At 66.2% G+C, this 55384-nt stretch carries 57 protein-coding genes (2 of these 57 only partly in view); 22 read left to right on the top strand and 35 right to left on the bottom strand.

Annotated elements, in window-relative coordinates:
- The 5 genes in view from NX778_RS22560 to NX778_RS22540 are tightly spaced (at most 4 nt apart) and all read left to right on the top strand, a layout consistent with a single transcriptional unit that may run on beyond the window.
- Window positions 1–497, top strand: the 3' portion of a protein-coding gene (locus NX778_RS22560; RefSeq protein ID WP_258814055.1) for a thiol:disulfide interchange protein DsbA/DsbL. It extends 175 nt beyond the left edge of the window; 497 of the gene's 672 nt are visible here — the last part of the coding sequence; its start codon lies off the left edge, out of view; the stop codon is at window positions 495–497.
- On the top strand, window positions 494–1288 hold the full coding sequence (locus NX778_RS22555) for an SDR family oxidoreductase (protein ID WP_258814054.1): 795 nt from the start codon (window positions 494–496) through the stop codon (window positions 1286–1288). The genes NX778_RS22560 and NX778_RS22555 overlap by 4 nt, the downstream gene beginning before the upstream one ends.
- Window positions 1285–2046 (top strand): biotin--[acetyl-CoA-carboxylase] ligase, encoded by a 762-nt coding sequence (locus tag NX778_RS22550; RefSeq protein WP_258814053.1) that lies wholly within the window; start codon window positions 1285–1287, stop codon window positions 2044–2046. The genes NX778_RS22555 and NX778_RS22550 overlap by 4 nt, the downstream gene beginning before the upstream one ends.
- On the top strand, window positions 2043–2786 hold the full coding sequence (locus NX778_RS22545; protein ID WP_258814052.1) for a type III pantothenate kinase: 744 nt from the start codon (window positions 2043–2045) through the stop codon (window positions 2784–2786). Before NX778_RS22550 ends, NX778_RS22545 begins: the two co-directional genes overlap by 4 nt.
- Before the next feature lie 4 nt (window positions 2787–2790).
- Window positions 2791–3513: an SPOR domain-containing protein gene (locus NX778_RS22540; protein ID WP_258814051.1), complete on the top strand. Its 723-nt coding sequence runs from the start codon at window positions 2791–2793 to the stop codon at window positions 3511–3513.
- Window positions 3514–3597: 84 nt separating this feature from the next.
- On the opposite strand, the gene NX778_RS22535 is transcribed toward NX778_RS22540, so the two are convergent.
- The 6 genes from NX778_RS22535 to NX778_RS22510 form a co-directional block, all read right to left on the bottom strand.
- A complete protein-coding gene (locus NX778_RS22535; protein WP_258814050.1) occupies window positions 3598–4605 on the bottom strand; it encodes a septal ring lytic transglycosylase RlpA family protein in 1008 nt (335 codons plus the stop codon).
- 16 nt (window positions 4606–4621) lie between these two features.
- Window positions 4622–5737: a rod shape-determining protein RodA gene (gene rodA / locus NX778_RS22530; protein WP_258814049.1), complete on the bottom strand. Its 1116-nt coding sequence runs from the start codon at window positions 5735–5737 to the stop codon at window positions 4622–4624.
- 3 nt (window positions 5738–5740) lie between these two features.
- Entirely contained in the window at window positions 5741–7699 is a 1959-nt protein-coding gene (gene mrdA, locus NX778_RS22525; protein ID WP_258814048.1) for a penicillin-binding protein 2, read from the bottom strand.
- A 10-nt stretch (window positions 7700–7709) separates the two neighbouring features.
- Complete coding sequence (mreD, locus tag NX778_RS22520; protein ID WP_258814047.1) at window positions 7710–8231, bottom strand: rod shape-determining protein MreD; 522 nt, start codon at window positions 8229–8231, stop codon at window positions 7710–7712.
- A complete protein-coding gene (gene mreC / locus NX778_RS22515) occupies window positions 8231–9337 on the bottom strand; it encodes a rod shape-determining protein MreC (RefSeq protein ID WP_258814046.1) in 1107 nt (368 codons plus the stop codon). The genes mreD and mreC overlap by 1 nt, the downstream gene beginning before the upstream one ends.
- Before the next feature lie 101 nt (window positions 9338–9438).
- Window positions 9439–10482: a rod shape-determining protein gene (locus tag NX778_RS22510; protein WP_036235315.1), complete on the bottom strand. Its 1044-nt coding sequence runs from the start codon at window positions 10480–10482 to the stop codon at window positions 9439–9441.
- Between the two features lie 295 nt (window positions 10483–10777).
- Here NX778_RS22510 and gatC point away from each other — a divergent pair, with 295 nt between their 5' ends.
- From gatC to gatB, 3 genes are all read left to right on the top strand, one after another.
- Window positions 10778–11077, top strand: coding sequence for an Asp-tRNA(Asn)/Glu-tRNA(Gln) amidotransferase subunit GatC (gatC, locus tag NX778_RS22505; RefSeq protein WP_258814045.1), 300 nt, complete (start codon window positions 10778–10780; stop codon window positions 11075–11077).
- Window positions 11078–11090: 13 nt separating this feature from the next.
- Window positions 11091–12566, top strand: a complete 1476-nt coding sequence (gene gatA, locus NX778_RS22500; protein ID WP_258814044.1) for an Asp-tRNA(Asn)/Glu-tRNA(Gln) amidotransferase subunit GatA — start codon at window positions 11091–11093, stop codon at window positions 12564–12566.
- Between the two features lie 74 nt (window positions 12567–12640).
- Entirely contained in the window at window positions 12641–14101 is a 1461-nt protein-coding gene (gene gatB / locus NX778_RS22495) for an Asp-tRNA(Asn)/Glu-tRNA(Gln) amidotransferase subunit GatB (RefSeq protein WP_258814043.1), read from the top strand.
- A 194-nt stretch (window positions 14102–14295) separates the two neighbouring features.
- Here gatB and NX778_RS22490 read toward each other — a convergent pair whose 3' ends face one another.
- From NX778_RS22490 to NX778_RS22455, 8 genes are all read right to left on the bottom strand, one after another.
- Window positions 14296–14613 carry a DUF5615 family PIN-like protein gene (locus tag NX778_RS22490; protein ID WP_258814042.1) on the bottom strand — a complete coding sequence of 106 codons (318 nt, stop codon included), beginning with the start codon at window positions 14611–14613 and terminating at the stop codon, window positions 14296–14298.
- Window positions 14597–14812 (bottom strand): DUF433 domain-containing protein, encoded by a 216-nt coding sequence (locus NX778_RS22485; protein ID WP_258814041.1) that lies wholly within the window; start codon window positions 14810–14812, stop codon window positions 14597–14599. Before NX778_RS22485 ends, NX778_RS22490 begins: the two co-directional genes overlap by 17 nt.
- 225 nt (window positions 14813–15037) lie before the next feature.
- The gene (locus NX778_RS22480) at window positions 15038–16300 is read right to left on the bottom strand and encodes a DUF4214 domain-containing protein (RefSeq protein WP_258814040.1); all 1263 of its coding nucleotides are present in this window, start codon (window positions 16298–16300) and stop codon (window positions 15038–15040) included.
- 23 nt (window positions 16301–16323) lie between these two features.
- Window positions 16324–17220, bottom strand: coding sequence for an FAD:protein FMN transferase (locus NX778_RS22475; RefSeq protein WP_258814039.1), 897 nt, complete (start codon window positions 17218–17220; stop codon window positions 16324–16326).
- Window positions 17221–17228: 8 nt separating this feature from the next.
- The gene (locus tag NX778_RS22470) at window positions 17229–18332 is read right to left on the bottom strand and encodes a DUF3570 domain-containing protein (RefSeq protein ID WP_258814038.1); all 1104 of its coding nucleotides are present in this window, start codon (window positions 18330–18332) and stop codon (window positions 17229–17231) included.
- Window positions 18333–18346: 14 nt separating this feature from the next.
- The gene (locus NX778_RS22465; protein ID WP_258814037.1) at window positions 18347–18562 is read right to left on the bottom strand and encodes a DUF4266 domain-containing protein; all 216 of its coding nucleotides are present in this window, start codon (window positions 18560–18562) and stop codon (window positions 18347–18349) included.
- Window positions 18559–19053 carry a TlpA family protein disulfide reductase gene (locus tag NX778_RS22460; RefSeq protein ID WP_258814036.1) on the bottom strand — a complete coding sequence of 165 codons (495 nt, stop codon included), beginning with the start codon at window positions 19051–19053 and terminating at the stop codon, window positions 18559–18561. The genes NX778_RS22465 and NX778_RS22460 overlap by 4 nt, the downstream gene beginning before the upstream one ends.
- A gap of 184 nt (window positions 19054–19237) precedes the next feature.
- Window positions 19238–19819 (bottom strand): TetR/AcrR family transcriptional regulator, encoded by a 582-nt coding sequence (locus tag NX778_RS22455; RefSeq protein ID WP_258814035.1) that lies wholly within the window; start codon window positions 19817–19819, stop codon window positions 19238–19240.
- 101 nt (window positions 19820–19920) lie between these two features.
- Here NX778_RS22455 and NX778_RS22450 point away from each other — a divergent pair, with 101 nt between their 5' ends.
- Window positions 19921–20571, top strand: coding sequence for a glutathione S-transferase family protein (locus NX778_RS22450; protein ID WP_258814034.1), 651 nt, complete (start codon window positions 19921–19923; stop codon window positions 20569–20571).
- Window positions 20572–20577: 6 nt separating this feature from the next.
- On the opposite strand, the gene pyrE is transcribed toward NX778_RS22450, so the two are convergent.
- On the bottom strand, window positions 20578–21240 hold the full coding sequence (gene pyrE, locus NX778_RS22445) for an orotate phosphoribosyltransferase (RefSeq protein WP_258814033.1): 663 nt from the start codon (window positions 21238–21240) through the stop codon (window positions 20578–20580).
- Window positions 21241–21327: 87 nt separating this feature from the next.
- Between pyrE and NX778_RS22440 the strand changes: the two genes are divergently transcribed.
- On the top strand, window positions 21328–22104 hold the full coding sequence (locus NX778_RS22440; RefSeq protein ID WP_258814032.1) for an exodeoxyribonuclease III: 777 nt from the start codon (window positions 21328–21330) through the stop codon (window positions 22102–22104).
- Window positions 22105–22113: 9 nt separating this feature from the next.
- Here NX778_RS22440 and NX778_RS22435 read toward each other — a convergent pair whose 3' ends face one another.
- Complete coding sequence (locus tag NX778_RS22435; RefSeq protein ID WP_258814031.1) at window positions 22114–22536, bottom strand: hypothetical protein; 423 nt, start codon at window positions 22534–22536, stop codon at window positions 22114–22116.
- Window positions 22537–22869: 333 nt separating this feature from the next.
- Between NX778_RS22435 and NX778_RS22430 the strand changes: the two genes are divergently transcribed.
- Entirely contained in the window at window positions 22870–28107 is a 5238-nt protein-coding gene (locus NX778_RS22430; RefSeq protein ID WP_258814030.1) for an Ig-like domain-containing protein, read from the top strand.
- On the opposite strand, the gene NX778_RS22425 is transcribed toward NX778_RS22430, so the two are convergent.
- The 9 genes from NX778_RS22425 to NX778_RS22385 form a co-directional block, all read right to left on the bottom strand.
- A complete protein-coding gene (locus NX778_RS22425) occupies window positions 28104–29042 on the bottom strand; it encodes an RluA family pseudouridine synthase (protein WP_258814029.1) in 939 nt (312 codons plus the stop codon). The genes NX778_RS22430 and NX778_RS22425 overlap by 4 nt on opposite strands.
- Window positions 29026–29919: a M48 family metallopeptidase gene (locus NX778_RS22420; protein ID WP_258814028.1), complete on the bottom strand. Its 894-nt coding sequence runs from the start codon at window positions 29917–29919 to the stop codon at window positions 29026–29028. Before NX778_RS22420 ends, NX778_RS22425 begins: the two co-directional genes overlap by 17 nt.
- 5 nt (window positions 29920–29924) lie before the next feature.
- The gene (metW, locus tag NX778_RS22415) at window positions 29925–30539 is read right to left on the bottom strand and encodes a methionine biosynthesis protein MetW (protein ID WP_258814027.1); all 615 of its coding nucleotides are present in this window, start codon (window positions 30537–30539) and stop codon (window positions 29925–29927) included.
- Entirely contained in the window at window positions 30536–31675 is a 1140-nt protein-coding gene (gene metX / locus NX778_RS22410; RefSeq protein ID WP_258814026.1) for a homoserine O-succinyltransferase MetX, read from the bottom strand. Before metX ends, metW begins: the two co-directional genes overlap by 4 nt.
- Before the next feature lie 73 nt (window positions 31676–31748).
- Complete coding sequence (gene ptsP / locus NX778_RS22405; protein WP_258814025.1) at window positions 31749–33497, bottom strand: phosphoenolpyruvate--protein phosphotransferase; 1749 nt, start codon at window positions 33495–33497, stop codon at window positions 31749–31751.
- A gap of 44 nt (window positions 33498–33541) precedes the next feature.
- On the bottom strand, window positions 33542–33811 hold the full coding sequence (locus NX778_RS22400; RefSeq protein ID WP_258814024.1) for an HPr family phosphocarrier protein: 270 nt from the start codon (window positions 33809–33811) through the stop codon (window positions 33542–33544).
- A gap of 130 nt (window positions 33812–33941) precedes the next feature.
- Entirely contained in the window at window positions 33942–34349 is a 408-nt protein-coding gene (locus NX778_RS22395; protein WP_258814023.1) for a PTS sugar transporter subunit IIA, read from the bottom strand.
- Window positions 34350–34353: 4 nt separating this feature from the next.
- Complete coding sequence (gene gshB, locus NX778_RS22390) at window positions 34354–35298, bottom strand: glutathione synthase (RefSeq protein WP_258814022.1); 945 nt, start codon at window positions 35296–35298, stop codon at window positions 34354–34356.
- Between the two features lie 93 nt (window positions 35299–35391).
- Window positions 35392–35787: a MerR family transcriptional regulator gene (locus tag NX778_RS22385; RefSeq protein ID WP_258814021.1), complete on the bottom strand. Its 396-nt coding sequence runs from the start codon at window positions 35785–35787 to the stop codon at window positions 35392–35394.
- Between the two features lie 52 nt (window positions 35788–35839).
- Between NX778_RS22385 and NX778_RS22380 the strand changes: the two genes are divergently transcribed.
- Window positions 35840–36322 (top strand): hypothetical protein, encoded by a 483-nt coding sequence (locus NX778_RS22380; protein ID WP_258814020.1) that lies wholly within the window; start codon window positions 35840–35842, stop codon window positions 36320–36322.
- On the opposite strand, the gene gshA is transcribed toward NX778_RS22380, so the two are convergent.
- From gshA to NX778_RS22360, 4 genes are all read right to left on the bottom strand, one after another.
- Entirely contained in the window at window positions 36241–37542 is a 1302-nt protein-coding gene (gene gshA, locus NX778_RS22375) for a glutamate--cysteine ligase (RefSeq protein WP_258814019.1), read from the bottom strand. The two genes, NX778_RS22380 and gshA, sit on opposite strands and share 82 nt — an antisense overlap.
- A gap of 146 nt (window positions 37543–37688) precedes the next feature.
- Window positions 37689–39092, bottom strand: coding sequence for an ammonium transporter (locus NX778_RS22370; RefSeq protein WP_258814018.1), 1404 nt, complete (start codon window positions 39090–39092; stop codon window positions 37689–37691).
- Window positions 39093–39102: 10 nt separating this feature from the next.
- Window positions 39103–39441 (bottom strand): P-II family nitrogen regulator, encoded by a 339-nt coding sequence (locus NX778_RS22365; protein ID WP_258814017.1) that lies wholly within the window; start codon window positions 39439–39441, stop codon window positions 39103–39105.
- A 13-nt stretch (window positions 39442–39454) separates the two neighbouring features.
- Window positions 39455–40186, bottom strand: coding sequence for a TorF family putative porin (locus NX778_RS22360; protein ID WP_258814016.1), 732 nt, complete (start codon window positions 40184–40186; stop codon window positions 39455–39457).
- A gap of 229 nt (window positions 40187–40415) precedes the next feature.
- Here NX778_RS22360 and NX778_RS22355 point away from each other — a divergent pair, with 229 nt between their 5' ends.
- The 3 genes from NX778_RS22355 to NX778_RS22345 all read left to right on the top strand — a co-directional run bounded on the left by NX778_RS22355 (window position 40416) and on the right by NX778_RS22345 (window position 43534).
- Window positions 40416–40661, top strand: a complete 246-nt coding sequence (locus NX778_RS22355; protein WP_258814015.1) for an accessory factor UbiK family protein — start codon at window positions 40416–40418, stop codon at window positions 40659–40661.
- An 84-nt stretch (window positions 40662–40745) separates the two neighbouring features.
- Window positions 40746–43229, top strand: a complete 2484-nt coding sequence (locus NX778_RS22350; RefSeq protein ID WP_258814014.1) for an adenosylcobalamin-dependent ribonucleoside-diphosphate reductase — start codon at window positions 40746–40748, stop codon at window positions 43227–43229.
- A 44-nt stretch (window positions 43230–43273) separates the two neighbouring features.
- Window positions 43274–43534, top strand: a complete 261-nt coding sequence (locus tag NX778_RS22345) for a heavy-metal-associated domain-containing protein (protein WP_258814013.1) — start codon at window positions 43274–43276, stop codon at window positions 43532–43534.
- A gap of 159 nt (window positions 43535–43693) precedes the next feature.
- Here the strand turns inward: NX778_RS22345 and NX778_RS22340 are convergent, their stop codons facing one another.
- From NX778_RS22340 to NX778_RS22325, 4 genes are all read right to left on the bottom strand, one after another.
- Entirely contained in the window at window positions 43694–44134 is a 441-nt protein-coding gene (locus NX778_RS22340; RefSeq protein WP_258814012.1) for a YciI family protein, read from the bottom strand.
- Between the two features lie 49 nt (window positions 44135–44183).
- Window positions 44184–45590: an oxygen-independent coproporphyrinogen III oxidase gene (gene hemN / locus NX778_RS22335; protein ID WP_258814011.1), complete on the bottom strand. Its 1407-nt coding sequence runs from the start codon at window positions 45588–45590 to the stop codon at window positions 44184–44186.
- Between the two features lie 33 nt (window positions 45591–45623).
- A complete protein-coding gene (locus NX778_RS22330; protein WP_258814010.1) occupies window positions 45624–46805 on the bottom strand; it encodes an NnrS family protein in 1182 nt (393 codons plus the stop codon).
- Between the two features lie 86 nt (window positions 46806–46891).
- Complete coding sequence (locus tag NX778_RS22325; RefSeq protein WP_258814009.1) at window positions 46892–47362, bottom strand: RrF2 family transcriptional regulator; 471 nt, start codon at window positions 47360–47362, stop codon at window positions 46892–46894.
- Window positions 47363–47554: 192 nt separating this feature from the next.
- Here NX778_RS22325 and NX778_RS22320 point away from each other — a divergent pair, with 192 nt between their 5' ends.
- The 6 genes from NX778_RS22320 (at window position 47555) to NX778_RS22295 (ending at window position 52540) form a co-directional block, all read left to right on the top strand.
- The gene (locus NX778_RS22320; RefSeq protein WP_258814008.1) at window positions 47555–49837 is read left to right on the top strand and encodes a nitric-oxide reductase large subunit; all 2283 of its coding nucleotides are present in this window, start codon (window positions 47555–47557) and stop codon (window positions 49835–49837) included.
- 63 nt (window positions 49838–49900) lie between these two features.
- On the top strand, window positions 49901–50179 hold the full coding sequence (locus NX778_RS22315) for a DUF2249 domain-containing protein (protein WP_258814007.1): 279 nt from the start codon (window positions 49901–49903) through the stop codon (window positions 50177–50179).
- A 22-nt stretch (window positions 50180–50201) separates the two neighbouring features.
- A complete protein-coding gene (locus tag NX778_RS22310) occupies window positions 50202–50675 on the top strand; it encodes an RrF2 family transcriptional regulator (protein ID WP_258814006.1) in 474 nt (157 codons plus the stop codon).
- Window positions 50656–51039 carry a SirB2 family protein gene (locus tag NX778_RS22305; protein WP_258814005.1) on the top strand — a complete coding sequence of 128 codons (384 nt, stop codon included), beginning with the start codon at window positions 50656–50658 and terminating at the stop codon, window positions 51037–51039. The genes NX778_RS22310 and NX778_RS22305 overlap by 20 nt, the downstream gene beginning before the upstream one ends.
- Window positions 51036–51266: a DUF2249 domain-containing protein gene (locus NX778_RS22300; protein WP_258814004.1), complete on the top strand. Its 231-nt coding sequence runs from the start codon at window positions 51036–51038 to the stop codon at window positions 51264–51266. The genes NX778_RS22305 and NX778_RS22300 overlap by 4 nt, the downstream gene beginning before the upstream one ends.
- Complete coding sequence (locus tag NX778_RS22295; RefSeq protein ID WP_258814003.1) at window positions 51266–52540, top strand: permease; 1275 nt, start codon at window positions 51266–51268, stop codon at window positions 52538–52540. The genes NX778_RS22300 and NX778_RS22295 overlap by 1 nt, the downstream gene beginning before the upstream one ends.
- On the opposite strand, the gene NX778_RS22290 is transcribed toward NX778_RS22295, so the two are convergent.
- The gene (locus tag NX778_RS22290; RefSeq protein WP_258814002.1) at window positions 52520–53200 is read right to left on the bottom strand and encodes a Crp/Fnr family transcriptional regulator; all 681 of its coding nucleotides are present in this window, start codon (window positions 53198–53200) and stop codon (window positions 52520–52522) included. The genes NX778_RS22295 and NX778_RS22290 overlap by 21 nt on opposite strands.
- Before the next feature lie 96 nt (window positions 53201–53296).
- Complete coding sequence (nirK, locus tag NX778_RS22285) at window positions 53297–54691, bottom strand: copper-containing nitrite reductase (RefSeq protein WP_258814001.1); 1395 nt, start codon at window positions 54689–54691, stop codon at window positions 53297–53299.
- Window positions 54692–54942: 251 nt separating this feature from the next.
- Between nirK and NX778_RS22280 the strand changes: the two genes are divergently transcribed.
- Window positions 54943–55384 carry the start of a transporter gene (locus tag NX778_RS22280; protein WP_258814000.1) on the top strand. 518 nt of this gene lie beyond the right edge of the window, so only the first 442 of its 960 coding nucleotides appear in the window; the start codon lies at window positions 54943–54945; its stop codon lies off the right edge, out of view.

Below are 55384 nucleotides of genomic sequence, written 5' to 3'. Positions count from 1 at the left end.
CGCACTGCTACGCCTTCGAGCCGCTGCTGGCGGCCTGGGTGAAAAAACAGGGCGCCAGCATCGTGTTCAAGCGCGTGCACATCGCGCGCGACGAAAGCGTGATGCCGCAGCAACGCATGTTCTACACCCTCGACGCACTGGGACTGGTGGACCAGTACCACGACAAGGTGTTCGCCGCCATGCACCAGCAGCGCCTGCCGCTCGACACCGACGAGAAGGTGTTCGACTGGGCCGCGGCCGCCGGACTGCCGCGCGCGCGCTTCATCGACACCTACCGCTCGTTCGGCGTGCAGGCCCGCATGGACCAGGCCATCCGCAAGATGGAGCTGTACGGGATCAGCCAGTGGCCGATGATCGCGATCGACGGCCGCTACCTGACCTCGCCCTACCACGCCCACCTCGGCTCGAACAAGGACGTGACCGAAACCGAGCAGCAGCAGGAAGCCCTGCAGGTGATGGACTTCCTCGTCTCGAAAGCGAAAGCGGACAAGCGATGACGCAGGCCGCCGGCAGCATGGACCGCGTGTTCATCACCGGCGCATCGAGCGGCATCGGCGCCGCCCTGGCCCGCCGCTACGCGCAGCAGGGTGCGTCGCTGGGACTGCTGGCGCGCCGGCGCGAACTGCTCGAAGGGCTGGCCGCCAGCCTGCCCCATCCCGAATGCCACCGCATCTACGCGGTCGACGTCACCGACCACGCCGCATTAGCCGAAGCAGCGCGCGACTTCATTGCGGCGCACGGCGGCTGCGACATCGTGATCGCCAACGCCGGCATCTCGCACGGCACCCTGACCGAACACCCGGAAGACCTGCCGGTGTTCGAATCCGTCTTCGCGACCAACGTCGGCGCCACCGTGGCCACCTTCGCGCCCTTCATCGGCGCGATGAAGGCGCAGGGCGGACCGCGCCGGCTGGTCGGGATCAGCAGCGTGGCCGGCGTGCGCGGCCTGCGCGGCCACGGCGCCTACAGCGCCTCCAAAGCCGCCGTGCGCTCCTACTGCGAGTCGCTGCGGCTGGAAATGAAACCCTACGGTATCCGGGTCGTGACCATCGCGCCCGGCTACATCGATACACCCATGACCCGCCATAACCGTTTTTCCATGCCTTTCCTGATGCCGGCCGAGCGCTTCGCCGACAAGGCCGTATCCGCCATCGCCCGCGGCGACAGTTTCCGCGTCCTGCCGTGGCAGATGGGCGTCGTCGCCCGCGTGCTGCGCGTCCTGCCCAACTTCATCTACGACGCCCTGCTCTCGCGCGCGCCGCAGAAGCCGCGCAAGGTGGCGCCATGAACGCCGCATCGATTGCCGCCCTGTCGAACAGCGGCGTGAACGTCGAGGTGATCCCGGAGACCGGCTCGACCAGCGCCGACCTGCTGGCGCGCGCTTCCAGCCTGTCCGCGCCGCTGCTGCTGATCGCCGAACACCAGACCGCGGGCCGGGGACGCGCCGGCCGCAGCTGGCTGTCCTCGGCCGGCAATTCGCTCACCTTCTCGCTGGCCTGGAAGTTCGAGGCCGGCCCGCAGGCCCTGTCCGGGCTGCCGCTGGCGCTCGGCGTGGCAGTGGCCGAAACCCTGGGCCGGCTCGGCCAGCAGGTGCGCCTGAAATGGCCCAACGACGTGCTCAAGGACCGCGACAAGCTGGCCGGCATCCTGGTCGAAACCACCGCCGCCGAACGCGGCATCTGGGCCGTGATCGGCATCGGCCTGAACCTGGTGATGCCGGACGAGATGGAGCGCGACATCGGCCGCAGCGTGGCCGCCGTGCCCTGGCTGGCGCGCATGGACCGCGACGCGCTGATGGCCGCCCTGCTCGACGGGCTGGCGGGCGTGCTGCGCGAATTCGAACATACCGGTTTCGCCGCCTTCGCCGCGCGCTGGAACCTGCTGCACGCCTACCAGGGCGAAGTGGTGCGCATCCTCGACAACGGCGCCGTGCTGCATGAGGGCGTCGCCGCCGGGGTCGACGACGCCGGCCGCCTGCTGCTCGACGGCGCCGAGGGACGCATCGCGATCGCTGCCGGCGACGTGTCGCTGCGGGTGAAGGAATGAAGCTGCTGCTGGTCGACGCCGGCAACACCCGCGTCAAGTGGGCGATCGCCGATCACGATGCGGCGCTGGGCCACTGGCTGCTGCACGGCGCCGTGGCGCACGCCGATCTCGACGTGCTGGCGGACGCGTGGCGGCCGCACGGCGTCAAGCGCAGCATCGTCGCCAACGTCGCCGGCGCGGAGCTGCGCGCGCGGCTGGCCGCGCTGCTGCCGCCGGGCGAGGTCGAATGGTTCGCCTCCACAGCGCGGCGCGCTGGCGTCGCCAACGGCTACCGCAATCCGGCGCAGCTCGGGGCCGACCGCTTCGCCGCCGCCATCGGCGCGCATGCGCTGGCGCCGGGCCAGGCCGTGGTCGTCGCCATGTGCGGCACCGCGACCACGGTGGACGCCGTGGGCAGCGATGGCGCCTTCATCGGCGGCATGATCCTGCCCGGGCTGGCGCTGATGGCGTCCTCGCTGGCGCGCAATACCGCGCAGCTGCCACAGGCCGCGCCCGGCGCCGCCGCGCCGCCGCTGTTCGCCGACAATACCAACGACGCCATCGTGTCCGGCTGCCTGTCGGCGCAGGCCGGCGCGATCGAGCGCGCCATGGCCGCGCACCGGGCCGGCGAATGCATCCTGTCGGGCGGCGCATCGCCCTGGGTTGCGAGCGCCCTCAATATTCCGCACCGCCTGGTCGATAATATGGTGCTGGTCGGCCTGCACGCCGCCGCGCAAGACGCCAACGACATGGAGGCTTAGGACCGTGCTCAAATTCTTCTTCTGGATCCTGGTCGGCCTGAACGCCGTGCTGTTCGCGTATGGCCGCGGCTACCTCGGCAAACCGAACGGCGAGGAACACGAGCCCGCGCGCGTCAGGAACCAGCTCGAACCGCAGCGCGTGAAGATGCTGGCGGCCGAGGACGCGCAGGCCGCGAGCGCGGGCGCGCCGGCGACGTCCGAAGCGGCATCGGCGGCGGCAGCGGTTTCCGCGCCGCCCGCGCCGGCGCCAGCGCCAGCGGCAGCCGTCGCGTGCACCGAAGTCGGCCCCCTGTCCGCATCGGACGCGCATCGTTTCGAAACGCGCGTGGCGCGCCTGGACCTGGGCAACAAGCAGACCCAATCGACGGTCCAGTACCAGGAAGTGACCAGCCGCCTGGTCTACATCCCCAGCCAGGGCAGCAAGGAGGCGGCGGACAAGAAGGCGGCGGAACTGCGCGACCTGGGCATCACCAACTTCTTCATCATCAATGGCGACTCGCCGTACAAGTACGGGATCTCGCTGGGCCTGTTCAAGTCGGAGACTTCGGCGCAGGCGATGCTGGCGTCCCTGAACAAGCAGGGCGTGCACAGCGCCCGCATCGCCCCGCGCGGGCCGATGGGCACGCGCACCGTCTACCAGTTCCGCGGCATCGATGCCGCGACCAAGGCCAAGATCGTGGAGATCGCGGACCGCTACGACAGTGCGGACGTCAAGGCTTGCAAGTGAGCTGACGGCTGCGCATGCGAAAATGGGGTTCCCGCTTCCGCGGAAACCCCATTTTGCTGGATCTGACGCTGCGCCGACTCTTGATCAGCGCTGCACGACAATCGGTTTCAATCCCAGGCTCGACGGAATATCCCGCACGGCCTTTCGCGCCGCCGCGCGGCTTTCGAACGGCCCGCGCAACAGGCGGTTCACGGCGCCAGCCGCGATCACCTGCAGGGAATCCGCAGCGCACCCGGCCTGGACCAGCTTCGCACCCATCTCCTGCGCCTTGCCCGCCACTTTGTAGGCGCCCAGCTGCAGATAGAAACCGCTCTTCGCCTCGGACTTCACCGGCAGCGGGCCGTCGCCGGCCGCGCGCTCCTCCAGCATCAGCGCCGTGATGTCGGCCGGCGCCGGCGCCGCCTGCGCCGCCGATGCGGCCTCGCGCCGCACGGTGGCGATGCGGGTCTGGTCGTTCGGGAACATGCGGTCGACCTGCACCTGGTGGCTGCCCTTGGCCAGCAGCCCGAGCTTGAGCGCGGCCGTGTAAGACAGGTCGATCACGCGGTCGGAATGGAAGGGCCCGCGGTCGTTGATGCGCACCACCACCGACTTGCCGGACTCCAGGCTGGTCACCCGCGCGTACGAGGGAATCGGCAGCGTCGGATGCGCCGCCGTCATCTTGTACATATCGTAGGTCTCGCCCGACGACGTGCGCTGGCCGTTGAACTTCACGCCATACCAGGTCGCCATGCCGCGCTGGCTGAACGGCTCGTCATTGATCAGCGGCGTGTAGGTCGTGCCGAACACCGAGTAGGCCTTGTTCACCCCGCCCTTCAGGTAAGGTTCGAACTTGACCACCGCATCGGGCGTGTTCATCAAGCCGGGCGGCGGATTGTCGCCGGGGCCATCGTCCTGGTAATAGCCGCCGCGTCCCGAACCGGCGGGCGGCAACGCCGGCAGGGCGGGGTCGATCTTGGGATCGCGCGCGGTCGTCTTGTGATGCCACGGCAGGGGAATCAGGGAATGATGTTCGCCAGTGGAGGTGGAACTGCAACCTGCCATCAGCGCCGAGAGCACGATGACCGCTGGGAGAATTCTCGAAACGGTCATCCGTCTCCTCTTTCAGTCAGGTCTGCACCAGTTTTCGGTGTCGTTGAATGCTCATCAATATACCAGAGGCGAGGCCCAAAGTGAAAAGCGCGGTCCCGCCGTAACTCATGAAGGGCAGCGGCACGCCGACCACCGGCAGGATCCCGCTCACCATGCCCATATTGACGAATGCGTAAGTAAAGAAGCTCATCGTGATCGAGCCGGCCAAGAGGCGCGTGAACAGGTTCGGCGCGTTCGCCGCGATCATCAGGCCGCGTCCGATCAGCAGCAGGTACAGGAACAGCAGGATCAGGTTGCCGACCAGGCCGAACTCCTCCGAATACACCGAGAAGATGAAGTCGGTGGTGCGCTCGGGGATGAATTCGAGGTAGGCCTGGGTGCCTTTCATATAGCCCTTGCCGGTCACGCCGCCGGAGCCGATCGCGATGGTCGACTGGATGATGTGGAAGCCCTTGCCGAGCGGGTCGGAAGTCGGGTCGATCAGCGTCATCACGCGCTCGCGCTGGTAGTCGTGCATCATCGACCACACCACCGGCAGGCTGGCCGCGGCCGCAGTCGCCAGCCCGAGCAGCGCCTTCCACGACAGGCCGGCCAGGAAGATCACATAAAAGCCGGGCGCCAGCACCAGGAGCGCCGTGCCGAGGTCGGGCTGCTTGGCGATCAGGCCCACCGGGATCACCAGCAGCACCGCCGCCACGATGAAGGAATGCCAGCGCACCGTGCCCTGCTTGAACTGGAAGTACCAGGCCAGCATCAGCGGCATCGCGATCTTCATGATCTCGGACGGCTGGATGTCGACGCCGACATGCAGCCAGCGCCGCGCGCCCTTCTTGACCACGCCGCCGATCGCCACGCCCAGCAGCAGCATGACGCCGACCGTGTACACCGGCACCGCCAGCCGCAGCAGGGTCTGCGGCGGCACGTTGGCGGCGATCCACATGATCACGAAAGCGATCACGATATTGCGCATCTGGCCTTCGACGCGGCCCGGAAAATCGTGGCCGGCCGAAGTCAGCGTGACCAGGCCCACCGACAGCAGCAGGAACAGGATCAGGGCCAGCGGGCCGTCGAACACCGAGAAGTAGGGTTTCAGGCGCCGGCTCAGCGAACGCCGTTCAGGGATGTGCGCCATGGCTTACTCCTTGTTCGCCGGGTTGACAGGCGCCGCGGTTTGCGGATCGGACTGCGGTTCGGCGTCCGGATTCGGCGGCGGCGCCACCGGCTTGTCCTTGTCGCCCGGCTTTTTGCCGAGCAGGTAATAGTCGAGCACCTTCTTGGCGATCGGGGCCGCCACGCCGGCGCCCCATCCCGCGTTCTCGGCCACCAGCGCCAGCGCGATGCGCGGGTGGTCGGCCGGGGCGAAGGCAATGAACAGCGCGTTGTCGCGCAGGCGCTCCGGGGTGGCCGCCGCGTTGTACTTCTGGCCCTTCAGGCCGACCACCTGCGCGGTGCCGGTCTTGCCGCCCACCGTGTACGGCGCGTTGCGGAAGATGGTGTAGGCGGTGCCGGAGACGTCCGAGGTCACGCCGATCATGGCGCGCTTGACGATGTCGATGTTCTCCTGCTTGAGCGGGATGCGGCCGCTGTTCGTCGGCACCGTCAGGGTGCGCTTGTGGGTCACCGGGTCTTCCACGATCTTGACCAGGTGCGGCTTCATCACCACGCCGTCGTTGGCCAGCGTGGCCACCGCGTGCGCCATCTGCAGCGGGGTGTAGCTGTTGAAGCCGTTGCCGATGCTGATCGAGATGGTGTCGCCGCCCACCCACTTCTGGGCCGCGCGGTTGCGTTTGAAGCGCTCGCGCTTCCAGTCCGGCGACGGCAGCACGCCCTTCTGCTCGTGCAGCAGGTCGATGCCGGTGATCTGGCCGAAGCCGAACGGCGCCATGAAGTCGTGGATCGCCTGGATGCCCAGCTGGTTGCCGAGCGAGTAGTAGTAGCTGTCGCACGAGACCACGATCGAGCGGTACATGTCGATGTAGCCGTGGCCCTCGCGCTTGTCGTCGTTGAAGCGGTGCCCGCCCAGCATGAAGAAGCCCGGGTCGTGCATGCCCCAGTCGGCCTTGCGCACCCCGGTTTCGAGCGCGGCCAGCGCCATGAAGGGCTTGAAGGTCGAGCCGGGCGGATAGGTGCCGGACAGCGGGCGGTTCATCAGCGGCCGGTCGAGCGAGGTATTGAGGTCGTTCCAGCTCTGGGCATCGATGCCGTCGACGAACAGGTTGGGGTCGAAGCCGGGGCGCGACACATAGGCCAGGATGTCGCCGGTGCCCGGTTCGATCGCCACCAGCGCGCCGCGGAAATCGCCGAAGGCTTCCTCGGCCACCTTCTGCAGCTCGATGTCGACCGACAGGATCAGGTTGTCGCCGGGGGTCGGCTCGGTGCGCGACAGGGTGCGGATCGCGCGGCCGCCGGCCGACCGCTCGACTTCCTCGTAGCCGGTCTGGCCGTGCAGCTGGCGCTCGTAGCTCTTCTCCAGGCCTTCCTTGCCGATGTAGTCGGTGCCGTTGTAGTTGGCGGCGTCGTCGCCGCCGGCCAGGTCGTTGGCCTCGCTCTGGTTGATGCGGCCGATGTAGCCGATCACGTGCGAGGCGACCTCGCCCAGCGGGTACTGGCGGAACAGGCGCGCCTGCACCTCCACGCCCGGGAAGCGGAAGCGCTGCGCGGTGAAGCGCGCCACCTCCTCGTCGGTCAGGCGGGTGCGGATCGGCACGCTGGCGAAGTTCTTCGACTCCTCCAGCAGGCGCTTGAAGCGCTTGCGGTCCTTGGCCTCGATCGTCACCAGCTTGGCCAGCTCGTCGATCACCGACTCCAGGTTCGACTGCAGCTTGGACGGCGTGATCTCGAGCGTGTAGGCCGAGTAGTTGCGGGCCAGGACCGCGCCGTTGCGGTCCAGGATCAGGCCGCGGTTGGGCACGATCGGCAGCAGCGCGATACGGTTGTCCTCGGCCTGCGCCATGTATTTGCTGTGCTGGACCACCTGCAGCCAGACGAAGCGGGCCACCAGCAGTCCAAAGCAGATGAACACGAACACCACCACCGCCGTCAAGCGCATGCGGAACAGGTGGATCTCGCGGTCGTTGTCTTTTATTTCGGTCATCGGGACTTGCTCAGATCGGGCGCGTGTGGTCGCGGTCGATCGCGCGCCGCTGCGGCGCCAGCAGCAGCCAGCTAATCAGCGGCCACAGCGCCACTGCCACCGCGCTGTCGATGAAGTGCAGCCAGGGCGGCGCGCGGCCGATGGCCATGAAACGCACCACCGCCTGGATCGCCTGCGCCAGCACCAGCAGCGGGAACACGTGCATCGCCTGCGTCACCACCGGGAACCACAGCACGCGGCGGTGGATCATGATCGCCAGGTAGGACAGCAGGGTGTACGACAGCGCATGCTCGCCCAGCAAGGTGGCGTCATGCACGTCCATCAGCAGGCCCATCGAAAAGGCCACGCCGATGCCGACCTTGCGCGGCTGCTGGATGCCCCAGAACACCAGGCACAGCGCGACGAAATCGGGCGCCCCCACCCACTGCCCCCAGGGCAGCAGGTTGAGCATGAAGGCACAGGTCAGGCTGAACGCGATGAACAGCGGGCTGACCGGCAGCAGGATGTAGTGCGGACGGCTGGCGCTTCCCATTACGCGCCCTCCTTGTGTTGTGTGGCGCTCGCCGGACGCGGGGCCGGCGCCTGGACCGCGGGCGCGGCGGCCGCTTGCGGCGGCGCCTGGGTCTTGGCCGGAGCCGGAGCCGTGGAACCGGCGGCGGGCGCGGCGGCCGGCGTCCCCGCGGGCTGCTGCGCCGGCAGCGGCATAGCGGGCAGCGGCGGCGGCGGCACCGGGTCCATCTTCGGCAGGTTCTTCTTGCTGGCCGGGGTCGTGGATGCAGCCTGGGCCGGCGGGCGCGGCGGCTTGGCCTGCTGCGACATCACGATCAGCAGCTGGCGGTTGCTGTCGATGCCGGCCAGCGGCTGCGCCACCACGCGCCCGAAGGCGCCCTGGCCGACGCTTTCGACCTGGGTCACCTTGGCCACCGCCAGGCCGGCCGGGAACACCCCGTCCAGGCCGGACGTGACCAGCACGTCGCCCACCACGATGTCGGCATTGGGCGCGACGAAGCGCAGGTCGAGCTGGCCGTTGTGGCCGCGGCCGTAGGCCACGCTGCGCAGGCCCGAGCGCAGCACCTGCACCGGGATCGCCTGTTCCTTGTCGGTCAGGAGCGTGACTTCGGACGTCAGCGGGAACACCCGCGTTACCTGGCCGACCACGCCGGCATTGTCGATCACCGGCAAGCCGAGCGTGACGCCGGCACGGGTGCCGCGGTCGAGCACCACCTTGTGCACCGACGGGTCGCGCGCGTCGTACAGGATTTCACTCATGATCGAATGCACCGGCAGGTGCTCGCGCGCGTCCATCAGGCGGCGCAGCTGGGCGTTCTCGGCCATCTGGAGCTGGGCCTGCTGCAGCGCCTGGGCGGCGGCCACCTGCTGGCTCTTCAGCTCCGCGACTTCCTTCTCCAGCGCCGACAGCGAGGAGAAGTAGTCGCCCATCGCCGAGATCGCGTCGCGCGGCATCAGGGCCGCCATCTGGGCCGGGTACAGCACGGTGGCGGCGACCTGGCGCACGGCGGTGAGGGCGTGCAGGCGCGAGTCGATGAACAGCAGCGCCACCGAAATCAGGGCGAACACCGTCACTTTCACCCGCGCCGGGGCGCCTTGCTTGAACAGTGGCGGAGGACTGTATTCCATGTGTCGAGAAGATTGAATGCCCGGGTCCCCAACGTCAGCGCGGGCAGTCGCGCGGCCAGGTGAAGAGCCGTGCGCTGCCCGCGTTCAGGCGCAGGACTCGCTTATTCGTAGGAGAAGATCGATCCCAGCTTGTCCATCCGTTCGAGCGCCATGCCGGAGCCGCGCACCACGCAGGTCAGCGGGTCTTCGGCCACCAGCACCGGCAGGCCGGTCTCTTCCATCAGCAGGCGGTCGAGGTCGCGCAGCAGCGCGCCGCCGCCGGTGAGCATCATACCCTTCTCGGCGATGTCCGCGCCCAGTTCCGGCGGGGTCTGTTCGAGCGCGTTCTTGACGGCCGAGACGATGTTGTTGAGCGGGTCGGTCAGGGCTTCCAGGATCTCGTTGGACGAGATGGTGAAGGAGCGCGGGATGCCCTCGGACAGGTTGCGGCCCTTGACTTCCATTTCCTTGACTTCCGAACCCGGGAACGCCGAGCCGATCGCCTTCTTGATGGCTTCGGCGGTCTGTTCGCCGATCAGCATGCCGTAGTTGCGGCGGATGTAGTTGACGATGGCTTCGTCGAACTTGTCGCCGCCGACGCGCACCGAACCTTTGTAGACCATGCCGCCCAGCGAGATGATGCCCACCTCGGTGGTGCCGCCCCCGATGTCGACCACCATCGAGCCGGTCGCCTCGGCCACCGGCAGGCCGGCGCCGATCGCGGCCGCCATCGGCTCCTCGATCAGGTAGACCTGCGAGGCGCCGGCGCCCAGCGCCGATTCGCGGATCGCGCGGCGCTCGACCTGGGTCGAACCGCAGGGCACGCAGATGATGATGCGCGGCGACGGACGGAAGAATTTGGAGTCGTGCACCATGCGGATGAACTGCTTGAGCATCTGCTCGGTGACGGTGAAGTCGGCGATCACGCCGTCCTTCATCGGGCGGATCGCCTCGATATTGCCGGGCACCTTGCCGAGCATCTGCTTTGCTTCTTTACCCACCGCCTGGATGGTCTTCTTGCCGTTCGGGCCGCCCTCCTGGCGGATCGCGACGACCGACGGTTCGTCCAGCACGATACCCAGCCCGCGCACGTAGATCAGCGTGTTGGCCGTACCGAGGTCAATCGCCAGGTCATTCGAAAAGTAGCTGCGTAAAAAACCAAACATGTGTGTCCTGATGCGCGCTCAAGGCGCGAAACGATAAATGAGTGGGAAGCCGGAGCCGGCCCGGGTCCCGGCCAACGGCGGCCGCGGCCAGGCCCTTTCAGCGCCAGCAACGCAATAGCCCGCCATTCTACCTTATAATTTGCCGATTATTTCGTCAGAAACCTTCGAATTCACAAGGATCAGACAGCAGAATTCGGCGGCGTTACCAAGGTTTTATCGGCGGTAGCCCGCTTATTAACGGATTCGGCATTCGCTCAACCCTTTTTGACGCGCGGCCTGGCGCCGCGCCCCTGCCATGTCCCTGACACTTACAGACGTTACCCGGATCGCCAAGCTGGCCCGGCTTGAGCTGGACAAAGCCCACGCCGCGACCCTGCTCGGCGAGTTGAACGGCATCTTCGCCCTGGCCGAACAGATGCAGGCGGTCGACACCACCGGCGTCGAGCCGCTGGCCCAGCCGCTGTCCGCGATCATGCAGCTGCCCCTGCGCCTGCGCGAAGACGTGGTCACCGAAGAGAACCGCCGCGACGCTTACCAGGCGCCCGCGCCGAAGACCCAGGACGGCCTGTACCTGGTGCCGAAAGTGATCGAATAAGAAGGTGTGCAGCATGCATAACAAAACCATCAAGGAACTGTCCGTCCTGCTGCAGTCGAAGCAGGTGTCGTCGGTCGAACTGACCCGCCACTACCTCGACCGCATCGCGGCCAGCAAGCACAACGCCTTCCTGCACGTGGACGCCGAGCTGTCGCTGGCGCAGGCCAGGGCCGCCGACGAGCGCATCGCGGCCGGCGCCGGCGGCGTGCTGACCGGCGTGCCGGTCGCGCACAAGGACATCTTCGTCACCAAGGGCTGGCGCTCCACCGCTGCGTCCAGAATGCTGGGCAACTACGTCAGCCCCTTCGACGCCACGGTGGTCGACAAGCTTGGTACGGCCGGCATGGTCACCCTCGGCAAACTGAACTGCGACGAATTCGCGATGGGCGGCGCCAACGAGAACTCCGCGTTCGGCGCCGTCACCAACCCGTGGGACACTGGCGCCGTGCCGGGCGGCTCCTCGGGCGGCTCGGCCGCCGCCGTGGCTGCGCGCCTGGCGCCGGGCGCCACCGGCACCGACACCGGCGGCTCGATCCGCCAGCCGGCCGCGTTCTGCGGCATCACCGGCATCAAGCCCACCTATGGCCGCGTGTCGCGCTTCGGCATGATCGCGTTCGCCTCCTCGCTCGACCAGGGCGGCCCGATGGCGCAGACCGCCGAGGACTGCGCGCTGCTGCTGAACGAGATGGCCGGCTTCGACCAGCGCGACGCGACCAGCCTCACGCCCGAGCAGGGCAACCTGGACGAAGACTTCGCGCGCGACCTGAACAAGCCGCTGGCCGGCCTGCGCATCGGCGTGCCGAAGGAGTATTTCGGCGAAGGCCTGGCAACCGACGTCGAAGCCGCGGTGCGCGCCGCGCTGGAGCAGTTCGTCAAGCTCGGCGCCACGCTGGTGGACATCTCGCTGCCGCGCACCAGCCTGTCGATCCCGACCTACTACATCATCGCGCCGGCCGAGGCCTCGTCCAACCTGTCGCGCTTCGACGGCGTGCGCTACGGCTTCCGCGCCGACGGCTACAAGGACCTGGCCGACATGTACCAGAAGACCCGCGCCGCAGGCTTCGGTCCCGAGGTCCAGCGCCGCATCATGGTCGGCACCTACGTGCTGTGCCACGGCTACTACGACGCCTACTACGTGCAGGCCCAGAAGATCCGCCGCCTGATCGCGGACGACTTCCAGGCCGCCTTCCGCGACCAGTGCGACGTGATCATGGGCCCGGTGGCCCCGACCGTGGCCTGGGACCTCGGCTCCAAGGCCAACGACCCGGTCGCCAACTACCTGGCCGACATCTTCACGCTCTCGACCAGCCTGGCGGGCCTGCCCGGCATGTCGATCCCGGTCGGTTTCGGCCAGGGCGCGAAGAACGGCCGCCGCCCGGTCGGCCTGCAAATCATCGGCAACTACTTCGGCGAAGCGAAGCTGCTGAACATCGCGCACCAGTTCCAGCAGGTGACCGACTGGCACACCCGCGCGCCCGAAGGCGTCTGAACGACGTAGGGTGGGCAGGTGTTCCTGCCCACGCGTCCAGGCAGCGCCCGAACAATCGGAAGAGAGAAAAAATCATGCAATGGGAAGTCGTCATCGGTCTTGAGAACCACGTGCAGCTCACGACCAACTCCAAAATCTTCAGCGGCAGCTCGATCAAGTTCGGCGCCGAACCCAACACCCAGGCCAGCCCCGTGGACCTGGCGCTGCCGGGCGTGCTGCCGGTACTGAACCGCGGCGCGGTCGAGCGCGCGATCCGCTTTGGCCTCGCGGTCGGCGCCAGGATCGCGCCGGTCTCGGTATTCGCCCGCAAGAACTACTTCTACCCCGACCTGCCGAAGGGCTACCAGATCAGCCAGTTCGAGGACCCGGTGGTCCAGGGCGGCACGCTCAGCTTCTGGTACGAGAAGGACGGCAAGCAGGAATTCAAGACCGTCAACCTGACCCGCGCCCACCTCGAGGAAGACGCCGGCAAGTCGCTGCACGAGGACTACGCCGGCATGAGCGGCATCGACCTCAATCGCGCCGGCACGCCGCTGCTCGAGATCGTATCCGAGCCGGAGATGCGCAGCGCCGCCGAGGCGGTGGCCTACGCCAAGCAGCTGCACTCGCTGGTGATGTGGCTCGGCGTCTGCGACGGCAATATGCAGGAAGGCTCGTTCCGCTGCGACGTCAACGTCTCGGTGCGTCCGGTCGGCCAGAAGGAATTCGGCACCCGTTGCGAGATCAAGAACCTGAACTCCTTCCGCTTCATGGAAGAGGCGATCCACTACGAAGTGCGGCGCCAGATCGAGCTGATCGAAGACGGCGGCAAGGTGGTGCAGGCGACCCGCCTGTGGGATCCGGACCGCAAGGAAACGCGCGAGATGCGCACCAAGGAAGACGCGCAGGACTACCGCTACTTCCCGGACCCGGACCTGCCGCCGCTGGTGATCTCGCCGGAGTGGATCGAGAAGGTCAAGGGCGACATGCCGGAACTGCCGCAGGCGATGCGCAAGCGCTTCGTCGACGACTACGGCCTGCCGGAATACGACAGCAACGTGCTGACCTCGTCGCAGGAAATGGCGACCTATTACGAAGCCGTGGTGTCGAAGGCCGGCAAGGAAAACGCCAAGGCCGCGGCCAACTGGATGATGGGCGACGTGTCCTCGACCCTGAACCGCGAAGGCGTGTCGATCAACGAGTCGCCGGTGGAGGCGTCGCAGCTGGCGCTGCTGCTGAAGCGGATCGCCGACGGCACCATCTCGAACAAGGCCGGCAAGGAAGTGTTCGCGGCGATGTGGGAAGCCAGGTCGACGGACGAGAACCTGGCCGACATCGTGATCGAGCAGAAGGGCCTGAAACAGATCTCGGACACCGGCGCGCTGGAAGCGATCGTCGACGAGGTGCTGGCCGCGAATGCCAAGTCGGTCGAGCAGTACCGCGCCGGCAAGGAAGCCGCGATCAACGCCCTGATCGGCCAGACCATGAAGGCGTCCAAGGGCAAGGCCAACCCGGCGCAGGTGACGGAGCTGCTCAAGAAGAAACTGGCTGGCTGAGCTGGCTGGACTCAACGAGAACCGGGGCACGTCCCCGGTTTTTTATTGCTCGCATAAGCACCTGTTGCGCCTGAACACCTCTCCCCACGGGGGTCAGGTCGTCCAATGAATCAAAATTCCCGCCCACTAAGTTTTGTTTCGCAATTTTGATTTTGGACGACCTGACCCCATTTTTTCTAAGGATGTGCATCCACTCAGGAGATCACAACGAGAGAGCGCGGCGCCATGGTCTGCAATGCGGCCTCCATCCGTCCCAACAAAGGAACTAGAGAGGCCAAATTGTTCGAGTGAGACGACAGAATCACAACAGAGATGGGTAAGTTCGACAGATTTTGCTGATACTGGATGTTTTTATCGGCGGTCACCAGTACATCGAATAGTTGAGCGGCCCGCACCAATAACAATCCATTCACCGTACCAGCCCACCCCATTTCCCGGACCGTTGAAACTTGGCGCGCGGCGAGGTGCTTGCGAAGGCGGGCCGGTATCGATTCGTCAAGGAGCAGTCTCATCCTTCAACAAGCTGTCCCGCGCCTCAATAATTACACCCACCGCGGCGTCGGAAGTGACGGTCGGGAAATCCTCCAGGAACTCGTCCAGGGAAGAAACAGACTCGAGATAATCGAATAGTGTCTTGATTGGGACACGTGTGCCGACAAAGCAAGCTGTCCCTCCAAGGATGTCGGGATTGCGGCTGATATAACTGCTCATCGTGCGCCTCCAAGGATCAATACTACTCTCGTTGATACCTTGTCTAGGCTACCGCAAATGTGAGCGGACTCAAATTGCGAATCGTCTCGACCCACGGGCGCGGCGTCTGCGAACACCTCTCACAACGGGGGGGGCAGGTCGTCCAATGAATCAAAATTCCCGTCCGCCAACTTCTGGTCCGCAATCTTGGTTCTTTGGACGACCTGACCCCATTCTTTTGCACCGTCACCCATACGGTGTGAACGGAAAGCCGTTGCCGATTACGCCGATGACGTTGGCCTGGTTCTCCGCGCTCTCCGAAAAGCCGGCCAGCACCCCGGCCGGCGTGGTCAGGTGCTGGTCCAGCACGTTGACCCAGTACGCGATGCCGGCGGGGTCCGGTGCCCGGTGCAGCACGTTGCTGTACATCGTGGTCACCATGCTGGTATTGGTCGGGTTGACGCCGTACAGCGCCGTGAACTCGGCCGAATTCACGAAACCCTGCGAGATGTCGACCAGGGCCGTCCCGCGGTCCATCGCGTTGATCCAGAATCCCAGCCCGCCCAGGTCCGGCACCCGGTTGAAAGCGGCCTGGTAGAGGCGATACACCTGCCCGCCGTTGCCGGCAATGTCGAGCGCGATCGTCGCATCCGCGAACTGGATCCGCTCCACGTTGGCCAGGTTGGTCACATCCCCCACGCCGTCGCTGACCGTCGCGTTGGTGCCGTTCACCGTCACCGTGTAGCTGGCCCGCGCACCCGGCATTTGCAGCTTGTCGATGCCGGCGCCGCCGTCGATGCTGTCGGCGCCGGCCGAGCCGATGAAGACATTGAAGCGATCATCACCCACCATCACGTCATTGCCCGGCGTGCCCGCCAGCGGGGCGTTGTCCGGGCCGACGTGCAGGGTCGGATCGGTGGTGAAGCTGACGCTGGCCGGCGCCGCCAGCGCATTGCCGGCCAGGTCCTTCACCGCGCCGCTCGATATCGACAGCGTGTAGCCGGCGCCGGCCGCCAGGTCCGCGGTCGGGTTGACGGTCAGGGTGTTCCCGCCGATGGTGAGGTTGGAGCTGGAGCCGATCATGTAGCTCTCCACCACCTGCCCCGCCGCATTCAGCAGCGTCACGAAGCCGCTGCCCGGCTGGATCGCTTCGCTGAAGGTGAGCACGATGTTGGCGCCGACCGCCACGCCGGTCGCGCCGGCCGCCGGGCTGCTGCTTGCCAGCGCCGGCGGCGTGGTGTCGAAGAAGCTGTTCACGTTGAGGATGTCGCTGCCGCTGTCGAACACCAGCCGCTCGATGTTGATCAGGGTGGCGTGCATCGGAGCGCTGGCGCCGGAGATGGTATCCACGCCGATGCTGCCGTCCGTGTTCGCGTGGAGCGTGAAGTAGCTGCGCGGTTCGATGCCGAAATCGACGGTGTCGGTGCCCGCGCCGCCATCGATGGTGTAGTTGCCGCCGGTGATGATGGTCCACGAATCATCGCCGGGTGTTCCAAAGAAGGTGGCCATGTTGGGCTCCTTTCAGGTTCAGGTCAGTCGGCGGCGCCGGCGCGGTGCACGGCCCCTGTATGGTCGATGGCAAGGAAATCAAAACCGCTCGCGCGCAGCCACGCCAGTCCGGCTTCCTGCTTGAGCATGGCGATGGTGGACACGGCGCCGGCGACGATGGCCTGCGGCGCGACCACGCTGACCGAGCGCCAGTGCGTCACACTGCGGCCGCTGCGCGGGTCGAGGATGTGGCAGTAGCGCTGGCCGTCGTGGTCGAAGAAGCGCTCGTAGTCGCCGCTGGTGGCGAGCGCCCCGCTGCGCATCCCCATGCTGGCGAAGACGGCGCCGGGCTCGCGCGGGTGCTGGATCCCGACCATCCATGGCGCGCCATCGGGACGCGGGCCGCACAGGCGCAGGTCGCCGGCCAGGTTCACGTAGCCGTGGCGGACACCCAGCGCCAGCAGCGCTTCGGCGGCGCGGTCGGCCGCGTATTCCTTGCCGAAGCCGCCGAAGTCCAGTTCCATGCCGGCGCGCGGCAGCCGGATCGCGCTACCCTTGCGTTCGACGCGGCGCCAGCCGATGCAGGCGATGCAGGCGGCCAGTTCGTCCGCCGAAGGGACGCGCGCGGCCTTGAAGTCCCAGGCACGGCGCAACACGCCGGAGGTGATGTCGAACAGGCCGCCGCTCTCCTCGTACAGCTGGTCGGCGAAGTCGAGCAGGCGCTGCGTCTCCTCGTCGCAGTCGACGAAGTCCTGCCCGGCTGCGGCGTTGATGCGGCCGACGATGCTGTCGCTGCGGTAGCGCGAATACGTGGCCTCGATGCGCAGCACTTCGGCGATGGCGGCGCCGGCCAGGCGGTTGGCGGCGTCGACATCGTCCGCGGCCAGCACCACTTCGCACTGGCTGGCCATGGCGCGGAACGGCAGGCGATAGATCGGCATGGCGGCTCCTAGAACTGGAAGGCCGCGCCGGCCTGCACCATCCGCGCCTTGAACGGCGCGAGGTTGCGGCTGCCGCTGCCGAACAGGGTCCACGCGCCGCGCTGGCGGTAATCCTCCAGCTTCAGGTCGACCGTCCAGCGGCCGATCTGCTTGGCCACCTTGAGTCCCAAGGTGCGGCCGCCGTATGCGGACAGGCGCTGCTCCTCGGTGAAATACGCCGCACCCGTCGGCGGATTGGTGGGAAAGGGATCGCGCGTGGCGTCGTGCTCGACGTAGAAGTCGGCCGCGGTCTGGGTGTACAGCCGGACCGCCGGCGTCAGTTTCCACCCGCCGCCGAGCGGCTGCACGTATTCGGCATCGGCGGTGTGCGCGCGGATGCCGAAGGTGTCGCGGTAGAAGCGGTACGACAGCCGGCTGGTGCCGCCGGTGCGCGCCACATTGTGATTCCAGCGCAGCAGCAGGGTTTCGTGGTCGCGCTTGCGCGGGCGGCGATCGAATACTTTGTAGGGATCGGAGAAGTAGCCGCGCCCGTGCGAGTAGCCCAGCATCGCCTGCACGATGTCGCGCTGGGTCAGGATCCGGGTCACGCCGCCGGACAATTCCCAGGTGCGCTTGCGTTCGTCGTGCACGATGTGGTTGACCGGATCGATGGTGTCGTTCATGAAGTCGGCGCCAACGTTCCAGGTGGTGTTCTTGTCTTCGCTTTCGAGCGCCGCGCCGCCCGACACGCCGCGCGACACATAGTCGTGTTCTTGCGAATAGGTCAGGCCAAGGTCGAGCGTCAGCTTGTCGCTATAGTGCGTGAGTCCGGCCGCGCTGCCGTGGCGCTTGTCCTCCAGCTTGGCCAGCGCCTCGGTATGGAAGCGCGGCGAGGCGCCCGAGATGGTGTCGATCACGTGCGAGGCGTTGAACGACCAGTTGCCGGCGAACGGCGTCACCAGCTCGATGGCGGGCGCGGTCACGCGGATGCGGTCGGCGCCGGGCTGGCTGTCCCGGTAGTCCAGGTATTTGAAGGCGATGGTGGCGGCGTCCGGCGCGGCTTCGGCCAGCGCGGCGGCGGGGGCGGACAGGGCCAGGGCGGCGCCCAGCAGGCGCGATGCGGTAGAGGTCATGTGGGCTTCGCCTTTCAGTAGCAGCCGCAGCCGCCGCCATTGGCGCCGCTGCCGCCGGACGCGCCTTCGCGGCTGACGTACACGTGCTCGTTGAACGCCTGTTCGAGGCGGTCGCCCGCGAGGCTCATCTCGGGCTTGGCCAGCACACCCTTCTGCCAGGGCTGGACCGGTTCGACCGTGGTGCAGCCGGCCATGGCTGCCAGCAGCAAGATACTGAAGGCCCGCTTCATTGCTGCCCTCCGAGCGCCTGTTCGACCGCGCGCTCAAGCTGCTCGCGCGAGCCGTTGTTGAAACCCGTGTGCATCGAGATGACCTTGCCGTCGCGGCCAATCAGGAAGCTGCTCGGCATGCCCTTGATGGCAAACTCCTTGGCCGCCTCGCCTTTCGGGTCGTAGGCGATGCGAAAGCGCGCCGGCACCTGCTTGAGGAACTGGAGCGCGTCGTCATGCGCGGTGTCGACGTTGATGGCGACGATCGCCAGGCCCTTGTCCGCGTACTTCGACTGGATCGTGTTCATCCACGGGAAGGATTGCTTGCAAGGGCCGCACCAGGAAGCCCAGAAGTCGAGATAGACCACCTTGCCGCGGTAAGCATCGAGGTGGAATTCGCCGCCGTCGGCCGGCAGCACGACGGCCGGGGCCGCACTGCCGGGTTGCACGGCGAGCGCCGGGGCGCCGCAGGCGAAAAGGCTTGCCGCGAGCAAGGAAGTGAAGCGACGCATGTGATCCCCTCTATTGAACCAACTGTCATCAACAACGAAAAACTTGCAGCGGCGCACGATCACACACCACGATAACCGTTAATACGGTCCGGGGCATGAGATGTTCAAAAAAGAGCAACTGTTCCTGTGAAATTTTTTTACTGGTCCGAAAATCGCCGCCAAACACCGTTGAGGCGCTCGAATTTCAGGCCGCTTCGAGCAGCCGCAGCGCCTGCTGGCGTGCAGCGGCCCGCAAGGACGCGCGCAGCGCCGGATCATCGGTAGTTCGCGCCAGGACCATTCCTCCCACGCACACGGCAACGATCGCCTGTGCCCGCTGCTCGCGGTCCGACTGCCCTTCCATCGCGTGAAGGTAGACTTGGGTCAGATTGCGGATCAGCTGGGTGTACGCCTTCTGCGGCGACAGCCCGGCGCGGGCGACGTCGCCCGGCAGGGCATAGAGCGGGCACTGCGACTCGATGTCGGCCAATACCTCGTCGCACAGGTACACGTCGATGAGGCTGCGCGCCAGGCGCTGCGGTTCTGCGATGGCGTCGCGCGCCAGCCGCTCGCGGAACGGATTGCAGCTGGTAAAACTGGACACCGACGCGGCGTACAACTCGTCCTTGCTGCCGAAATGGCTGTAGAAGCCGCCCCGGGTCAGGCCGGCCTCCGCCATGATGCGGTCGATCGACACCTGTTCGAAGCCATACCGGTTGAATAGCTTGCGCGCCGAGTGGACGATGCGTTCGCGCGTGCGCGCCTTGTGCTCACTGGTGTAGGGCATATCCGTCTCCTTCGCGCACATGATGGGCGAATTCATAATATGTTCTTGAACATATTATGCGCCTGGATATGCTCCCGTCATCACACAACGAGGAGATGACCATGTACACCTTGACTACCTTCCGCTGGGTTCCCCCGTTTGTCGTCGGCTACGTGCGCGACCTGCGCGTGCGCTGGGCGCTGGAGGAAGCCGGCCTGCCCTACCAGCTGCGCCTGATCGGCCCGGAGGACCAGCCGACACCGGCCTACCGCCAGCAACAGCCGTTCGGCCAGATCCCGGTGCTGCAGGACGGCGCGCAAACGCTGTTCGAATCCGGTGCGATCCTGCTCCACCTCGGCGCCAGCTCGGAGGCGCTGCTGCCGTCCGATGCCGGGGGACGCACCCATGCGACGGAATGGGCGTTCGCGGCGCTCAATTCGGTCGAGCCGCACGTCGCGAACCTGGCCGAACTGGATGCCTTCGCACAGGGCGAGGCCTGGGCAATCGAGCGCCGCCCGGCGCTGGAAGAAATGGCGCTCAAGCGCCTCGCCGCCCTCGACACGTGGCTCGCTGGCCGCGACTACCTGAGCGGCCGCTTTACGGTCGCGGATATCTTGATGACGTCCGTGCTTCGCCTGCTCGACGACAGCGGTCTGGTCACGCGCTTTCCGGCGCTCAGCGCCTACGTGGCTCGATGCACGGCGCGGCCGGCCTTCAAGAAGGCGCTGGCGGACCAGGTGGCGCTGTACGCGCCGGCGCAAGCCACGGCCTGAATCCGGTCAGACGCCGTAGCGCGTGCGGTAGGCCGCGACCTTGTCCTTGAACTGGGCCAGCGCCGGATCGCCGGCGTGGGCCGACAGGTAGCCGAACAGGTCGTCGAGGTTGGCGATGGAGATCACCGGCATGCCGAATTCCTTCGACACTTCCTGCACCGCCGAACTGGCCGACAGCGCGCCGTCCTTGCCCGAGCGCTCCATGCGGTCGAGCGCGATCAGCACGGCGGCCGGCTCGGCGCCCGCGGCGCGGATCATGTCGACCGACTCGCGCACCGAGGTGCCGGCCGAGATCACGTCATCGACGATGACGACCTTGCCCTGCAGCTTGGCGCCGACGATGGTGCCGCCCTCGCCGTGGTCCTTGGCTTCCTTGCGGTTGTAGGCGTAGGAGGTGTTGCGGCCCTTGGCGGCCAGCGCCACCGCGGTGGCCGAGGCCAGGGTGATGCCCTTGTACGCGGGACCGAACAGCATGTCGAATTCGAGCCCCGAATCGATCAGGGTCTGGGCATAGAACTGCGCCAGCTGGCCCAGGGTGGCGCCATCGTGGAACAGGCCCGCGTTGAAGAAGTACGGCGACTGGCGGCCGGCCTTGGTGGTAAATTCGCCGAATTTCAGCACTCCCGCCGAGACCGAAAACGCGATAAACTCTTGACGCAAGTTGTTCACGATAACCCCAAAAATAAACGACGGGCTGTATTGTAATCCGCGGCCGGGTTCGGCGCACGCACCGCCCTCGCTCACCTCTTATTCTTCATGCCACGCATTATCTCCGCCAACCTGAACGGCATCCGCTCCGCACACAAGAAGGGCTTCTTCAACTGGATGGGCAAGCAGGACGCCGATTTCATCTGCGTCCAGGAGCTGAAAGCCCAGGAAGCCGACATGACCGAGGAATTCCTCGCGCCGCATGGCTACCACGGCCATTTCCACTACGCCGAGAAAAAGGGCTATTCGGGCACCGGCGTCTACAGCCGCAGCAAGCCGGACGCCGTGCGCATCGGCTTCGGCAGCGTCGAATTCGACGCCGAGGGCCGCTATACCCGCTGCGACGTCGGCAACCTGACCGTGATTTCGGTGTACTGCCCGTCCGGCTCGTCGTCGCCGGAGCGCCAGGAAGCCAAGTTCCGCTTCATGGAGGTGTTCCTGCCGCACCTGGTCGAGCTGAAGGCCGAGGGCCGCGAAGTGGTGGTCTGCGGCGACTGGAACATCGCGCACAAGGAAATCGACCTGAAGAACTGGAAGGGCAACCTGAAGAATTCAGGCTTCCTGCCGGAAGAGCGCGCGTGGATGACCCGCATCTTCGATGAACTGGGCCTGGTGGACGTGCACCGCGGCCTGGACCAGCGCCCCGAGCAGTACACCTGGTGGAGCAACCGCGGCCAGGCCTACGCGAAGAACGTCGGGTGGCGCATCGACTACCACGTCGCCACCCCGGGCATCGCGGCCCACGCGAAGACGGTCTCGGTCTACAAGGACGAGCGCTTCTCGGACCACGCCCCGCTGATCATCGACTATCACGCGCCGGCCTGAGGCCAGGCTTCAGCGTTCGCCGGAATAGCAGAGGGTCTGGCCGCACTGCCCGCAGACCAGGGCGCGGGCATCGCCGCGGCTGCTCAGGTTGCGCGGCTGGACCTGGGCGGCGCCGCAGAAGCGGCAGCTGAGGTCGTCACGCGCATGCTCGGGAAACTGGCTGCAGTACCAGTCCAGCCCGTAGGAGCGCCACACCGCGCGCTCACCGCGCTGGCGCAGCCCGATCAGGATGAAGCCGGCCACGATCACCAGCGGAACGGCGCCGAACGCGCCCCACATGGCGCCGATGAAGGCTTGCTGCACGGCCGGCGCATCGGCCGCCCCGGCCAGGAACCAGAGGCAGCCGACCACGGCGCCGATCGGGATCAGCCAGAATGGATGGGGAATGCGCGCCAGGCCCGGCGGCATGGTATGGCTCGGTACAGTCATCACGTCCCTTTCTTGCGAAAAGCTAAGATTGACCTTACTAAAGAGTCAACATAGCAGGACTTCGCGGCCGGCGCAACGCCGATCGATGCTGCAAGCGCACAGTCCGCACGCCCCCACTGCGGGGGGATTCGGGGGCTGGCGTCTTTCCTGAAAACAATTTCCGCGATTTAATTGCAACTTAGTCAGCCCGAGCATGGGCGTCTGTTGCATTCCTGCTCTCTCGTGATGCAAAAAAGCAAAAAAAGCCGACCGCAGCCCGATCGCGCGGCGGTTTGTTGCTAACATCCCAAGCTCTGGCATTTCCAAATTGCAAAAACCGCTGTACAGGCCACGACCATGAGCTATCTCCCTCCCGTCCTCACCGGCTCCTCGATTTCCGGCACCGCCGGCCACATGGTCATCGACCTGACTTTCGACCAGCCGGTCCAGGCGGGCAGCGGCAGCATCATTGTCACCGATGGCGCGCTGCAGACCGTGATCGACCGCGCATCCGGGCTGCCGACTACGCGCATCGTGGGCGCCACCCAGACCTACCAGGTTCCGCTCAGCATGGTCAGCTTCAACGGCAACACGGCCGAGGTCGCGGTGGATGGCCTCAGCGCCGGCCACGGCTACCGCGTGTTCATCCTGCCCGGCGCGCTGCAGGCCAACGGCCAGCCGTTCGCGGGCGTGACCAATGCGGCGCGCCTGGCCTTCGTCACCCCGCCGGCGGCCGACACCACGCCGCCCGCGCTGCTGCAGATGAGCATGGACAAGTACGCGCTCAGCACCGGCAAGAGCGCCCTGCTGACGATGACCTTCTCCGAATCGGTCAGCATCGACCCGACCGCGCTGGCGGGCGCGAACGTGAGCGTCAGCGGCCTCGCATCGAGCGACGGCGGCATCACCTGGCACGCCACCGTGACCGCCAACCCGGGCGTCGACGCCACCATCGGCAGCCTGGCGCTGGATATGCAGAAGGTGGTCGACCACGCCAACAACAAGGGCATCGGTTCCAGTTCCCTTTCCTACTCGGTCGACACCAAGGCGCCCACCGTCAGCGCGATCCTGCTGGCCGGGACCAGCCCGGTGCTGTCGTCCGACGCCACTGTGACCGTCACCTTCTCCGAGAAGGTCGACCTGACCGCCGCCGTGTCGCCGGTGATCGTCGCGCCGCACGCGACGGTGAGCGGCCTGCACACCATCGACGGCGGCATCACCTGGGTGGCGAGCCTGGTCCCGCAAAGCGGCACCATCGCCACCGGCAACCAGCTGTACGTCGACCTCGGACAGGTGCGCGACCTCGCCGGCAACCCGGGCGCTGGCGTCGCCAACGCCGGCACCACCTACATCGTCGATACGCAGGGGCCCGGCTTCAAGGACCTGTCGCTGAACGGCGCGATCCTGAGCCAGGGCCGCACGGTCGACGTGACCATCCACATGCAGCAGGCGCTTTCCGTGTTCGACAGCGCCGCGCTCAAGGCCCCCCACGCGACCGTCGAGAACGTGCACACCACCGACGACGGCCACACCTGGGTCGCGACCCTGCGCGGCAACGCAGGCGCCTCGATCAGCGACAACACCCTGTCGCTCGACATGAGCCTGGTGCGCGACACCAACGGCGTGGCCGGTTCAGGCATCATCGACACACCGAACGCCTACCGCGTCGACACGGTGGCGCCGACAGCGACCCTGGCCCTGGCGGGCGCCAAGGTCTCGGCGCAGAGCAGCGTGACCGTCACGATCACCTTCTCGGAAACGATGCAGTCGCTCGATCCGGGCGCGATCAAGGCGCCCAACGCGGCGGTGGTGGACCTGGCCAGCACCGACGGCGGCCGCACCTGGGTCGCCAAGCTGGTGCCGACCACGCAGAGCGGCACCGCCAGCGGCAACACGGTCACGCTGGACATGAGCATGGTGCGCGACCTGGCCGGCAACGCCGGCGCGGGCAACGTCATGTCGAGCACCACCTACGGCGTCGACACCCAGCCGCCGACCGCCGGCGCGATCGCGCTCAGCGACAGCCACGTCACCACCACCACCGGGCCGACGCTGAGCGTCACTTTCTCGGAGGCGGTAAACCTCGACGCCACCGCCTTCATCCTGCCGCACGCGAAGCTGACCAACCTGCACAGCGGCGACGGCGGCATCACCTGGAGCGGCACCGTGCTGGCCGACGGCAGCGGCAACGCGATCGGTAATACTGTTTCCCTCGATTTGGGCAAGGTGACCGACTTGTACGGCAATGCCGGCAACGGCACGGTCGCATCCGGCAGCTACGACGTGCAGGTGACGGCGCCCACCGCCACCCTCACCCTGGGCGGCAACCAGGTGACCAAGCAAACCGTCGTCAGCGTGACCGTGGTGTTCTCGCAGGCGGTCACCGGCCTTACCGCCGCGGCTTTCTCGACCCAGGCGGACATCGTGCTGTCGGGCCTGAACAGCAGCGATGGCGGCAAGACCTGGACCGGCACGCTGTCGACCAGCGCCAACATCCAGGCCGTGAACAATGTGTTCTCGCTCGACCTGAGCAAGGTGCACGACGTGTTCGGCAATGTCGGCAGCGGCACCGTAAGCGCGTCGACCACCTACAACATCGACACGGCGCCGCCGGCCGCGACGCTCGCACTGAGCAGCGCGCACCTGACGCCGTCCGCGGGCGCCACGCTGACGGTGACCTTCACCGAAGCGGTCAAGGCGCTCGATCCCACATGGTTCTCCACGCCGCACGCGCTGCTGTCGAACCTGACCACCAGCGACAACAAGACCTGGACCGGCACCCTGGCCGCTACCGCCGGCGGCGACTCCAGCGGCAACCAGATCACCCTCGACATGAGCAAGGTGGCTGACCTGGCCGGCAACAGCGGCGCCGGCAGCACCATCGCGCCGACCAGCTACGACGTCACCCATCCGCCGACGCAGAGCGTGACCCTGGCGCTCGACCAGGCGTCGCTCGCGAATGGCAACCAGATCGTCGTGACCATGCATTTCAACCTGGCGGTGCCGATCCTCGATCCCAACGCCATCACCGCGCCGAATGCGGTGATGACGGACCTGCGCACCATCGACAACGGCTTCACATGGGCGGTGACGCTGGCGCCGCAATCCGGCGGTGCGGTGGTCGCGCCCACCAATGCCGTGAGCGTCGACCTGAGCAAGCTTGTGGACAGCAGCGGCATGCCCGGCAGCGGCATCGTCCAGTCGCCAAACTATGCCGTCGACACCACGGTCGCAGCTTACGTAAAGACCATCATCGCGGTCGACGATAACGGGCCGTCGATGTTTGACCTTGTCACCAACGACGCCATGGCGTCCTTGGGCGGGATCCTGAGCGCCGTGCCTGGCGAAAAGCAGCACGTCGAACTGACCATCGATGGCAAGGCTGCGGGCCCCGTTTACTTTTCAGGCACCAGCTGGGCCTATCCGCAGCCCACCAGTGCCCCGCTGGCCGATGGCGTCCATACGATCAGCGTGCGCATCGTCGACGATGCCGGCCACGCCAGCAGCCAGTTGACCCAGTCCCTGACCATCGATACGGTGGCGCCGCACGTCACCGGCACGTCGATCGTGGGCGGCACGTCGACGGTTCCGGGCACGGTCGACGTGACCCAGCCGCTGACCATCAGTTTTTCGGAAGCGATGTACTGGCATGGCGTGCCGACGCGCGACCTTGAAACGAGCCAAACGGTTTACCGCGATATCGACAACGCGGTCAAGCTGTCCGACAGCCAGGGCCACAGCTACATGGTGTACATCGACCAGCGCAACCTGTCGGCCGACGGCAAGACGCTGACCCTGCCGGCCGGCGACCTGCACCTGGTCGCCGGGGGCACTTATAACGTGGGCCTGCCACAGGCGCTGACGGACCAAGCCGGGAACATGCCGGATACGGCCGGGTTCTCCTTCCAGACGAGCCAGTCCTATGTCGACACCTCCGCGCCGTTCGCACTGGTCGCCCAAGTCACCAACCAGATGGGCGAATACGGCATCGGCCACGTCATCCAGATTGCGGTGCGCTTCAACGAACCGGTCCAGCTCAAATCCGGCGCCACCGTGCCTGTGCTGGCGCTGAACAACGGCACCCATGCCGTCCTGGCCGGCGCAAGTTTCGACAACCGGACGCTCTATTTCGACTACAAGATCAGCACCGGCGATGCGCAGCCGGACAATATGTATCAGTTGCTCGACCTGAAGGATGCGAGCAGCCTGGCTGGGGCGGTTACCGACCTGGCGGGCAACGCGCTGGACGCCAGCCACATCCAGTTCACCGGGCTGACCAATCCGCTCTCTCCCATTCCCGGCAGCGGCATCAGCATCGACGCCACGCCGCCGGCCGTGCTCGCGGCGCCGCTGCTCGATCCCGCGTCCGACAGCGGCGTCAAAGGCGATTCCATCACCAACCTGCCGGTCCTCACCGGCAGCGGCGCCGAGGCGAATGCGTGGATCAGCCTCTACGACGTCTCCAACAACTCGCCGATGTATCTCGGCGACGTGCAGGCCGACGCAAGCGGCAACTGGAAATTCACGAACCCGCTGCACATCGATGGCAGCTACAAACTCGCCGTGACCCAGCAGGATGAAGCCGGCAACGAAAGCCCGATGTCGGGCACGCTCTCGCTGGTGCTGGACACCGTCGCCGCGGGGCCGAACGACATCCACGTCGCCAACTCCTACAGCCCGATCAACCTGATCAGCGCGATCGCGACGCCGACGCTGACCGGCAATGGCATGGAAGCCGGCGCCACGATCAAGCTGTACGAGGGCAGTACGTTGCTGGGTTCCGGCGTCGTCAATTCTTCCGGCGTATGGTCGATCACGACCGGCACGCTGAGCGAAGGCACGCATTCGATCTCGCTGACCCAGACCGACATCGCCGGCAACGTCGGCTTCTCGCCCGGCTTTCCGCTGGTGATCGACCTGACCACGCCGGCCCAGCTGGCGGCGCCGGTGCTGGACCCGGGCAGCGATTCCGGCGTGCTCAAGGACCTCATCACCAATGTCAAGCAGCCGCTGGTGACCGGCACCGGCGCGGAGGCGAACGCCAAGATCGAACTGTACGAAGGCGATCTGCTCCTCGGCAGTGCCACCAGCGATGCGTCGGGCAATTGGCAGGTCAAGCCGAATGCCGATCACGCACTGGCCGACGGCGGCGTGCACGCGCTCACCGTGCGGCAGATCGATTCGGCGGGTAATGTCGGCGCCAGGTCGGCGGCGCTCAGCATCACGATCGACACGATCGCCCCGACCGTCGCAGGATTTACGTCAACCGTCCCACTCGGGACGAATTTCGAAATCTGGTTTTCCGAGCCGGTGAGGCATGACAGCCTGACCGGTTACGCATCTGTCTTCGACAACTTCACGGGAGCGCTGTTCAAGCCACTGCTTAACAACCCTGACTCGTGGTCCGACAACGTGACGCGCGATGGACATGCGAGCTCGGTCTGGCACTTTACGCCAACAAATTCCGGATGGGTCGAGCTGACGCTGACAGGGGTGCAGGATGCGGCTGGCAATGTGGCGACCATACCGATCGCTCATTACAACATCAACGCTCCCCAGCTGGCGTTCTACCTGCAGCCGCAAGCGATCCTTTAAGGCCAGTCCAGGCTCCGCTCGCTGGCGAACTCGCGCGGTTCGCCGGTGAGCGGATCGTCGAACGCGATCGAGCGCGCCAGCAGCTGCAGCGGCGCGCTGAAATCGTCGCCCTTGCACGGCAGCGCGACCGGATAGAAGGCATCGTTGAGGATCGGCGCGCCGAGTGATGCCATGTGCAGCCGCAGCTGGTGCTTGCGGCCCGTGTGCGGATGCAGTCGGTAGCGCACCACGTCGCCGCGCCGCTCGATCAGCTCGACCAGCGTTTCGGAATTCGGCTCGCCCGCTTCTTCCTTCATGACGAAGAACTTCTCGCCGTCGACCATCCGGCTGCGGTACGTGAAGGGGAAGCTACGCCCTTCGATCGGCCCGGCCAGCGCCTCGTACACCTTGCGGATCGCGCGCTTCTGGAACAGCGACTGGTATTTGCCGCGCGTGGCCGGATTGTGCGAGAAGATCACGACGCCCGCAGTCTCGCGGTCGAGCCGGTGGATGGGCGTCAGGTGCGGCAGATCGTACTGGCGCTTCAAGCGCACCAGCAGGGTCTCGTGCAGGAAGCGTCCGGTCGGGATCGTGGGCAGGAAGTGCGGCTTGTCCGCCACCAGCAAGTGCTCGTCCTGGTAGATGACGGATTCCGCGAACGGGATCGGCGTCTCGGGTTCGTCGAGTTCGCGGTAGTACCAGATGCGCATGCCCTGCCGCACGTGACTGTCGGCGCCGAGCGGCGCGCCCTGCGCATCGACCACTTCGCCGCGCGCCAGCCGCGCCGCCCAGCTCTCGCTCGACACGTCCGGAAAGCGCTCGGCGAGAAAGCGCAGCATGCCGCCAGCCAGCGTCTCGGTGATCCACAGGTAGCTTGGCGCGACGCCGTTCTTGATCGGCAGCGGCACCCGGGCATTCGCTTCGGCCTGGTGGCCGGGCCTAACGAACCGTGACATTGCCGGAATAAGGCGGCAGCTTGTCCGCAGTCGTGCCCTTGGTGCGGGCGTACAGCGGCAGCAGCACGTTCATGTGATTGTCGATCTGCTGGATACGCTCATCGCCGAGCGGGTGGGTCGACAGCAGCTCGATCGGCGAACGCTGGTTCAGCTCAGCCATCTTGCGCCACAACGCGATGCCGGCGCGCGGATCGAAGCCCGCGCGCGACGCCACGTCCAGCCCGACGAGGTCCGCTTCGCGCTCGTCGTCGCGCGAGAATTTCAGGACCAGCAGCTGGCCGGCCGTGTTGGTGACAGAGTTGGTCAGGCTCGGGTCTATTCCCAGCCATGCCGACAAGGCTGCGCCGCCAAGCTTCGCTCCAACCGAAGTCAAGGTGGTCTTGCCGTTCTGTTCAAGGCCATGCTCGCGCAAAGCGTGCGCGATCTCGTGGCCCATCACGGCGGCGATCTCGTCGTCGGTGAGTTTGAGCTTGTCGATGATCCCGGTATAGAAGGCGATGCGGCCGCCCGGCATGCAGAAGGCGTTCACCTCATCCGATTGCAGCAAATTGACCTGCCACTTCCAGTCCTTGGCGCCGGCATTCCAGCGCGGCGCGAACGGGATCAGCCGCGCGGCGATGGCGCGCAGGCGCCGCAGGCGCGGATCCTGCTCCGGCACCAGCGCGCCCTGCTGGCTCGCTTTCTGCAACAGGCCCGTGTACTGCAGGGCCGACTGCTGGTTCAGCGCCTGTTCGGAAGTGAAGTAGCGCCATACCTTGTTCATCGGGCGCAGGGTGATGCCGTCCTGCACCACGACGTCCTTTTGCGGCGCGGCCGGCGCGATGCCGGCCTGGGAACCCAGCGCCAGCAGCAGGACCAGGCTTGCGAGGCGTTTCATGGCGTTCAGCTGATCGCGCCGGCCCGCTTGCGCAGCCTGAACACCGCCAGGCTGCCGCGCAGGTTGGGCATGAAGTCCACCGGCCGCCCATCCGCCAGCGCCACGCAATCGAGCACTTCGAGCCCGCATTCCTGCGCCAGCTCGCGGAAGTCGTAGATGGTCGCGCAGCGCACGTTCGGCGTGTCGTACCACTGGTAGGGCAGCGAACGCGACACCGGCATGCGGCCGCGCAGCAACGCCACGCGGTGCGGCCAGTAGCCGAAGTTGGGGAAGGAGACGATCGCCTCCTTGCCGACGCGGACGATGTCGCGCAGGAGCTTCTCGACGTGCTGCATCATCTGCAGCGACGACAGGCACAGCACCAGGTCGAAGGAGTTGTCCCCGAACAGGCCCAGGCCCTGCTCCATGTCGTGCTGCAGGACGCTGATGCCGCGCCGGGTGCTCTCCAGGACCTTGTCGTCGGCGATCTCGATGCCGTAGCCGGTGCAGCGCTTGGCCTGCTCCAGGTGGCTCAGCATGGCGCCGTCGCCGCAGCCGACGTCCAGCACGTGGGCGCCCTCGCCTACCCAGCTGGAGATGAAGGCCAGGTCGGAACGGATGATGGTGTCTTGGGTGATCATGCTGCCTCCGCCCAGATGCGATCGTAGTAAGCCCGCACCACGCCCATGTAGCGCGGATCCTCGAGCAGGAAGGCGTCGTGCCCGTGCGGCGCGTCGATTTCGGCGTAGGTGACCTTGCGCCGGTTGTCGACCAGCGCCTGCACGATCTCGCGGCTGCGCTCCGGCGAGAAGCGCCAGTCGGTGCTGAACGAGGCAATCAGGAACTGGGCCTTGGTGCCTTCCAGCGCATGCGTCAGGTTGCCGCCATGGGCGCGCGCCGGGTCGAAGTAGTCGAGCGCCTTGGTGATCAGCAGGTAGGTGTTGGCGTCGAAGTATTCGGAGAACTTGTCGCCCTGGTAGCGCAGGTAGGATTCGATCTCGAAGTCGATGCCGAAGTCGAATTTGTAATCGTCGCTTTCGGCCGCGTTGCGCAGCTTGCGGCCGAACTTCTCGGCCATGTCGTCGTTCGACAGGTAGGTGATGTGGCCGACCATGCGCGCCACCTTCAGGCCGTTCTTCGGCACCACGCCGTGCTCGTAGAAGTCGCCGCCGTGGTAGTCCGGATCGGTCAGGATGGCCTGGCGCGCGACGTCGTTGAAGGCGATGTTCTGGGCCGACAGTTTGGGCGTGGATGCGATCACGATGCAGTGGCGCAGGCGGTCCGGAAACATGATGGCCCACGACAGCGCCTGCATGCCGCCGAGCGAGCCGCCCATCACGGCCGCGAACTGCTCGATGCCGAGGCGGTCCGCCAGGCGCGCCTGCGCGGCCACCCAATCTTCCACCGTCAGCACCGGGAACGCGGCGCCATAGGGCTTGCCGGTGGCCGGATTGGCGTGCATCGGACCGGTCGAGCCGAAGCACGAACCGAGGTTGTTCACGCCGATGACGAAGAAACGGTCGGTGTCCACCGGCTTGCCCGGGCCGACCATATTGTCCCACCAGCCCGCGCTTTTCGGGTTGTTGTCGTAGACGCCGGCCACGTGGTGCGACGCGTTCAGCGCGTGGCAGATCAGCACCGCGTTGGACTTGTCGGCATTGAGCGTGCCGTAGGTTTCATACATCAGTGTGTAGTCGCCGATCTGTGCGCCGCTTTGTAGCTGCAGCGGTTCGGCGAAGTGCATCGCTTGTGGCGAGACGGTTCCGAGTGATCCCATCGATGTTCTGGTTGTTTATAGCTACCGTTTGATGTCGTCGTCCCGCCGGGGCGGGAACGACGGAAGTGGTGGATTACATGACCTGCAGCTGCTCCACCGCCCGCGCGATCTCGTTCGGTTCCATCGAACGCATGATCTTGCGGGTGTATGGCGTGATCGCCGGCAGGTCGGCGTTCAGGATTTCCTGCTTCACCGCGAGCAGCTGCGCCGGGTGCATCGAGAACTCGCGCAGGCCCATGCCGAGCAGCAGGCGGGTGAGCTTGACGTCGCCCGCCATCTCGCCGCACACGGCGACGTCCTTGCCGGCCTTCTTGGCCGTGGCGATGGTCATCGCGATCAGTTGCAGCACCGCCGGGTGCAGCGGATTGTACAGGTGCGCCACCTCGTAGTCGACCCGGTCGATGGCGAGCGCGTACTGGATCAGGTCATTGGTGCCGATCGAGAAAAAGTCGAGCCGCCTGATGAACATCGGCAGCGCCAGCGCGGCCGCCGGGATCTCGATCATCGCGCCCACCTCGACCGCCTCGTCGAACTTCACGCCTTCGTCGCGCAGCTCTTCCTTGGCCTGGCGGATCATGTTCAGCGACTGGTCGATCTCGAAGGCGTGCGCCAGCATCGGGATCAGGATCCGCACCTTGCCGTAGGCGCTGGCGCGCAGGATCGCGCGCAGCTGGGTCAGGAACATCTGCGGTTCGGCCAGGCAGTAGCGGATCGCGCGCAGGCCCAGCGCCGGGTTGAGCGCATTGTGTTCGGTGGTGTCGAGCGGCTTGTCGGCGCCGATGTCGAGCGTGCGGATGGTCACCGGGCGGCCCTTCATCGCCAGCACCGCCTTGCGGTACTGCTCGAACTGTTCGTCCTCGCCCGGCATCTTGTGGCCGGCGCGGCCCATGAACAGGAACTCCGAGCGGAACAGGCCGACCCCGGCGGCGCCCGCATCGAGGGCGCCCGGGCAGTCCTCCGGCAGCTCGATATTGGCCAGCAGCGTGACCGGGGTGCCGTCCTTGGTGATGGCCGGCGTCTTCTTCAGCTTGAGCAGGCGCTTGCGGGCCTTCAGCAGCATCGCCTGCTGCACGCGGTACTGGTCGAGCACCAGCGGGCTCGGATTGCAGATCACCACGCCGGCGTCGCCGTCGATGATGACCCAGTCGTCCTGCTCGATCAGGCGCGAGGCCTGCGACAGGCCCACCGCGGCCGGGATGTCGAGGCTGCGCGCGACGATCGCGGTGTGCGAGTTCTGGCCGCCGACGTCGGTGACGAAGCCGATGAAGGAACGGTCGCGGAAGGCCAGCATGTCGGCCGGCGAGATGTCGTGAGCGACCACGATCATCTGCGGCTTGTAGCCGTTGTCGTCGCCGACCGGCGGCGGCGCCTTGAGCGCGGTGCCCATCAGGACCTTCAGCACGCGCTCGGCGACCTGCTGGATGTCGTGCTTGCGCTCGCGCAGGTACTCGTCCTCGATCTCGTCGAACTGCGCCGACAGCTCATCGATCTGGGTCACCAATGCCCATTCCGCGTTGTAGTGGCGGGTGCGGATGATGTCGAGCGGGGCTTCGGAGATCATCGGGTCCGACAGGATCAGCACGTGGACGTCGATGAAAGCGCCCAGCTCGGTCGGGGCATCCTTGGGCAGCTCGGCCCACAGGGTCTGCAGGTCCTGGTGCACTTCGGCGATCGCATCCTGCAGGCGGTGCACCTCGGCCTCGACCTGCTCTTCCGGCACCAGGTAGTGCTGGACGTCGAGCGCGGCCGGCGTGAGCAGGTGCGCGCGGCCGATCGAGATGCCGCGCGAGACCGGGATTCCATGTAGCGTGAACGATGCCATCGGCGGTCTCGTTTGGTAGCGTCCCCAGCCCGGTTCGAACGGCATTACTCGCCTTCGCCGAACTTGTCGTTGACCAGCGCGGCCAGCGCGTTGACCGCCTCCTGTTCGTCCGGGCCCTCGGCCTCCAGGGTGACCTTGGCGCCCTTGCCGGCGGCCAGCATCATCACGCCCATGATCGACTTGGCGTTGATGCGGCGCGCGTTGCGGGTGAGCCAGACGTCGCTCTGGTACTTGGCGGCGAGCTGGGTGAATTTGGCGGATGCGCGGGCGTGCAGGCCCAGCTTGTTGGTGATTTCGAGTTCTTGTTGGATCATCTTGTCGTTATGGTGTTGTAGAACCAGCCGCCGTACTCCCGCTTTTTGTGTCTAAAAATCATCCGGCTTCGCCGGTGATTTTTAGCTCATGCATTTCCAAACAAAAGTAGGGGTGTACTTTTGTTTGTGGTTAGTCTGGGCCGACGCGGACCCGGTTGTCGATCTTGCAGGCGCCGTTCTGGGCGCCGGCCAGCGCCATTTCGGCCACCACGTCGAGCGTGTCGCGGCGGTAGGTGATCGCGCGCAGCAGCATCGGCAGGCTGATGCCGGCGATGATCTGCACGTGATCGGCCTCGCCCAGCGCGTTGCAGCAGTTGCTCGGCGTGCCGCCCTTGATGTCGGTGACCACCAGCACGCCGTCGCCGTCGTCCAGGCGCGCGATGGCGCGCCGCGCCATGCCGTTGACCTCGGACAGGTCCTGGTCGGCGGTCACGTCGATCGCCTCCAGGTGCTCGACCGGCCCGCGAAACACGTGCGCGGCCGCCGCGATGAAGGCCTGGCCCAGCGGTGCGTGGGTCATCAGCAAGATGCCTACCATGATCTCAAAGTCCTGTCGCCTGCTCGACCGCGTCGATGAACATCGCGGCCACGTCAAATCCGGATTGGTCGGTAATTTCCTGGAAACAGGTTGGACTCGTGACGTTCACTTCCGTCAGGTAATCACCAATCACATCCAATCCTACCAGCAATAAGCCACGCTCGACCAGAACCGGTCCCAAGGTTTCGGCAATTTCGCGGTCGCGCGCTGATAACGGTTGGGCCACGCCGGTGCCGCCGGCCGCCAGGTTGCCGCGCACTTCGCCGGCCTGCGGAATGCGGGCCAGCGCGAACGGCACCGGCTTGCCGCCGATGAGCAGCACGCGCTTGTCGCCCTTGACGATAGCGGGAATATATTTTTGCACCATAATGGTGCGCCTCCCCAGGTCGGTCAGCGATTCGATCACCGAGCCGAGGTTCATGCCGTCATCGCGGACGCGGAAGATCCCGGCGCCGCCCATGCCGTCGAGCGGCTTGAAGATCACGTCGCGGTGCTCGGCGTGGAAGGCACGCAAGCGAGTGGCGCTCTGCGTGACCAGGGTCGGCGCGGTGAACTGGCTGAACTGGCTGATGGTCAGCTTTTCGTTGTGGTTGCGGATTGCCGCCGGCGAATTGAACACGCGCGCGCCCTGGCGCTCGGCCGCTTCCAGCAGATAGGTGCCGTAGACATATTCCATGTCGAAAGGCGGATCCTTGCGCTGGATGATCGCGTCGAAGCTCGACAGCGGCACCGATTTGCCCGGTTCGGCGCGATACCAGTCGTCGAGCTGGCCGGTGAGCGTGATGCGCGACGCCTCGGCGGTAGCGATGCCATTCTCCAGTGCCATATCGCGCTGTTCGAACGCGTAGATGGCGTGGCCGCGCTTGGCGGCCTCGCGCATCATCGCGAAAGTCGAATCCTTGTAGGTCTTGAAACTGGACAGCGGATCGGCGAGGAAAGCGATGTTCATGGAGAATTCCAGTAACTGAATGACTTGGATTTTAGCTGGAAACGGCAACTGCCGTTGGGAGCGGGGCTCGGCCGAGGTGGCTAACCATCGCGATCACACTGCCCCACTTTGCAGCGGGCACGTCGCCAAGGGCTCGTCAATGCGGCGCGCAAGATCGGCGCGCAAATCGGACAGCGCCGCGATCCGCTCGTCGATTTCCTTGAGCTTCCCGCGCAGCACCTCGCGCAGCACCGGCCCGGACGCTCCACCGCCCGTCAGCATCGGCAAGCCCGATTCGATCTCGGCCAACGTGAAGCCCAGCGCCTGCGCGGTGCGCACGTAACACAGCCACTCGACCGCCTCGGCCGGATATTCGCGGTAACCGTTGCTGCGCCGATTCGACGCAACCAGCCCGCGTTTCTCGTAAAACCGTAAGGTATCCCGGCTCAGGCCGGTTGCGGACGACAATTCGCCGATTTGCATGGTGTGACCTAAAAAAAGCTTGACCATGGAGTGTACTCCAACCCCGAACATGGGCGTCCCATCCTCGACGAACAACGCCATGAAAACATTGTCCCGCCCCGCTTACCTGAAGATCGTCCGCGCCAGCGCCTGGTACGACCTGGTCCTCAGCGCCCCGTTCGCCACGCCCTGGACCTTCGCGCTCCTGCACGAGGCCGTCTCGCGCTTCAACCAGGTGCTGGGCGGCGCGCCGCTGCCCGCCTTCGGCCCCCTCCAGACGATGCTCGCCAACATGATGGGCACGGTCGTGGTGATCTGGTCGGTGGTGCGCCTGCTCGAACCGACGGTCCGCCTCGGCCGCTTCGACGGCGCCGGGCGCTTCCTGTTTGCAAGCTGGATGAGCTGGGCCCTGCTCGCGACCGGCGCGCCGATCCTGTGGATGATGGTGATCCCCGAAGTCGCCTGGGGCATCATCCAGTGGTGGCCGGTGGCGCCAGCGCGTCAATACACCTCGGGATTCGGATCGGTCCGCTCCAGCTCGAGCGAGGCCGCCAGCAGCGCCAGCCTTGCCACCACGCCGTAGACGTAGAAGCGGTTCGGCGCCGCCGTGCCCGGCTTGGCCGACAGGTCCGGCACCGCGTGCTGCTGCGCGAACGCGAGCGGCACGAACTGCGAGCCCGGCGCGTTCAGGTTCTGGTCGATGCCGCGCTCGGCGTGCACCCGGTAGAAGCCGCCGACCACGTAGCGGTCGATCATGTACACCACCGGCTCGGCCACCTTGTCCTCGATCGACTCGAAGGTCGGCACGCCTTCCTGGATCATGACGTCGGTGACTTGCACTCCGTCCTTGATGACCGACATCTTGTTGCGCTGCTTGCGGTTCAGGTCCTTGACCTCGCTGGCGTCCTTCACGGTCATGATGCCCATGCCGTAGGTGCCCGCGTCCGGCTTGACGATGACGAAGGGCTTTTGCTCCTTCATCCCGTATTCCTTGTACTTCTTCTTGATCTTCGCAAGCAGCATCGAGACGTTGTCAGCCAGGCATTCCATGCCCTGGTCTTCCTGGAAATTGACCTCGCCGCATTTCGCATGCAGGGGGTTGACCAGCCAGGGATCGATGTCGATCAGCTTGCCGAATTTCTTGGCCACCTCGTCGAAAGCCTTGAAGTGGTTGCTCTTGCGCCGCACCGCCCAGCCCGCGTGCAGCGGCGGCAGCAGCGATTGCTCGTGCACGTTTTCGAGGATGGCCGGGATGCCGGCCGACAGGTCGTTATTCAGCAGGATGGTGCAGGGGTCGAAGTCGGCCACCCCGACGCGGCGCCCGTTGGGCGAGCGCACCAGCGGCTCGATCACCAGCATATTCCCGTCCGGCAGCGCCAGCGGGGTCGGCTCGGTCACGTCCGGCGACAGCGAACCGAGGCGCACGTGCAGGCCGGTCTGGCGGAAGATCTGCATCAGGCGCTGCACGTTCTGCAGGTAAAAGGGATTGCGCGTGTGGCTTTCCGGGATCAGCAGCAGGTTGCGGGCGTCCGGGCAGTACTTGTCGATCGCCGCCATCGCGGCCTGCACCGCCAGCGGCAGCATCTCGGTGGCCAGGTTGTTGAAACCGCCGGGGAACAGGTTGGTGTCGACCGGGGCCAGCTTGTAGCCGGCGTTGCGCAGGTCCACCGAACAGTAGAACGGCGGGGTGTGTTCCTGCCACTCGAGGCGGAACCAGCGCTCGATCGCGGGCGTGGCCTCGAGGATTTTCTTCTCCAGGTCGAGCAAGGGACCGGAGCGGGCAGTGACAAGGTGCGGAACCATGAATGAGCGTCCTTAGTTTGGGCTTCTTGATAAAAATTGTAGTAAGCATACATCGGGGCGTCATATCGGGTTTTAAAGGCCGCGCTGTTGAAATGGATAAAAAAAGCGGCCCGAAGGCCGCTTTTCCCCAGCTATACCCGCGTTTTTTACGCGTGGTACGCCGATTCTCCATGGCTGGTAATGTCCAGCCCTTCCCGCTCCTGCTCTTCCGGCACGCGCAGGCCCACCACCAGGTCGACCACCTTGTACGCGATGAAGGCCACCACGGCCGACCACACGATGGTGGTCAGGATGGCCTCGCCCTGAATCAGCAGCTGGCCGCCGATCGCGTACGGATCGGCCGACAGCTTGTTCGTCACATAATCGAAGATGCCCTGGCCGCCCAGCTGCGGCGCGGCGAACACGCCGGTCAGCAGCGCACCGAGGATGCCGCCCACGCCGTGCACGCCGAACACGTCCAGCGAGTCGTCGGCGCCCAGCAGGCGCTTGAGGCCGTTCACGCCCCACAGGCAGACCAGGCCGCCCACCAGGCCGATCGCCAGTGCGCCCATCGGGCCGATGAAGCCGCAGGCCGGGGTGATCGCCACCAGGCCGGCCACCGCGCCCGAGGTCGCGCCCAGCATCGACGGCTTGCCCTTGAACACCCACTCGCCCAGCAGCCACGACACGGCCGCGGCGGCAGTCGCCAGCATGGTGTTGATGAAGGCCAGTGCGGCGGCGTCGCCCGCTTCCAGCGCCGAGCCGGCGTTGAAGCCGAACCAGCCCACCCACAGCAGCGAGGCGCCGATCATGGTCATCACCAGCGAATGCGGGGCCATCGATTCACGGCCGTAGCCGATGCGCTTGCCGACCACGAAGGCGCCGACCAGGCCGGCCACCGCCGCGTTGATGTGGACCACGGTACCGCCGGCAAAGTCCAGCGCGCCCTTCTGCCACAGCCAGCCGCCCTTGGCGGTTTCGGAAGCGAGGGTGGCGGCGTCCTTGATGCCGTCCGGACCCGGCCAGAACCAGACCATGTGCGCGATCGGCAGGTAGGCGAAGGTGAACCACAGCACGGTGAACAGCAGCACCGCCGAGAACTTGATGCGCTCGGCGAAGGAGCCGACGATCAGGCCGCAGGTGATGGCCGCGAACGTGCCCTGGAAGGCGACGTAGATGAATTCGGGGATCGCCACGCCCTTGCTGAAGGTGGCGGCGGTGGCGAAGCTGCCGGTAGCCGGATCGAAGATCCCGCGCAGCATCAGCCGGTCCAGCCCGCCGATGAAGGCATTACCCTCGGTGAAAGCCAGCGAATAGCCGTACAGGCACCACAGCACGATGATCACCGAGAAGATGGTGAACACCTGCAGCAGCACCGACAGCATGTTCTTGGCGCGCACCAGGCCGCCGTAGAACAGGGCCAGGCCAGGGATCGACATCATCACCACCAGCAGGGTGGCGACGATCATCCACGCGGTGTCGCCCTTGTTGACGACCGGCGCGGCATAGGCCGGCAGCGCCAGCCCGAGCGCGGCGATGGCCGCGAGCGCGCGAGTAAGGAAGGATTTCATGGTGTCCCTTTCAAAGTGCTTCGTTGCCGGTTTCGCCGGTACGGATACGAACGACCTGCTCGAGGTCGGCGACGAAGATCTTGCCGTCGCCGATCTTGCCGGTGCGCGCGGCGGTCTCGATCACCTCGACCACCTGCTCGACCAGGCTTTCGTCGACCGCCGCCTCGATCTTGATCTTGGGGAGGAAGTCGACCACGTACTCGGCGCCGCGGTACAGCTCGGTGTGGCCCTTCTGGCGGCCGAAGCCCTTCACTTCGGTCACGGTCATGCCGTGCACGTTGATGGCCGACAGCGCTTCGCGCACCTCGTCCAGCTTGAAGGGCTTGATGATCGCGGTGATCATTTTCATGGCTTACCTCGTCTTAAAAAGTCTTCGATAGGGACAGCACCGCGGCCGACTTGCCCAGGTTCTCGCCGCTCGGCGCGCGGTAGGCGCTGGAGGTGGTCTTGACCCAGGCCAGCGCCACGGTGGCGACGCCGAAGTCCTTGGACACGCCCACTTTCCAGTCGGTGTAGGACAGCGGATCGTTGTGGCGCACCTCCTGGCGGCCGGCGTGCAGCTGCACGGTCACGCCCGGCATGCCGGTTTCCAGGTTGGCGCCGATGTCCAGGTAGCCGCTGTGCTTGCTGTCGGGCGCGCCGAACAGGTTGGTCAGGCTGCTGGAATACTTGATGTAGGCCGGGCCGTAGCCGAGCTGGCCGTACAGTTCGAAGGTGTTGGCGTTCGGCTTCAGGCCGTTGTCCGGGTACAGGTAGTACAGGCCGCCGACGTCGTAGCTGATCCCGTTGCCGAGGTCGCCCTTCTTGCCGCCGTAGATATCCCATTCGACATTGCCGGAGCCGCCGCCGTCCTTGATCCAGTGGATGGTCGACAGCCAGGTGCCGGCATACAGCCCGGTCGGCGTGTTGCTGTAGTCCATGCCGCCCTGCAGGGCCGGGTCGAGCCGGCTCTGGGAAATGCCGCGGTAGCGGTAATCGGTGACCACCGACGCGTTGTAGCTCAGCTGGTTGTCCGGCTGCGGCTCATCGGCGAAGGCCGGTGCGCTGCAGGCGCCCAGCGCCAGCACTGCTGCAATCATGTGCTTCTTTTTCATGGGATCCCCTTTGGTGAACGATGCTGGTGTTGCGGTTACAATCTTGATATGCACTGCTTCGTTGTTATCTGTTAGCACGATGCGTGCCACCTCCCAAAATCGCGGGCCGCGCTTGTTTTTCGCTCAGGCACGCCCCAATTTGGTTGAGGGATTCCCTGCGCGCGCCACCCCGGGCGCACCAGCAGGCAGCGAAATGCACCTTGCTGGTGCGCTAATCAATGGAAACGGTATGAATAATTTCTTCAACGACTTGCAAGTCAAGATCAACGAGGCGATCGAGAACTCGCCCGCCAAGGACATCGAACGCAATGTGAAGGCGATGATGACCCAGGGCTTCTCGAAGCTGGACCTGGTCACGCGCGAAGAGTTCGACATCCAGGCGCAGGTGCTGGCCAAGACCCGCGCCAAGCTGGAGGCGCTGGAAGCGCGTGTGGCCGAGCTGGAGGCGCGCCTGGCTGCGCAGCAGGCTTCTTAAACCGGTTTAAGGCGTCGGCTCCGGCATTCGTGGATAGTCTGTGTTACCTGCCCGCTGCGGCAGGCCAGAACAACAGGACCACCAATGAATGCAAACGAAAAAATGATCGCCGCGTCGCAGATGGCACCGCAGGAGGTGTCGCTGGACGTATTGCGCGAGAAGTACGCCAAGGGCGAGGAGCAGACGGTCGCCGACGTGCGCGCGCGCGTCGCCCGCGCGCTGGCCGCGCTGGAGCCGGAGGAGCGCCGCGCCGAGCTTGAACAGCGCTTCCTGTGGGCCCAGGAACAGGGCTTCGTGCCGGCCGGGCGCATCAACTCCGCCGTCGGCCTGGGCATCAAGGCCACCCTCATCAACTGCTTCGTCCAGCCGGTGGGCGACTCGATCACCGGGCTGGAGAACGGGCTGCCCGGCATTTACACCGCCCTGTCCGAAGCCGCCGAGACCATGCGCCGCGGCGGCGGCGTCGGCTACGACTTCTCCGCCATCCGCCCGCTCGGCAGCAAGGTGCGCGGCACCCAGTCGCGCGCCTCCGGGCCGGTCTCCTACATGGAAGTGTTCGACTCGTCCTGCCGCACGGTGGAATCGGCCGGCGCGCGGCGCGGCGCCCAGATGGGCGTGCTGCGCATCGACCACCCGGACGTCGAGCAGTTCATCGCCGCCAAGGACAACGGCGGCTTCTCCAACTTCAACCTGTCGGTCGGCGTCACCGACGCCTTCATGGAAGCGGTGGTGGCCGACGCCCACTTCGACCTGGTGCACCACGCCGAGCCGGGCGACGACCAGCTCGCGGCCGGCGCCTGGCAGCGCGAGGATGGCCTGTGGACCTACCGGCGGGTAGCAGCGCGCGAGCTGTGGGACCGGGTCATGCAGTCCACCTACGACCACGCCGAGCCGGGCGTGCTGTTCATCGACCGCATGAACGCGGAAAACAACCTTTGGTACTGCGAGACCTTGCGCGCCAGCAATCCTTGCGGCGAGCAGCCCCTGCCTGCCTACGGCTGCTGCGACCTGGGATCGCTCAACCTGACCATGTTCGTCGACCGCCCCTTCACCGGCGAGGCCAGCTTCGATTTCGCGCGCCTGCGCGAGGTCGCCACGGTCGCGGTGCGCATGCTCGACCTGGTGCTGGACGCGACCCAGTGGCCGCTGCCGCAGCAGGCCGACGAGGCGCACGCCAAGCGCCGCATCGGGCTGGGCTTCCTCGGCCTGGGCAGCGCGCTGGTGATGCTGGGCCTGCGCTACGACTCGCAGGAAGGCCGCAGCCTCGCCGCCGACATCGCGGGTGAACTGCGCGACGCCGCCTACGCCGCCTCGGTCGAACTGGCGCGCGAAAAAGGGGCGTTCCCGCTGTTCGACGCCGAGAAGTACCTGCAGGGCCAGTTCGTGCAGCGCCTGCCCGAAGCCCTGCGCGCCGCGATCGCCGACCACGGCATCCGCAACTCGCACCTGCTGTCGATCGCGCCGACCGGCACCATCACCCTCGCCTTCGCGGACAATGCCTCGAACGGCATCGAGCCGGCATTTTCCTGGACCTACCAGCGCCGCAAGCGCCAGCCGGACAACTCCTTCCGCAGCTACGAGGTGGCCGACCACGCCTGGCGCCTGTACCGCCAACTGGGCCATGACGTGCTGGATGACGCCAGGCTGCCGCCGCAGTTCGTGACCGCGCTGCAGATGCGCGCGATCGACCACCTGCAGATGATGGAAGCGGTGCAGCCCTTCGTGGACACCGCGATCTCCAAGACCGTCAACGTGCCGGCCGATTATCCCTACGACGATTTCCGCGACCTGTACACCGAAGCCTGGCGCGCCGGCCTGAAGGGCCTGGCCACCTACCGCCCCAACGCGGTGCTGGGCAGCGTGCTGTCGACCACGCCGGTGGCCGAGAAGCCGGTGCTGGCGGACGATGACCCGCTGCGCAAGCGCTTCGAACGCCGCCCGCTGGGCGAGCTGGAATCGGTCACCTCCAAGATCGAGTACTCGACCCAGGAAGGCAAGAAAGCGGTCTACCTGACGGTGAGCTTCATCCGCGCCGACGGCGTGTACGAAGGCCAGCAGGTGACCATCGAACGTCCCTTCGACTTCTTCATGCCGGCCAACCAGCGCAGCGACGGCCAGCAGTGGATCACGGCGTCGATGCGGCTGTTGTCGATGGTGGCGCGCGCCGGCAGCCCGATCGCCAAGGCGCTGGCCGACATGCGCGAGGTCGTGTGGGAGAAAGGCCCGGTGCGCTGCGGCTACCTGACGCGCGAGGACGGAACCCAGGTGCCGGTGTACCACGACTCCGAGGTGGCGGCGATTGCCTTCATGCTGCAGCGGATCCTGATCCGGCGCGGCTTCCTCGACGCCTACGGCAACCAGGTGCCGGTGCCGCAGCTGGTCAAGCGGCTGGCGGAGCGGCAGTACTCGCTGCACGAACTGCCCGCGCAGCCGGTGGCGACCACCGCCGAGGGCATGGCGGCGACCACGCCGGGCGCCAAGTGCCCCGAGTGCGGTGCGCGCGCCCTGCGCAAGGTCGACGGCTGCACGCGCTGCACCGCCTGCCACTACATGGGCGGCTGCGGCTGAAACCAGCTTCCGCCCTGTCTCATTCAATCACAGGAGTCAACGATATGATTCACCAGAACCTGCAACTTGCGGGAGTACTCGATGCGGCCGGCGTGGCCAAAATCACCAAGGCGCTGCGCGCCATTGATGGCGTGGCAGAGGCGGTCGCCAGCGACGGCGCCAGCCGCGTGGGCATCGTGTACGACAGCGACAGCACCTCGGCCCAGGAAATCGCCGCCGTGCTGGAACGGGCGGGCTATCCGCTGCACGACAAGCCCAAATCCGGCGGCGGCTGCTGCGGCGCCTGTGGCGGATCCGGCCACTGAGTTAACCTAAAAACCGTCGTCCCGGCGAAGGCCGGGACCCATGCTGAGGGTGCGTGGCCTGCGGCGCAATCATGCGACCAAGTAAGCGGTCTATGGGTCCCGGCCTTCGCCGGGACGACGGTCTCTTGGCTAACAGTGGACAGTCGCCAACCGCTCGACTCACTTCTTCTCGATCTTGGCGTGCACGTCAGGCACCATCATCAGCGCCGCCGAGCCGTAGAACTTGTGGTACTCCGCCACCATCTCGCCGTTGATAATGACCGGATCGGTAGCCACCAGGCGCTTGGCCTCCTCGATATCCGAGGTATTGAACAGAAACAGTCCGCGCCAGCCGTCGACCCCATCCAGCGGCCCGGCCGTCACCAGCTTCTTCTCGGCCGCCAGGCGGCCCATGTTGGCGAAGTGCCCCTCGAACATCTTCTTGCGGGCGTCGCCATCGGGCACGCGATGCGGCCCGGTCTTGAGGATCACCAGCACATAGCCGCGCATTCCGCGCTCGTCGGCGCCGAGCGACTTCGCCAGTTCAGGGTCGCTCTGCGCCAGCGCGGGCTGGGCCACGCAGAAGGCAAGCGAGCAGGCTGCAAGGAGATGCTTCCACATCCGGGCCTCCATTTCTTGTCATGGTGGCACAGCGTAGCACGCAAACAGTTCAGATAGTGAGCGAATACTGCATGCGCTGCAGCGGCACCAGGTTGGGCTTGCCGAGGTAGGCGTCGAAGGCCATGGCCACGTTGCGGATCAGGAGGCGGCCGCGATCGGTCACCTTGACCGCACTGTCGGCGAGCGCCAGCAGGCCATCGGCTTCGAACTCGCGCAGCTTGGGGATCTCGTTCGCAAAATAGCCGCCGAAGTCGATGCCGTGCTCGCGCTCGAAGGCCGGCACGTCCAGCGTGAAGTCGCACATCAGGCGCTGGATCACGGCGCGCCGCACGAAGTCGTCCGGCGTCGACGACAAGCCGCGCGCCACCGGCAGCTCGCCGCGGTCGAGCGCCGCGTAGTAGCGCTCCAGCGATTTTTCGTTCTGCGCAAAGCTGCCGCCGACCGCGCTGATCGCCGACACGCCGCACGACACCATGTCGGCCTCGGCGTGCGTCGAATAGCCCTGGAAGTTGCGCTGCAGGCCGCCCTCGCGCTGGGCGATCGCCAGCTCGTCGTCCGGCCTGGCGAAATGGTCCATGCCGATATAGACGTAGCCGGCGCCAGTCAGCTTCTCGATGCACAGCGCCAGCATGTCGAGCTTGACCTGCGGCGCCGGCAGCTCGTCCTCGTCGATCAGGCGCTGCGACTTGAACAGCGAAGGCATGTGGGCATAGTTGTAGACCGAAATGCGGTCCGGGCTGGCCGCGATCACCTTGTCCAGCGTCTGCGTCATGGTGGCCACGCTCTGCTTGGGCAGGCCGTAGATCAGGTCGATGCTGATCGAGCGGTAGCCCGCCGCGCGGCCGGCGGCGATGGCGTTCAGCGTCAGCGCCTCCGGCTGGATGCGGTTGACGGCCTTCTGCACTTCTTCGTCGAAGTCCTGCACGCCCAGGCTCAGGCGATTGAAGCCCTGGCGGCGCAGCGAATGGATGCGCTCCGCGTCCACCGTGCGCGGGTCGATCTCGATCGAGTATTCGCCCACGGAGTCGGGAGCGAAATCGAATCTGGTGCGCAGGTAGTCCATCAGTCCACCCATCTGTTGGTCCGACAGATAGGTCGGCGTGCCGCCGCCGAAGTGCAGCTGCTCGACGCGCTTGTGGGCGCCGAACAGCGCGGCCTGCATGTCGACCTCGCGCTTCAGGTAGCCGAGGTAGATCTCGGCCTTGGAGCGGTTGTTGGTGATGATCTTGTTGCAGCCGCAGTAGTAGCACAGCGACTGGCAGAACGGGATGTGCAGGTACAGCGACAGCGGCCGCATGCAACCTGCCGCGACGACGCGGCGCACCGCGTCCATGTAGTCGGTGGCGCAGAACTGGCCGCTGAAGCGGTCGGCGGTGGGATACGAGGTGTAGCGCGGGCCGTGCTGGCTCATCTTCGCGATCAGGTCGGCGGTGAGCTCGTTGGTGATGGCAGCCATGATTGTTTTTCCTTTTATTGGGCGGATTTCGGATCAGCCTTCGCGGCCGTCGATGCGGGGACGGGCCAGGCGCGGCGCGTAGACGATCACATACAGCAGGAAGGCGGCGCTCCAGCAGGCGGCGGCGGCGACCAGCGCCACATTGCGCGCGCCATCGGCGGACAGCGCCGCCACGAGGCGCAGCAGCACGCCCAGCTGGATCAGCGCGTACATGGCGGTCTCCGAACGGCCGGCCGCCAGCATGCGGCCGGTGTGGCCCAGCGCCGTGCGGGTCATCATGCCGAGAATGAGCCCGGCCAGCGCACCCAGCGCCAGCACGTGCACCGCCGCCGTCGCCGGCACCCAGCCGAACTGCGACAGCGCCAGCATCAAAAAGCCGAACGGAATCCACGCATACGAGGCGTGCAGGATCCACAGCAGCGGATTGCCGAAGGTGGCGAGCGGCTTCCAGCCCGCGAGGCGCCAGCCCTGCGTGGCGGCGGCGGCCAGCGCCAGCAGCGCGGTGACGATGGCCGGCAGGCCGATCACCCAGGCCGCGCCGGCGGCGGCGGTGCAGGCGATGGCGGCCTTGTCGACGCGCGGATTGGTCACGGTTTTCACGCGCGCCGCGTTGGAGGTGAACATCGGGATCACGCGGCCGCCGATGGCCGCCTCGATCACCACCACCACGATCATCGCGGCGTAGGCGGGCCGGGTGAACGGCGCGTCGATCCAGCCAAGCAGGATCGCGTGGTAGCAGGCGTTGGCCACGGCCAGGATCCCGAGCAGCACGACCAGGAACATATTGCGCTTGTTGTTGGAGCGCTTGAGCACGCGGTACAGCGGCCAGGCGGCGACCGGCAGGAAAGCCACGTCCACCAGCGCAGCCAGCAGCGGCGGCGCGGCGAACATGGCGACGCGCCCGGCGATCCACAGCCCCGCGATCATCCCCAGCTGCTTGCCGCGCGGGGTCCACAGGCCGGTCCAGTTGCGCCCCGCCGTGTACAGGAAGCCGACGATCACCGCGACCACGAAGCCGAACAGCATCTCGTGCACGTGCCAGGCCATCGAGACCTGCAGCGGCCCGGCCACGCCGTAATAACTGGCGATCCAGACCGGCACGCTGACCGCCGCGAACGCCGCCGCCAGCAGGTAGAAAGGTCGGAAACCCAGCGCCAGCAGCGCGCTGCCCTGCGGCGCCGGCTCCTGCGCCTCGTCGATCGTCAGTAATGCCATGTCAGCTCTCCGATAAAAGATTCATTTAAAATGCATCTTATATCGGACAGGCCGTTGAGGCAAGCTGGAAATTGGATCACCGCGTGTTACGCCGGTTGCGGGGTGCGCTTGAAATGCAGCTGGATCGCCTGCACGCCCGGCGCCGCCTGGCGCGGATCGCGCTCCACCATCTGGGCCAGGGTCACGCTGTCGAGGACGTCGAGGAAAGCCTTGGTGGCCCGCGCCAGCGCACCGCGCAGCTCGCAGCCGGCCGCATACAGGCAGCCGGGCGCGCTCTCGTCGAAGCACGAGGCCATATAGAAGTCGCTCTCGGTGTGGCGCACCACTTCGCCGATGCTGATGTCCTTCGGCTCGCGCGCCAGCCGCAGGCCGCCGCTGCGGCCGCGCACCGTCTCCACGAAGCCCAGCGTGCCCAGGTGGTGCACGACCTTGGTCAGGTGGTTCTTGGCGATGTTGTGGGTCTGCGCGATCTCGCCGATGGTGACCAGGTGGTCGCGGTTCAGCGCCAGGTACATCAGGGCGCGCAGCGAATAGTCGGAATACGAAGTCAGTCTCATCGGATGGAGCGGGCAGCCATGTGTGGGATAACAGGCACAAATTCTACAGCTTTTGTCCGGAAGAAGCAGAAAAACATAAACCCGGTCAAGAAAAGATGCGCTTGGATTGCATGTTTTAAAAAGATGCGCGTAGAATGCATATTTAAGAGCTCTGCAACATCCGACATCAACCCAAACCAAGAAGGGAACATCATGCATGCCACGCGCAAACTGTGGACCTGGCTTGCGATCATCTGTGTAGCCTCCTTCGCCGTCCTGCTCTGGGTCGGCAAGGAGATCTACCTGAAGGCGCCACCGATTCCACAACAAGTAGTCAGCACCAGCGGAGAGGTGCTGTACCAGGGCGACCAGGTGACACTCGGCCAGCAGGCCTGGCTGTCGGCCGGCGGCCAGGAACTGGGCACGGTCTGGGGCCACGGCTCCTACGTGGCGCCGGACTGGTCGGCCGACTGGCTGCACCGCGAAGCGCTCGCGCTGCAGGAACTGTTCGCCCAACAGTATTACAAGAGCGATTACGCCTCCCTGCCGACCCAGCTGCGCGCCCAGGTGGACGCGCTGGTGAAACAGGAACTGCGCACCAATACCTATGACGAGAAGACCGGCGTGCTGGCCCTGTCCGACATCCGCGCCAAGGCGGTGCAGCAGGTCGCCGCGCACTACATCGGCCTGTTCGGCAGCGATCCGAAACTGGACAAGCTGCGCGGACAATATGCGATGACGTCCGGCTCGCTGCCCAGCGCCGACGAGCGCAAGGCCCTGACCGGCTTCTTCTTCTGGTCCTCGTGGGCCGCCGCCGCCGACCGTCCGGGCGTGGCCGGCCTGTCGTACACCTCCAACTGGCCGAGCGAGCCGCTGGTCGGCAACACGCCGAGCGCCGGCACCGGCATCTGGTCGATCGCTTCGGTGATCCTGATGATCGGCGCGATCGCCGCCATGCTGCTGTTCCATTCCTCGCACGGCGAAGAAAGCGATCCGACGCCGCCCAAGGCCGACCCGCTGTTCAGCCTGAAGGCCACGCCGTCGATGAAGGCCACCAAGAAGTACTTCTTCGTCGTGATCGGCCTGATCCTGGCGCAAGTCGGCTTCGGCGTCGTCACCGCCCACTACTCGGTCGAAGGCACCAGCTTCTTCGGCTTCCCGCTGGCCGACATCCTGCCGTTCACCGTCAGCCGCACCATCCACACCCAGTTCGCCGTGCTGTGGATCGCCACCGCCTGGCTCGCCACCGGCCTGTACATCGCGCCGGTGATCGGCGGCCATGAGCCGAAATTCCAGAAGCTCGGCACCGACGTGCTGTTCTACGCGCTGCTGTTCATCGTGGTCGGCTCGACCGTCTGCGGCTGGCTCGGCACCGTCCAGCACAAGGGCACCGCGTTCTCGTTCTGGCTCGGCAGCCAGGGCCTGGAATTCACCAGCATGGGCCGCATCTGGCAGTACCTGCTGTTCGTCGGCCTGCTGTTCTGGGCCCTGCTGCTCGGCCGCGGCCTGTGGCCGGCCCTGACCAAGCCGTCGGAAAGCCGCGGCCTGATCACCATGGTGTTCCTGGCAGCGGTCTGCATCGGCGGCTTCTACGCCACCTCGCTGACCTGGGGCCGCACCACCCACTACTCGATGATCGAGTACTGGCGCTGGTGGCTGGTGCACCTGTGGGTCGAAGGCTTCTTCGAAGTGTTCGCCACCGCCGTCATCGCCCTGCTGTTCTCGCGCCTCGGCCTGATCCGCGCCGCCACCGCCAACACCGCCATCGTGCTGGAGACCATCGTGTTCCTGTTCGGCGGCATCCTGGGCACGCTGCACCACCTGTACTGGACCGGCACCCCGACCTCGGTGATCGCGATCGGCGCCATGTTCTCGGCACTTGAAGTGGTCCCGCTGTCGATGATCGGCATCGAGGCATACCGCAACTACCAGCGCTCCAAGGCCGCACCGTGGGTCCAGAGCTACAAGTGGGCGATCCTGTGCTTCATCGCGGTCGGCTTCTGGAACACCGTCGGCGCCGGCCTGCTCGGCTTCTCGATCAACACCCCGATCGCGCTGTACTACATGCAGGGCCTGAACCTGACCGCCGCCCACGGCCACGCCGCGCTGTTCGGTGTGTACGGCATGCTCGGCATCGGCCTGATGCTGTTCTGCCTGCGCGGCCTGTCGGACCGGCTGGCCTGGTCGGATGCGCTGCTCAAGCCGATGTTCTGGCTGCTGAACATCGGCCTGGCGATGATGGTGTTCATCTCGCTGGTCCCGGCCGGCATCTACCAGGCCGTCGCCAGCATCTCGAAGGGCATGTGGTACGCCCGCTCGCCTGAAGTGATCCACTCGCACTTCATGGAGACCATGGTGTGGCTGCGTGTCCCGGGCGACATCGTGTTCGCGATCGGCGTGCTGTTCCTGGCCCTGTTCGCGCTGCGCCTGCTCAAGGGCGGCGAGCCGCAGCAGAGCACCGTCGCGGCCAACGACAATCTCGGCGCCGTCAAGTAAGACCCTTGCATGCGCCGGCCCCGCGCCGGCGCATGTCCAACCTTCTCTCGAAAGCCCAACATCATGTCCGACTGCTCCACTTCCTCCGACTGCTCCTGCGCCACCGCCCCGAGCACCGTCTATGGCTTCGATGCGCGCGGCGTCGCCCGCCGCTTCCGTCACGCCGCCATCTTCGGCGCGCTCGATTCGCTGCTGCCCGGCGAGACCATGCGCTTCCTGAACGACCACGATCCGCTGCCCCTGCTGGCCCAGCTGCGCGAGTACTTCGGCAGCCGCCTCGACATCGCCTACGTGGCGCGCGATCCGGGCGCGATCGTCATCGACTTCACCATCGCGCACTGAGCGCGGCAAGCGAGGTTCCAGCATGAGGCTTACCGACTACACCGATTATGCGTTGCGCGTGCTGATGTACGTGGGCGCCCAACCGGGACGCCTCGTCACCGTGCAGGAGATCGCCGAGAACCACGGCATCTCGCGCAACCACCTGACCAAGGTCGTGCACCGGCTCGGCCAGGCCGGCCTGGTCGACACCGTGCGTGGCCGGGCCGGCGGCGTGCGGCTGGCCTGCGATCCGGCCTCGGTGTCGCTCGGCTCCGTGGTGCGCCTCACCGAACCGGACTTCATCATGGTCGAGTGCTTCGACGAGGAGCGCAACACCTGCAACCTGTCGCCGACCTGCGTGCTCAAAAGTGCACTGGGACGCGCAACCGGTGCATACTTGCGTGAACTGGACGGCATTTCGCTGGCGAGCGTGCTTCCGCGCCCGGCCGGCAGCATCCGTCCGCTGGTCGACATGCACCGAGCGAGCCTTGCCACCGATGGACTACCTGCTGCTTAAACACTTCCACATGAGCTGCGCCGCGCTGTCGGGCAGCTTCTTCTTCCTCCGCGGCCAGTGGATGCTGGCAGGCTCGCCAATGCTGCAGCGGCGCTGGGTCAAGACCGCGCCCCACATCGTCGATTCGCTGCTGCTGGCATCGGCCGTCGGCCTGGCGCTTTGGAGCCACCAGTATCCGGGCCAGATGCCGTGGCTGACGGCCAAGCTGGTGGCGCTGGTCGCCTACATCCTGCTCGGCGCGGTCGCCCTCAAGTACGGCAAGACGAAGGCGCTGCGCGCGACGGCCTACGTCGCCGCGCTGGCCACCTTCGGCTACATCGTCGCCGTGGCCGTCACCAAGAATCCGCTGTTCTTCCTTTCATGAGCGATACCGACACCATCCACCTCGACGTGCGCGGACTGCAGCCGCCCGAACCGCTGGAGCGCGTGCTCGACGCGCTCGACTGGCTGGCGCCCGGCAAGCGCCTGCTCATGCTGATCGACCGCGAGCCGCTGCCGCTCTACCGCATCCTCGACCGCAACGGCTACCGCTACCGCGCCACCATGCACGACACCGGCACGGTCACCGTCGAAATCACACTCGCCAACTGATGCAGCGCGCGCTCGGCCTTGACGACTCGCCGGCGCTGGCGGTGCCGCTGCGTTTCCTGCTGGCCGCGCCCTGCTTCGGCTGCGCCGCCGGCCTGCTGCTCGCGTGGGCGGGGCCGGACGCGCTGCAATCGCGCTGGACCCCGGCCGCGCTCGCGCTGACCCACCTGGTGACGCTGGGCTTCCTGGCGATGGCCATGATCGGGGCCATGCTGCAGATGCTGCCGGTGGTCGCCGGTCTCGCCATTCCGGCGCTGCGCATCGTCTCCACCGCCAGTTGGAGCGGGCTCGCGAGCGGCACCTTGCTCCTCGCCGCCGGCATGTTCGGCGGCCAGGCGGCGCTGGTGGCGGCGGGCGCGCTGCTTGTCGGATCGGGCCTGCTGTGCTTTGCCGCGGCGACCGGCCGCGCGCTCGCCCGGCGCGCCCTCAACGGCGCGTTCGAGATGGTGGCCGGCATGCGCGCGGCGCTGGCCGGGCTGCTGGCCGCCGCCGTCCTGGGCCTGTCGCTGGCCGCGGCCTGGACCGGCATCGCCGCGCTGCCGGTGCTGCAGTTGACCGGACTGCATGCGGCCTGGGGCCTGCTCGGCTGGGTCGCGATGCTGGTGATCGCGGTGTCGTTCCAGGTCATCCCCATGTTCCAGGGGACCGCCACCTATCCGCGCCGCCTGGCGCTCGGCCTGCCCGCGGGCCTGTTGCTGGTGCTGGCGGCGTGGAGCGCCGGCTACTTGCGCGGCGCATCGTGGCAGGCCTGGCCCGCCGCGGCGATCGCGCTCGCCCTGGCGGCCTTCGCCGGCTTCACGCTCTACCTGCTGGCGCGCCGCAAACGCGCGCCGGACGTCACCACGCTGTACTGGTACCTGTCGCTGTCGAGCGCGATCGCCTGCGCGCTGCTGTGGTTCGTGATGGATGGAGACAGTCCGCAGCGCCCGCTGCTGCTGGGGATCCTGTTCATCGGCGGCTTCGCCGCGTCGGCGGTGAACGGCATGCTGTACAAGATCATGCCCTTCCTGCTGTGGTATCACCTGGCCGCCGCCGGCCTGCCGCGCCGCATGGTGCCCGGCGTGAACCACTGGATCGGCACGCGCGCCGCGCGGGCGCAATTCGGATGCCACGCGTCGGCGGTCGTGGCGCTGGCGGCGTCGGTGCCGCTGCATGCGCTGGCGCGTCCCGCCGGCCTGCTGTTCGCCTGCGGCATGGCCTGGCTCGGCGCCATGCTGGCCAAGGCAGCACTGCGCTACCGCAGGCTGCTGCGCGAATCAGCTCGCGAAAGCGCGTAGTCCGTCGGCGTCGAGGATGGTCACTTCGCGGCCGCGCAGCGCGATCATGCCGCGCGAGACCAGGTCGTGCAGCACCCTCGAGAAGTATTCCGGGGTGAGGTTCAGGCGCGAGGCGATCAGCTTCTTGCTGGCCGAAAGCAGCACGCGGCCGCTGTCGCCCGGTGGCTGTTCGTTCAGCAGGTAGCTGACGATGCGCTGGCTGCCCGAGCGCAGCGAGTACGATTCCACATCCGAGATCAGCCCGTGCATGCGGCGGCTGACGCCGGCCAGCATGCGCCGCGCGAAGGCCGGATTGCGCTCCAGCTCCTCGAACACGACGGCCTTCGAGATGTGCAGCAGCAGCGTATCGCACAAGGCGTTGGCGTTGAGGATGTAAGGCCGCTCCATGAACATGAGCGCCTCGCCGAAACTGTGGCCGGGGCCGACGATCTCGACGATCTTCTCGTTGCCCTGCGCGGACACGAAGCCCAGCTTCACCTGGCCGTACACGACCGAGTAGAAGCCGTTGCAGGTGTCGCCGCGATGGAACACCGGCTGGCAGCGCGTCGCGTGCAGCTCGGTGGTGCCGGCCGCGATGACGGCCAGCTCCTCGGCGTTGAAGTCGTCGAACAGGGGGAGGCGCTTGAGGAATTCGCGCGGATCGATTTTAGGTGCGGCCATGGCTGTGCTCATGAAGTCAAAGAGGGCGAACGCTGTTGTGGCGTCCGCCCAGGTTCCATAAAACGGGCCCGTGTCAGGCCCGCGTGGCTGCGCCGATCAGTGGCCCGATGCGGCGTCAGGCTTGCTGGTGCTGGTGAACACCTCCGGGTCGTCCTTGCCGGTCACGTAGAGGAAGCCGGCCAGGCCTTTCTCCATCCGCGACAGGGCGTGGTCCACCAGGATGTAGCGGCCCGGTACGTCGACCTTGAACTCGACCATCGTCGCCCCGCCCGGCGCCACCGTGGTGGTTTGCACATTGCGCAGCGGCGGCGAGGTCAGGTCGCCCATCGCGTACACGCGGTCGAAGATTTCGCCGATCACGTGGAAGCTCGAGGTCGCGTTCGGGCCGCCGACACCAAAGAAGATGCGTACGGTCTCGCCGACCTTGGCTTCCATGCGGTGGGTCTTGGTGAGCGCGTCGTGGTTGCCGTTGAAGATCAGGTGCTCGGGCTGTTCGGCCAGCAGCTTCTCAAGCGAGAATTCGTTTTCGCCGGCGGTGCCGTGTTTCTGCGCCGTGTACAGCTCGCCCTGCATCACGTAGAACTCGCGGTCGACCTTCGGCAGGCCGCCTTCCGGCTCGACCAGGATCATGCCGTACATGCCGTTCGAGATGTGCTGCGCGACCATCGGCGTGGCGCAGTGGTACACGTACAGGCCCGGATTGAGCGCCTTGAACACGAAGGACTTGTTGTTGCCCGGCGCAGCCTGGGTCACGGTGGCGCCGCCGCCCGGACCGGTCACCGCGTGGAAGTCGACCGAGTGGATCATGTGGCTGTCGGCCTTGTTCGCCAGGTTCACTTCCACCGTGTCGCCGACGCGCACGCGGATGAACGGGCCCGGCACCTTGTTATTGAAGGTCCAGTATTTGTAGGTCGAGCCGTCCATCAGCTGGCCCATGACTTCGGTCGTTTCAAGATTGACCTTCAGGTGCTGCGGGCCGCGCGCGCCGACCGGGGTGCCGACGTCGTGCGGGTCGCGCGAGATGTCCGCGCCCTGCGGCTTGGCCGTCGGCGACACATCGCCCACCACCAGTTTGCCGATCATGCCGGCCTGGACGTGGCCCGGCAGCGAGCAGATATAGGTGAACTCGCCCTTCTTATCGGCGCGGAACACGATCGAGGTGCTGGCGCCCTTGACGTTGATCTGGTTCGACTTGGCCGCGAAATCGGCCACGGTCAGGTCGTGGGTGGCGCCATCGCCGTTGACGAGGTTGATCTGGACGACAGCGCCCAGCGGAACGTTCAGGGTCGGGTTCGCCTTGCCATTGATGGCGCCGGCGTTACCCATGAAGACCAGCTTGCCGTCAGCGATATCGGTGCGCAGCGTAAAGACAACATCGGCCACGTTCTGCACGGACGCCGGTCCATGCTGGTGCTGGGCATAGGCGGGCGCCAGCGTTGCGGTACCAAGGACGAGAGCGGCGATCAGAGAGGGGAGCAGTTTGACTTTCATTTTTGACACCTTGTCGTTATGTATCTATCGAGTGGTTTCTTTGCGTTACGGATAAATCATATATTTGCGATACATCTTAAAAAAATGATGCACATCAAAAAAACGGTAGTCAGCGATGAGCCGGCCACAGGCTGTCGGACGGGCGCATCAGCCTGTTCGGAATTTTTGAGGCACATCAAATTAATTTGTCGCATTTGAAATGTAAGATTTAGCCGAACCAATCAAACATGAGCTAAATCAAGGAAAACACCATGAAAACCGCCACCACTCTGATCGCCACAGCCGTCGCCGCCCTCCTTCCCACGCTCGCCTCGGCCAGCTGCGGCGCCGCTTTTTGCACGGTGAACACCAACTGGACCACCCAGAGCGCCACGACGGAAGCGAACTCGCTGTTTGACCTGCATTACGAATTCATCGACCAGGACCAGCCCTACTTCGGCAGCGACCGGGTCGCGGTCGGCCAGATTCCGCAACACCACGACGAAGTGCGCACCCTGAACCGCAACCTGGTCGCCACCTACAGCAAGAATTTCGGCAACGGCTGGGGCGTGACCGTCAGCGCGCCGGTCGGCGAGCACGACCACCTGCACATCCACAACCACCATGGCGCCAAGCTGAACGAGGAATGGAAGTTCACCGAGCTGGGCGACATCCGGGTGGTCGGCCGCTACCAGGTCGCGGTCGGCAGTGATG

The organism is Massilia terrae (assembly GCF_024753145.1).
Taxonomy (GTDB): domain Bacteria; phylum Pseudomonadota; class Gammaproteobacteria; order Burkholderiales; family Burkholderiaceae_D; genus Telluria; species Telluria terrae.
The sequence above is the reverse complement of the archived record's forward strand: the minus strand, read 5'-3'. Positions and strand labels throughout refer to the sequence as shown.

Bases quoted from the DNA above. Each gene is read 5' to 3' on its own strand.
- NX778_RS22555 (WP_258814054.1), top strand. From the start codon at position 494: ATGACGCAGGCCGCCGGCAGCATGGACCGCGTGTTCATCACCGGCGCA.
- NX778_RS22550 (WP_258814053.1), top strand. From the start codon at position 1,285: ATGAACGCCGCATCGATTGCCGCCCTGTCGAACAGCGGCGTGAACGTC.
- NX778_RS22545 (WP_258814052.1), top strand. From the start codon at position 2,043: ATGAAGCTGCTGCTGGTCGACGCCGGCAACACCCGCGTCAAGTGGGCG.
- NX778_RS22535 (WP_258814050.1), bottom strand. From the start codon at position 4,605: ATGACCGTTTCGAGAATTCTCCCAGCGGTCATCGTGCTCTCGGCGCTG.
- rodA (WP_258814049.1), bottom strand. From the start codon at position 5,737: ATGGCGCACATCCCTGAACGGCGTTCGCTGAGCCGGCGCCTGAAACCC.
- mrdA (WP_258814048.1), bottom strand. From the start codon at position 7,699: ATGACCGAAATAAAAGACAACGACCGCGAGATCCACCTGTTCCGCATG.
- mreD (WP_258814047.1), bottom strand. From the start codon at position 8,231: ATGGGAAGCGCCAGCCGTCCGCACTACATCCTGCTGCCGGTCAGCCCG.
- mreC (WP_258814046.1), bottom strand. From the start codon at position 9,337: ATGGAATACAGTCCTCCGCCACTGTTCAAGCAAGGCGCCCCGGCGCGG.
- NX778_RS22510 (WP_036235315.1), bottom strand. From the start codon at position 10,482: ATGTTTGGTTTTTTACGCAGCTACTTTTCGAATGACCTGGCGATTGAC.
- gatC (WP_258814045.1), top strand. From the start codon at position 10,778: ATGTCCCTGACACTTACAGACGTTACCCGGATCGCCAAGCTGGCCCGG.
- gatA (WP_258814044.1), top strand. From the start codon at position 11,091: ATGCATAACAAAACCATCAAGGAACTGTCCGTCCTGCTGCAGTCGAAG.
- gatB (WP_258814043.1), top strand. From the start codon at position 12,641: ATGCAATGGGAAGTCGTCATCGGTCTTGAGAACCACGTGCAGCTCACG.
- NX778_RS22490 (WP_258814042.1), bottom strand. From the start codon at position 14,613: ATGAGACTGCTCCTTGACGAATCGATACCGGCCCGCCTTCGCAAGCAC.
- NX778_RS22485 (WP_258814041.1), bottom strand. From the start codon at position 14,812: ATGAGCAGTTATATCAGCCGCAATCCCGACATCCTTGGAGGGACAGCT.
- NX778_RS22480 (WP_258814040.1), bottom strand. From the start codon at position 16,300: ATGGCCACCTTCTTTGGAACACCCGGCGATGATTCGTGGACCATCATC.
- NX778_RS22475 (WP_258814039.1), bottom strand. From the start codon at position 17,220: ATGCCGATCTATCGCCTGCCGTTCCGCGCCATGGCCAGCCAGTGCGAA.
- NX778_RS22470 (WP_258814038.1), bottom strand. From the start codon at position 18,332: ATGACCTCTACCGCATCGCGCCTGCTGGGCGCCGCCCTGGCCCTGTCC.
- NX778_RS22465 (WP_258814037.1), bottom strand. From the start codon at position 18,562: ATGAAGCGGGCCTTCAGTATCTTGCTGCTGGCAGCCATGGCCGGCTGC.
- NX778_RS22460 (WP_258814036.1), bottom strand. From the start codon at position 19,053: ATGCGTCGCTTCACTTCCTTGCTCGCGGCAAGCCTTTTCGCCTGCGGC.
- NX778_RS22455 (WP_258814035.1), bottom strand. From the start codon at position 19,819: ATGCCCTACACCAGTGAGCACAAGGCGCGCACGCGCGAACGCATCGTC.
- NX778_RS22450 (WP_258814034.1), top strand. From the start codon at position 19,921: ATGTACACCTTGACTACCTTCCGCTGGGTTCCCCCGTTTGTCGTCGGC.
- NX778_RS22440 (WP_258814032.1), top strand. From the start codon at position 21,328: ATGCCACGCATTATCTCCGCCAACCTGAACGGCATCCGCTCCGCACAC.
- NX778_RS22430 (WP_258814030.1), top strand. From the start codon at position 22,870: ATGAGCTATCTCCCTCCCGTCCTCACCGGCTCCTCGATTTCCGGCACC.
- NX778_RS22425 (WP_258814029.1), bottom strand. From the start codon at position 29,042: ATGTCACGGTTCGTTAGGCCCGGCCACCAGGCCGAAGCGAATGCCCGG.
- NX778_RS22420 (WP_258814028.1), bottom strand. From the start codon at position 29,919: ATGAAACGCCTCGCAAGCCTGGTCCTGCTGCTGGCGCTGGGTTCCCAG.
- metW (WP_258814027.1), bottom strand. From the start codon at position 30,539: ATGATCACCCAAGACACCATCATCCGTTCCGACCTGGCCTTCATCTCC.
- metX (WP_258814026.1), bottom strand. From the start codon at position 31,675: ATGGGATCACTCGGAACCGTCTCGCCACAAGCGATGCACTTCGCCGAA.
- ptsP (WP_258814025.1), bottom strand. From the start codon at position 33,497: ATGGCATCGTTCACGCTACATGGAATCCCGGTCTCGCGCGGCATCTCG.
- NX778_RS22400 (WP_258814024.1), bottom strand. From the start codon at position 33,811: ATGATCCAACAAGAACTCGAAATCACCAACAAGCTGGGCCTGCACGCC.
- NX778_RS22395 (WP_258814023.1), bottom strand. From the start codon at position 34,349: ATGGTAGGCATCTTGCTGATGACCCACGCACCGCTGGGCCAGGCCTTC.
- gshB (WP_258814022.1), bottom strand. From the start codon at position 35,298: ATGAACATCGCTTTCCTCGCCGATCCGCTGTCCAGTTTCAAGACCTAC.
- NX778_RS22385 (WP_258814021.1), bottom strand. From the start codon at position 35,787: ATGGTCAAGCTTTTTTTAGGTCACACCATGCAAATCGGCGAATTGTCG.
- NX778_RS22380 (WP_258814020.1), top strand. From the start codon at position 35,840: ATGAAAACATTGTCCCGCCCCGCTTACCTGAAGATCGTCCGCGCCAGC.
- gshA (WP_258814019.1), bottom strand. From the start codon at position 37,542: ATGGTTCCGCACCTTGTCACTGCCCGCTCCGGTCCCTTGCTCGACCTG.
- NX778_RS22370 (WP_258814018.1), bottom strand. From the start codon at position 39,092: ATGAAATCCTTCCTTACTCGCGCGCTCGCGGCCATCGCCGCGCTCGGG.
- NX778_RS22365 (WP_258814017.1), bottom strand. From the start codon at position 39,441: ATGAAAATGATCACCGCGATCATCAAGCCCTTCAAGCTGGACGAGGTG.
- NX778_RS22360 (WP_258814016.1), bottom strand. From the start codon at position 40,186: ATGAAAAAGAAGCACATGATTGCAGCAGTGCTGGCGCTGGGCGCCTGC.
- NX778_RS22355 (WP_258814015.1), top strand. From the start codon at position 40,416: ATGAATAATTTCTTCAACGACTTGCAAGTCAAGATCAACGAGGCGATC.
- NX778_RS22350 (WP_258814014.1), top strand. From the start codon at position 40,746: ATGAATGCAAACGAAAAAATGATCGCCGCGTCGCAGATGGCACCGCAG.
- NX778_RS22345 (WP_258814013.1), top strand. From the start codon at position 43,274: ATGATTCACCAGAACCTGCAACTTGCGGGAGTACTCGATGCGGCCGGC.
- NX778_RS22340 (WP_258814012.1), bottom strand. From the start codon at position 44,134: ATGTGGAAGCATCTCCTTGCAGCCTGCTCGCTTGCCTTCTGCGTGGCC.
- hemN (WP_258814011.1), bottom strand. From the start codon at position 45,590: ATGGCTGCCATCACCAACGAGCTCACCGCCGACCTGATCGCGAAGATG.
- NX778_RS22330 (WP_258814010.1), bottom strand. From the start codon at position 46,805: ATGGCATTACTGACGATCGACGAGGCGCAGGAGCCGGCGCCGCAGGGC.
- NX778_RS22325 (WP_258814009.1), bottom strand. From the start codon at position 47,362: ATGAGACTGACTTCGTATTCCGACTATTCGCTGCGCGCCCTGATGTAC.
- NX778_RS22320 (WP_258814008.1), top strand. From the start codon at position 47,555: ATGCATGCCACGCGCAAACTGTGGACCTGGCTTGCGATCATCTGTGTA.
- NX778_RS22315 (WP_258814007.1), top strand. From the start codon at position 49,901: ATGTCCGACTGCTCCACTTCCTCCGACTGCTCCTGCGCCACCGCCCCG.
- NX778_RS22310 (WP_258814006.1), top strand. From the start codon at position 50,202: ATGAGGCTTACCGACTACACCGATTATGCGTTGCGCGTGCTGATGTAC.
- NX778_RS22305 (WP_258814005.1), top strand. From the start codon at position 50,656: ATGGACTACCTGCTGCTTAAACACTTCCACATGAGCTGCGCCGCGCTG.
- NX778_RS22300 (WP_258814004.1), top strand. From the start codon at position 51,036: ATGAGCGATACCGACACCATCCACCTCGACGTGCGCGGACTGCAGCCG.
- NX778_RS22295 (WP_258814003.1), top strand. From the start codon at position 51,266: ATGCAGCGCGCGCTCGGCCTTGACGACTCGCCGGCGCTGGCGGTGCCG.
- NX778_RS22290 (WP_258814002.1), bottom strand. From the start codon at position 53,200: ATGGCCGCACCTAAAATCGATCCGCGCGAATTCCTCAAGCGCCTCCCC.
- nirK (WP_258814001.1), bottom strand. From the start codon at position 54,691: ATGAAAGTCAAACTGCTCCCCTCTCTGATCGCCGCTCTCGTCCTTGGT.